58 protein-coding genes, 1 tRNA gene and 13 pseudogenes (1 of these 72 only partly in view) are annotated in these 56,798 nt (G+C 35.0%); 29 read left to right on the top strand and 43 right to left on the bottom strand.

The window, feature by feature from the left end; translation table 11 throughout:
- The 5 genes in view from MKX69_RS05995 to amaP (MKX69_RS05975) are tightly spaced (at most 31 nt apart) and all read right to left on the bottom strand, a layout consistent with a single transcriptional unit that may run on beyond the window.
- On the bottom strand, positions 1-75 hold the 5' portion of the coding sequence (locus MKX69_RS05995; protein ID WP_341009295.1) for a hypothetical protein. It extends 153 nt beyond the left edge of the window; the window shows 75 of its 228 coding nt (coding positions 1-75); its start codon is at positions 73-75; its stop codon lies beyond the left edge, outside the window.
- A gap of 27 nt (positions 76-102) precedes the next feature.
- The gene (locus MKX69_RS05990) at positions 103-345 is read right to left on the bottom strand and encodes a GlsB/YeaQ/YmgE family stress response membrane protein (RefSeq protein WP_002290686.1); all 243 of its coding nucleotides are present in this window, start codon (positions 343-345) and stop codon (positions 103-105) included.
- A 31-nt stretch (positions 346-376) separates the two neighbouring features.
- On the bottom strand, positions 377-934 hold the full coding sequence (locus MKX69_RS05985) for an Asp23/Gls24 family envelope stress response protein (protein WP_002295944.1): 558 nt from the start codon (positions 932-934) through the stop codon (positions 377-379).
- 12 nt (positions 935-946) lie between these two features.
- The gene (locus MKX69_RS05980; RefSeq protein ID WP_341009292.1) at positions 947-1,135 is read right to left on the bottom strand and encodes a DUF2273 domain-containing protein; all 189 of its coding nucleotides are present in this window, start codon (positions 1,133-1,135) and stop codon (positions 947-949) included.
- A 12-nt stretch (positions 1,136-1,147) separates the two neighbouring features.
- The gene (gene amaP / locus MKX69_RS05975) at positions 1,148-1,714 is read right to left on the bottom strand and encodes an alkaline shock response membrane anchor protein AmaP (protein ID WP_002297459.1); all 567 of its coding nucleotides are present in this window, start codon (positions 1,712-1,714) and stop codon (positions 1,148-1,150) included.
- 412 nt (positions 1,715-2,126) lie between these two features.
- Between amaP (MKX69_RS05975) and MKX69_RS05970 the strand changes: the two genes are divergently transcribed.
- From MKX69_RS05970 to MKX69_RS05955, 4 genes and pseudogenes are all read left to right on the top strand, one after another.
- Entirely contained in the window at positions 2,127-2,300 is a 174-nt protein-coding gene (locus MKX69_RS05970) for a hypothetical protein (protein ID WP_002291299.1), read from the top strand.
- A 641-nt stretch (positions 2,301-2,941) separates the two neighbouring features.
- Positions 2,942-3,415, top strand: a complete 474-nt coding sequence (locus MKX69_RS05965; RefSeq protein WP_002295138.1) for a DUF2975 domain-containing protein — start codon at positions 2,942-2,944, stop codon at positions 3,413-3,415.
- Between the two features lie 8 nt (positions 3,416-3,423).
- Positions 3,424-3,651 (top strand): helix-turn-helix domain-containing protein, encoded by a 228-nt coding sequence (locus tag MKX69_RS05960; RefSeq protein WP_002295139.1) that lies wholly within the window; start codon positions 3,424-3,426, stop codon positions 3,649-3,651.
- A 635-nt stretch (positions 3,652-4,286) separates the two neighbouring features.
- Positions 4,287-4,657: pseudogene (locus MKX69_RS05955) on the top strand (hypothetical protein).
- A gap of 268 nt (positions 4,658-4,925) precedes the next feature.
- On the opposite strand, the gene MKX69_RS05950 reads toward MKX69_RS05955, so the two are convergent.
- From MKX69_RS05950 to MKX69_RS05905, 10 genes are all read right to left on the bottom strand, one after another.
- The gene (locus MKX69_RS05950) at positions 4,926-5,168 is read right to left on the bottom strand and encodes a GlsB/YeaQ/YmgE family stress response membrane protein (protein ID WP_325826013.1); all 243 of its coding nucleotides are present in this window, start codon (positions 5,166-5,168) and stop codon (positions 4,926-4,928) included.
- A gap of 31 nt (positions 5,169-5,199) precedes the next feature.
- Positions 5,200-6,102 (bottom strand): Asp23/Gls24 family envelope stress response protein, encoded by a 903-nt coding sequence (locus MKX69_RS05945; RefSeq protein ID WP_341009284.1) that lies wholly within the window; start codon positions 6,100-6,102, stop codon positions 5,200-5,202.
- Positions 6,103-6,114: 12 nt separating this feature from the next.
- On the bottom strand, positions 6,115-6,303 hold the full coding sequence (locus tag MKX69_RS05940) for a DUF2273 domain-containing protein (protein WP_002291274.1): 189 nt from the start codon (positions 6,301-6,303) through the stop codon (positions 6,115-6,117).
- A gap of 13 nt (positions 6,304-6,316) precedes the next feature.
- Complete coding sequence (amaP, locus tag MKX69_RS05935) at positions 6,317-6,880, bottom strand: alkaline shock response membrane anchor protein AmaP (protein WP_002296677.1); 564 nt, start codon at positions 6,878-6,880, stop codon at positions 6,317-6,319.
- A gap of 37 nt (positions 6,881-6,917) precedes the next feature.
- On the bottom strand, positions 6,918-7,811 hold the full coding sequence (locus MKX69_RS05930; RefSeq protein WP_341009281.1) for an SDR family oxidoreductase: 894 nt from the start codon (positions 7,809-7,811) through the stop codon (positions 6,918-6,920).
- Between the two features lie 77 nt (positions 7,812-7,888).
- Positions 7,889-8,812, bottom strand: a complete 924-nt coding sequence (locus tag MKX69_RS05925; RefSeq protein ID WP_002376595.1) for a magnesium transporter CorA family protein — start codon at positions 8,810-8,812, stop codon at positions 7,889-7,891.
- A gap of 48 nt (positions 8,813-8,860) precedes the next feature.
- Positions 8,861-9,211 carry an iron-sulfur cluster biosynthesis family protein gene (locus MKX69_RS05920; RefSeq protein WP_002296672.1) on the bottom strand — a complete coding sequence of 117 codons (351 nt, stop codon included), beginning with the start codon at positions 9,209-9,211 and terminating at the stop codon, positions 8,861-8,863.
- 66 nt (positions 9,212-9,277) lie between these two features.
- A protein-coding gene (locus tag MKX69_RS05915) for an IS630 family transposase (RefSeq protein WP_142434254.1) occupies positions 9,278-10,316 on the bottom strand; the annotation gives its coding sequence in 2 pieces (ribosomal slippage) (positions 9,278-9,817 and positions 9,819-10,316; 1,038 coding nt in all).
- A 61-nt stretch (positions 10,317-10,377) separates the two neighbouring features.
- Positions 10,378-11,283, bottom strand: a complete 906-nt coding sequence (locus tag MKX69_RS05910; RefSeq protein WP_341009275.1) for a glycosyltransferase family 8 protein — start codon at positions 11,281-11,283, stop codon at positions 10,378-10,380.
- The gene (locus MKX69_RS05905; protein ID WP_002296670.1) at positions 11,276-12,133 is read right to left on the bottom strand and encodes a glycosyltransferase family 8 protein; all 858 of its coding nucleotides are present in this window, start codon (positions 12,131-12,133) and stop codon (positions 11,276-11,278) included. The genes MKX69_RS05910 and MKX69_RS05905 overlap by 8 nt, the downstream gene beginning before the upstream one ends.
- Positions 12,134-12,466: 333 nt before the next feature.
- Between MKX69_RS05905 and MKX69_RS05900 the strand changes: the two genes are divergently transcribed.
- Positions 12,467-13,276, top strand: coding sequence for a Cof-type HAD-IIB family hydrolase (locus MKX69_RS05900; RefSeq protein WP_341009272.1), 810 nt, complete (start codon positions 12,467-12,469; stop codon positions 13,274-13,276).
- Positions 13,277-13,315: 39 nt separating this feature from the next.
- On the top strand, positions 13,316-13,813 hold the full coding sequence (locus MKX69_RS05895; RefSeq protein WP_002296667.1) for an isochorismatase family cysteine hydrolase: 498 nt from the start codon (positions 13,316-13,318) through the stop codon (positions 13,811-13,813).
- A 385-nt stretch (positions 13,814-14,198) separates the two neighbouring features.
- Here MKX69_RS05895 and MKX69_RS05890 read toward each other — a convergent pair.
- Positions 14,199-14,272, bottom strand: a tRNA-Ile gene (locus tag MKX69_RS05890).
- Positions 14,273-14,458: 186 nt separating this feature from the next.
- Here MKX69_RS05890 and MKX69_RS05885 point away from each other — a divergent pair.
- The 5 genes and pseudogenes from MKX69_RS05885 (at position 14,459) to MKX69_RS05865 (ending at position 17,497) form a co-directional block, all read left to right on the top strand.
- Positions 14,459-14,782, top strand: coding sequence for a hypothetical protein (locus MKX69_RS05885; RefSeq protein WP_002321681.1), 324 nt, complete (start codon positions 14,459-14,461; stop codon positions 14,780-14,782).
- 163 nt (positions 14,783-14,945) lie between these two features.
- A pseudogene (locus MKX69_RS05880) lies at positions 14,946-15,199 on the top strand (hypothetical protein).
- A 69-nt stretch (positions 15,200-15,268) separates the two neighbouring features.
- Positions 15,269-15,514 carry a helix-turn-helix domain-containing protein gene (locus MKX69_RS05875; protein WP_002339228.1) on the top strand — a complete coding sequence of 82 codons (246 nt, stop codon included), beginning with the start codon at positions 15,269-15,271 and terminating at the stop codon, positions 15,512-15,514.
- Between the two features lie 75 nt (positions 15,515-15,589).
- A complete protein-coding gene (locus MKX69_RS05870; protein ID WP_002296662.1) occupies positions 15,590-15,955 on the top strand; it encodes a TIGR02328 family protein in 366 nt (121 codons plus the stop codon).
- A 582-nt stretch (positions 15,956-16,537) separates the two neighbouring features.
- Entirely contained in the window at positions 16,538-17,497 is a 960-nt protein-coding gene (locus tag MKX69_RS05865; RefSeq protein WP_341009267.1) for an IS30-like element IS6770 family transposase, read from the top strand.
- A gap of 635 nt (positions 17,498-18,132) precedes the next feature.
- On the opposite strand, the gene MKX69_RS05860 is transcribed toward MKX69_RS05865, so the two are convergent.
- Positions 18,133-18,333 carry a cold-shock protein gene (locus MKX69_RS05860; RefSeq protein WP_002293303.1) on the bottom strand — a complete coding sequence of 67 codons (201 nt, stop codon included), beginning with the start codon at positions 18,331-18,333 and terminating at the stop codon, positions 18,133-18,135.
- A gap of 383 nt (positions 18,334-18,716) precedes the next feature.
- Here MKX69_RS05860 and MKX69_RS05855 point away from each other — a divergent pair, with 383 nt between their 5' ends.
- Positions 18,717-18,866: a hypothetical protein gene (locus MKX69_RS05855; protein ID WP_002296658.1), complete on the top strand. Its 150-nt coding sequence runs from the start codon at positions 18,717-18,719 to the stop codon at positions 18,864-18,866.
- 206 nt (positions 18,867-19,072) lie between these two features.
- Here MKX69_RS05855 and MKX69_RS05850 read toward each other — a convergent pair whose 3' ends face one another.
- A complete protein-coding gene (locus tag MKX69_RS05850) occupies positions 19,073-19,786 on the bottom strand; it encodes an HAD family hydrolase (protein WP_081156677.1) in 714 nt (237 codons plus the stop codon).
- Positions 19,779-20,447 (bottom strand): annotated as a pseudogene (uxuA, locus tag MKX69_RS05845) (mannonate dehydratase); the annotation flags it as partial. The gene MKX69_RS05850 and the pseudogene uxuA, both read right to left, overlap by 8 nt.
- Between uxuA and MKX69_RS05840 the strand changes: the two are divergent.
- Positions 20,435-20,781 (top strand): annotated as a pseudogene (locus MKX69_RS05840) (MurR/RpiR family transcriptional regulator); the annotation flags it as partial. The pseudogenes uxuA and MKX69_RS05840 sit on opposite strands and share 13 nt — an antisense overlap.
- Before the next feature lie 242 nt (positions 20,782-21,023).
- Here the strand turns inward: MKX69_RS05840 and MKX69_RS05835 are convergent.
- From MKX69_RS05835 to MKX69_RS05825, 3 genes and pseudogenes are all read right to left on the bottom strand, one after another.
- Positions 21,024-21,764, bottom strand: a pseudogene (locus MKX69_RS05835) (IS3 family transposase); the annotation flags it as partial.
- Between the two features lie 42 nt (positions 21,765-21,806).
- Positions 21,807-22,692: pseudogene (locus tag MKX69_RS05830) on the bottom strand (IS30 family transposase).
- 197 nt (positions 22,693-22,889) lie between these two features.
- Positions 22,890-23,144, bottom strand: a complete 255-nt coding sequence (locus MKX69_RS05825; protein WP_000199136.1) for a transposase — start codon at positions 23,142-23,144, stop codon at positions 22,890-22,892.
- 525 nt (positions 23,145-23,669) lie between these two features.
- Between MKX69_RS05825 and MKX69_RS05820 the strand changes: the two genes are divergently transcribed.
- Complete coding sequence (locus MKX69_RS05820) at positions 23,670-23,876, top strand: DUF3955 domain-containing protein (protein ID WP_002296638.1); 207 nt, start codon at positions 23,670-23,672, stop codon at positions 23,874-23,876.
- Positions 23,877-24,077: 201 nt separating this feature from the next.
- Here the strand turns inward: MKX69_RS05820 and MKX69_RS05815 are convergent, their stop codons facing one another.
- From MKX69_RS05815 to MKX69_RS05805, 3 genes and pseudogenes are all read right to left on the bottom strand, one after another.
- Positions 24,078-25,079, bottom strand: a complete 1,002-nt coding sequence (locus MKX69_RS05815; protein ID WP_341009265.1) for an alpha/beta hydrolase — start codon at positions 25,077-25,079, stop codon at positions 24,078-24,080.
- A gap of 22 nt (positions 25,080-25,101) precedes the next feature.
- Positions 25,102-26,980: pseudogene (locus MKX69_RS05810) on the bottom strand (alpha/beta fold hydrolase).
- A 167-nt stretch (positions 26,981-27,147) separates the two neighbouring features.
- Positions 27,148-27,654 (bottom strand): cysteine hydrolase family protein, encoded by a 507-nt coding sequence (locus MKX69_RS05805; protein WP_341009263.1) that lies wholly within the window; start codon positions 27,652-27,654, stop codon positions 27,148-27,150.
- 1,173 nt (positions 27,655-28,827) lie between these two features.
- Between MKX69_RS05805 and MKX69_RS05800 the strand changes: the two genes are divergently transcribed.
- A protein-coding gene (locus MKX69_RS05800) for an IS3 family transposase (protein ID WP_172892721.1) occupies positions 28,828-29,954 on the top strand; the annotation gives its coding sequence in 2 pieces (ribosomal slippage) (positions 28,828-29,056 and positions 29,056-29,954; 1,128 coding nt in all).
- Positions 29,955-30,141: 187 nt separating this feature from the next.
- Complete coding sequence (locus MKX69_RS05795) at positions 30,142-30,342, top strand: hypothetical protein (protein ID WP_341009260.1); 201 nt, start codon at positions 30,142-30,144, stop codon at positions 30,340-30,342.
- Positions 30,343-30,459: 117 nt separating this feature from the next.
- On the opposite strand, the pseudogene MKX69_RS05790 reads toward MKX69_RS05795, so the two are convergent.
- Positions 30,460-31,298, bottom strand: a pseudogene (locus tag MKX69_RS05790) (lysostaphin resistance A-like protein).
- Between the two features lie 184 nt (positions 31,299-31,482).
- Here MKX69_RS05790 and MKX69_RS05785 point away from each other — a divergent pair.
- Positions 31,483-32,370, top strand: coding sequence for a peptidyl-prolyl cis-trans isomerase (locus tag MKX69_RS05785; protein WP_341009258.1), 888 nt, complete (start codon positions 31,483-31,485; stop codon positions 32,368-32,370).
- Positions 32,371-33,094: 724 nt separating this feature from the next.
- Positions 33,095-34,387, top strand: coding sequence for an ISL3-like element IS1251 family transposase (locus tag MKX69_RS05780; protein WP_341009017.1), 1,293 nt, complete (start codon positions 33,095-33,097; stop codon positions 34,385-34,387).
- Between the two features lie 63 nt (positions 34,388-34,450).
- On the opposite strand, the gene MKX69_RS05775 is transcribed toward MKX69_RS05780, so the two are convergent.
- The 7 genes and pseudogenes from MKX69_RS05775 to MKX69_RS05745 form a co-directional block, all read right to left on the bottom strand.
- A complete protein-coding gene (locus MKX69_RS05775) occupies positions 34,451-35,143 on the bottom strand; it encodes a fructose-6-phosphate aldolase (protein WP_341010504.1) in 693 nt (230 codons plus the stop codon).
- Positions 35,127-35,525: a PTS glucitol/sorbitol transporter subunit IIA gene (locus MKX69_RS05770; RefSeq protein WP_002319298.1), complete on the bottom strand. Its 399-nt coding sequence runs from the start codon at positions 35,523-35,525 to the stop codon at positions 35,127-35,129. Before MKX69_RS05770 ends, MKX69_RS05775 begins: the two co-directional genes overlap by 17 nt.
- A 17-nt stretch (positions 35,526-35,542) precedes the next feature.
- The gene (gene srlE, locus MKX69_RS05765) at positions 35,543-36,538 is read right to left on the bottom strand and encodes a PTS glucitol/sorbitol transporter subunit IIB (protein WP_341009256.1); all 996 of its coding nucleotides are present in this window, start codon (positions 36,536-36,538) and stop codon (positions 35,543-35,545) included.
- A gap of 17 nt (positions 36,539-36,555) precedes the next feature.
- Positions 36,556-37,110, bottom strand: a complete 555-nt coding sequence (gene srlA / locus MKX69_RS05760; protein ID WP_341009254.1) for a PTS glucitol/sorbitol transporter subunit IIC — start codon at positions 37,108-37,110, stop codon at positions 36,556-36,558.
- Positions 37,098-37,587 (bottom strand): annotated as a pseudogene (locus MKX69_RS05755) (transcriptional regulator GutM). The gene srlA and the pseudogene MKX69_RS05755 overlap by 13 nt, the downstream one beginning before the upstream one ends.
- On the bottom strand, positions 37,580-39,448 hold the full coding sequence (locus MKX69_RS05750) for a BglG family transcription antiterminator (protein WP_341009252.1): 1,869 nt from the start codon (positions 39,446-39,448) through the stop codon (positions 37,580-37,582). Before MKX69_RS05750 ends, MKX69_RS05755 begins: the two are co-directional and overlap by 8 nt.
- 18 nt (positions 39,449-39,466) lie before the next feature.
- Positions 39,467-40,267, bottom strand: a complete 801-nt coding sequence (locus MKX69_RS05745) for an SDR family oxidoreductase (RefSeq protein ID WP_341009250.1) — start codon at positions 40,265-40,267, stop codon at positions 39,467-39,469.
- Between the two features lie 223 nt (positions 40,268-40,490).
- On the opposite strand from MKX69_RS05745, the gene MKX69_RS05740 reads away from it, so the two are divergent.
- From MKX69_RS05740 to MKX69_RS05715, 7 genes and pseudogenes are all read left to right on the top strand, one after another.
- The gene (locus MKX69_RS05740) at positions 40,491-40,706 is read left to right on the top strand and encodes a DUF378 domain-containing protein (protein WP_002289418.1); all 216 of its coding nucleotides are present in this window, start codon (positions 40,491-40,493) and stop codon (positions 40,704-40,706) included.
- Between the two features lie 138 nt (positions 40,707-40,844).
- Positions 40,845-41,330 (top strand): hypothetical protein, encoded by a 486-nt coding sequence (locus MKX69_RS05735; RefSeq protein ID WP_002324037.1) that lies wholly within the window; start codon positions 40,845-40,847, stop codon positions 41,328-41,330.
- Between the two features lie 456 nt (positions 41,331-41,786).
- Complete coding sequence (locus tag MKX69_RS05730; protein WP_002292906.1) at positions 41,787-42,200, top strand: Hsp20/alpha crystallin family protein; 414 nt, start codon at positions 41,787-41,789, stop codon at positions 42,198-42,200.
- Between the two features lie 136 nt (positions 42,201-42,336).
- Entirely contained in the window at positions 42,337-42,552 is a 216-nt protein-coding gene (locus MKX69_RS05725; protein WP_341009246.1) for a hypothetical protein, read from the top strand.
- Positions 42,553-42,714: 162 nt separating this feature from the next.
- Complete coding sequence (locus tag MKX69_RS05720) at positions 42,715-43,005, top strand: hypothetical protein (protein ID WP_025480068.1); 291 nt, start codon at positions 42,715-42,717, stop codon at positions 43,003-43,005.
- A gap of 490 nt (positions 43,006-43,495) precedes the next feature.
- Positions 43,496-43,603 (top strand): annotated as a pseudogene (locus MKX69_RS14085) (TraX family protein); the annotation flags it as partial.
- Positions 43,584-43,808 (top strand): annotated as a pseudogene (locus tag MKX69_RS05715) (VOC family protein); the annotation flags it as partial. The pseudogenes MKX69_RS14085 and MKX69_RS05715, both read left to right, overlap by 20 nt.
- A 252-nt stretch (positions 43,809-44,060) precedes the next feature.
- On the opposite strand, the gene MKX69_RS05710 reads toward MKX69_RS05715, so the two are convergent.
- Positions 44,061-44,915 carry an ROK family protein gene (locus tag MKX69_RS05710; RefSeq protein WP_341009244.1) on the bottom strand — a complete coding sequence of 285 codons (855 nt, stop codon included), beginning with the start codon at positions 44,913-44,915 and terminating at the stop codon, positions 44,061-44,063.
- Positions 44,896-45,393, bottom strand: a complete 498-nt coding sequence (locus MKX69_RS05705; RefSeq protein WP_341009242.1) for a hypothetical protein — start codon at positions 45,391-45,393, stop codon at positions 44,896-44,898. Before MKX69_RS05705 ends, MKX69_RS05710 begins: the two co-directional genes overlap by 20 nt.
- A 208-nt stretch (positions 45,394-45,601) precedes the next feature.
- Between MKX69_RS05705 and MKX69_RS05700 the strand changes: the two are divergent.
- Positions 45,602-46,553: pseudogene (locus MKX69_RS05700) on the top strand (IS30-like element IS6770 family transposase).
- Here MKX69_RS05700 and MKX69_RS05695 read toward each other — a convergent pair.
- The 5 genes from MKX69_RS05695 to MKX69_RS05675 all read right to left on the bottom strand — a co-directional run bounded on the left by MKX69_RS05695 (position 46,535) and on the right by MKX69_RS05675 (position 51,696).
- Positions 46,535-47,107, bottom strand: a complete 573-nt coding sequence (locus MKX69_RS05695; protein ID WP_341009240.1) for an MFS transporter — start codon at positions 47,105-47,107, stop codon at positions 46,535-46,537. The pseudogene MKX69_RS05700 and the gene MKX69_RS05695 overlap by 19 nt on opposite strands.
- Before the next feature lie 3 nt (positions 47,108-47,110).
- Positions 47,111-49,204 carry a glycoside hydrolase family 38 C-terminal domain-containing protein gene (locus MKX69_RS05690; protein ID WP_341009238.1) on the bottom strand — a complete coding sequence of 698 codons (2,094 nt, stop codon included), beginning with the start codon at positions 49,202-49,204 and terminating at the stop codon, positions 47,111-47,113.
- A 78-nt stretch (positions 49,205-49,282) separates the two neighbouring features.
- On the bottom strand, positions 49,283-49,717 hold the full coding sequence (locus MKX69_RS05685; protein ID WP_341009236.1) for a glycoside hydrolase family 38 N-terminal domain-containing protein: 435 nt from the start codon (positions 49,715-49,717) through the stop codon (positions 49,283-49,285).
- A gap of 2 nt (positions 49,718-49,719) precedes the next feature.
- On the bottom strand, positions 49,720-50,175 hold the full coding sequence (locus MKX69_RS05680; RefSeq protein ID WP_025480066.1) for a PTS sugar transporter subunit IIA: 456 nt from the start codon (positions 50,173-50,175) through the stop codon (positions 49,720-49,722).
- Between the two features lie 21 nt (positions 50,176-50,196).
- Positions 50,197-51,696, bottom strand: coding sequence for a PTS fructose transporter subunit IIC (locus tag MKX69_RS05675; RefSeq protein ID WP_341009234.1), 1,500 nt, complete (start codon positions 51,694-51,696; stop codon positions 50,197-50,199).
- Positions 51,697-51,822: 126 nt separating this feature from the next.
- Between MKX69_RS05675 and MKX69_RS05670 the strand changes: the two genes are divergently transcribed.
- On the top strand, positions 51,823-52,473 hold the full coding sequence (locus tag MKX69_RS05670) for a MurR/RpiR family transcriptional regulator (protein ID WP_341009232.1): 651 nt from the start codon (positions 51,823-51,825) through the stop codon (positions 52,471-52,473).
- A gap of 520 nt (positions 52,474-52,993) precedes the next feature.
- Here MKX69_RS05670 and MKX69_RS05665 read toward each other — a convergent pair.
- Both MKX69_RS05665 and MKX69_RS05660 read right to left on the bottom strand, forming a co-directional pair.
- Entirely contained in the window at positions 52,994-53,191 is a 198-nt protein-coding gene (locus MKX69_RS05665; protein WP_002293041.1) for a cold-shock protein, read from the bottom strand.
- 262 nt (positions 53,192-53,453) lie between these two features.
- Positions 53,454-53,669 carry a hypothetical protein gene (locus tag MKX69_RS05660; protein ID WP_002298666.1) on the bottom strand — a complete coding sequence of 72 codons (216 nt, stop codon included), beginning with the start codon at positions 53,667-53,669 and terminating at the stop codon, positions 53,454-53,456.
- A 323-nt stretch (positions 53,670-53,992) separates the two neighbouring features.
- Between MKX69_RS05660 and MKX69_RS05655 the strand changes: the two genes are divergently transcribed.
- Positions 53,993-54,952: an IS30 family transposase gene (locus MKX69_RS05655; protein ID WP_002330482.1), complete on the top strand. Its 960-nt coding sequence runs from the start codon at positions 53,993-53,995 to the stop codon at positions 54,950-54,952.
- A gap of 344 nt (positions 54,953-55,296) precedes the next feature.
- Here the strand turns inward: MKX69_RS05655 and MKX69_RS05650 are convergent.
- Positions 55,297-56,459, bottom strand: a protein-coding gene (locus tag MKX69_RS05650; RefSeq protein ID WP_086956687.1) for an IS3 family transposase whose coding sequence is annotated in 2 segments (ribosomal slippage) — positions 55,297-56,183 and positions 56,183-56,459 — 1,164 coding nt in all. Because the reading frame shifts where the segments join, the coding sequence is not laid out codon by codon here.
- Positions 56,460-56,534: 75 nt separating this feature from the next.
- Between MKX69_RS05650 and MKX69_RS14080 the strand changes: the two are divergent.
- Positions 56,535-56,648, top strand: a pseudogene (locus MKX69_RS14080) (DUF5960 family protein); the annotation flags it as partial.
- Positions 56,649-56,798: the final 150 nt, after the last annotated feature.

The following is a 56,798-nucleotide window of genomic DNA, read 5'->3' as shown; positions in this document are numbered from 1 at the left end:
AAAGAATACTTCATATAAAATATATAAAAAAGAACCGCAGCGAGTTTCGCTACAGTTCTCAAATTTGTTCTTCATTTCAACATAAGTTTTTCTTCAATTTGCTTATAATTTACGTGCAAAGAATGAAACGACTAATACTAAAATGATTGCACCGATCAATGATGGAATGATAGCCATTCCTGCAATTGTTGGTCCCCAAGTCCCTAGTAAAGCTTGTCCAATTGCTGAACCTACTAAACCAGCAATGATGTTTGCGATGATTCCCATTGATGATCCTTTATTCGTGATTGCTCCTGCAATTGCTCCAATGATACCGCCGACGATTAATGCCCAAATAAATCCCATTTTAAATTCCTCCTAACTGACTTCTTACTTCTTATTGTACACGTGGTTCGTTATTTTCTTTGACTTTTTGTGCACCTTTGCCTACAGCAGATTTTGCTTTATCTGTTTGGCGTGAAGCAAATTGTCCTGTTGATTTTGCTGCTTCTGTTACTTTGTCTTGTACTGTTTCTTGATCTTTTTGGTATTCTTCTTGTGTTTTGATGTCTGCAACATTCACATTCACTTCGATAACATCTAAATGTGTCATATTGTTTACTTCAGTACTGATTAATTCTTTGATTTGGTTGTAAATATCTTCGATGTCTTTACCGTATTCTACGATCACATCTAGATCCACAGCTACTTGTTTCTTACCTACTTCTGTATTGATACCTGCTGTTACGTTATCTGTGTTGACTAATTTTTCAGCCATATTTGAGAAAAATCCGCCATCTAATGTCAATAGACCATCTACATCTTTCAATGCATAACCGATGATTTTTTGGATGACTTTGTCTTCATAAGTCAATTCACCATTCATCATGCGGTTTTCTCCTTTTTCATTTGCCAAAACTGATCCATTTGTTGTATTCATGTTTTTGTTTTCCATCTTTGTTTCCTCCTATGATTTAAAAAATTGATCAACTATTCCTGTCTGTTTCAAATAAAAACCGATTTCTGCGCCAATTGCTGTCATGATTATGATCAACAATGTCTTGAAAAATCCAATCGTTAACCATAAAACAGCTAGCAGTAGTCCAAGTCCCCCAAAGATAATAGGGAGCTTGTATGCTGAAAATAGTTCTTTCATTATTTGGCCCTCCTATTCCACTCGAGAGTGCTTGTAGTCTCTTGTATCTTCTTGTTCTTCATAACCGCTGTATGTGACTGCCACTTTGACCGTTTCTTTTGTTCCAAGTACTCTAGTCACTTCTTCTTCGATGTCTTGCATCAATACACCTGTTTTCCCTACTAATGAAGAAGTTCGTTTCAAGTCTCCGTTGACATGGATATGGATTCGATTTTTCGTTGAACGTATCCGTACTTTAGGTGAATGAATGAACTCTTCTTCGTGTAAATGGGAACGTACCAACCCTTCGATCGCTTTTTTGTCGATTGTTAGTTTGCCATCTTCCCGTTTCATAACGAAAGTTCCTCTTGACTTTGGATAGAAAAGAACGACTAGCAAGATGATAATAGCAAGAACGGCAAATACTACAGCTGCCCAGAAAATATATTGTTGCATGTAGTAATTCGTTAAAGTAAAGAAGCGAAATCGTTCCAATTGTTCAGGCATAATATACGGCGCATTGATCAACGCAATCGCTAGAAATACTGAAAGTAGCAGTAAACTCATGATAACACCGATTATTTTTAACCCCTTATTCATTTTCCACCTCCTATAAACTTATTTTTACCCTGTAAATAACTCTACCGACAATCACAGTATAGATAGCGAACAGTTAGCATAGCACCAGTAAATAAAGCACTACCAAACATTGCTGGATCATAACGGCGTTTTATTGCCAGTCTGATACTGAAATAACAATTACTTATTCTCTATTTACTTTTGATTGCTGGCTATACTTAAAGGATATTATTCAAGATTAAAAATTGCAAAGATTATGCTCAGTTATTATTACAAGATTCTATTTATTTATTAAATTTTTTCGGAGAATTAAAAAATACAATAAATAACTTTAGTTACTTTAATGCGTTCTTACTTTATTTTTATATTATCATTTTTCTTATTCACTTCTTTGGTTTATACTATTCTTATAAATAAAAACGAGGTATGTCCTATGATGAAAAGATTGTACTATTCATTGATCATAACGATTGGCTATTTGATTGTATCAAATCTAGGAAATATGGTATTTGGTATCAGTAAAGAATTCAGTTGGACTACTACATTATGGGAATCTCTATTCTTTTTCATCTTCGTATTTTTGTTACAAAATTATCGAAAAAAATAAACATGTGCCATCTATCTGTTGGCACATGTTTTAGGATTTATGGTACTTTTTATTCGGCAATCCATTTTATTTTTCTACTTCTTCTTAATACCTCTAACACTTTTGATTTATAAACTAATCCAATGCATCTACTTGCGCTTATTAAGCTATTTCAGCTAGATAGTACCACACCCCATGCGTCAATGCTTGATTTTCCTTTTGTATAACATTGTATAAGCAATAAAGGACAAATAAGTGATGATTACACCAAACCATTGAATAAGAAAAATTCTGATACGTAAATAAACATGAACTTGAAAAAATTAATGAATCGGTTAGCTACTACGTAGTTGTCTTTTTTCTCATACAGTTCTGTTAACTTACACTTCTCTTCGCTAGATAATAAAAAATCCTCCAACTGTATTGTCCAATATAATCCCAGGCATCTAAACTAGCATTATAGAAGAGACACACATAGAATCTAAAATAACTGGTTTTAAATGTTTCTTACAATCAAAAAAAGCTGTTAAATGCACTCCACACCCTCATACTCTATCATTTTTTATAAACGATATATTTTTATTGTTTTTCGATAAAAAATAGTTGTTTTACAATAATTATTCTGCTATATTTTAGCTATCAAAGATAAAAGAGGGATAAAAATGAAATTTAAAACATTGCTATTAAAATTTGTCGTTTTAGGTATAAGTGCCGTATTTATTTTGTTCGGCGTACTTTTTTACACTCAGATCGCTACAAGCGAAAAAGGATTCAATTTTGATTGGCAGACCACATTATTTGTTTCTGTCATTTACTTTGCCCTTCTCCTAGGGATCGTTATTGCTTATTTCTTATTGAAACTATTGAAAAAAATCGAAGATAACCAAGCTTTTTCCACTCAAAGCTTAAACATACTAAAAAAAATCGAACGAACCATTTTGTTTATTGGTTTCGCTTTTTTTGGCTTACTTCCTAAATTTATGAAAGTAGCGGATTTAGACGATGCTCCAGGTTTGATGTTGGTAGGAATCGCTGTCGTATTCATTCCTTTTGCAGTATACACATTAACAAGCGTGCTGGAAAAACTGCTTGAACATGCGATTTTACTTAAGACAGATCATGATTTGACAGTGTGAGGTGCGACATGGCAATTATCGTTAATTTAGATGTAGTATTAGCTCAAAAAAAAATGAGTGTGACTGAATTGAGTGAGAAAGTGGGCATTACGATGGCAAACATCTCTATTCTAAAAAATGGAAAAGCAAAAGCCATCCGTTTTTCCACTCTCGAAAAAATCTGCCAAGTTTTGGAGTGTCAACCGGGTGATTTGTTGACCTATAAAAATGACTCGAATACTATACCAGAAGAATAAAATAAAGTAGAACAAACAGTAAATAAAAAATAATCTGAATGATAGATGTATGAGACTTTTAGAAGTTATTTACGTCTATTATTCAGATTTTTTATTTCGATTGAATACCGTTTTATCTATAAATAAGATATGTACTGACTCATACAAAGGGGGCCTTTTCTTCTCCATGTACTATCACTTTTCCTGATACAACTGGTTTCCTGTTACGTTGTAGTTGGATCTGCTTTTAGTATAATACTTTATTCATTCCACCAGACTGATAGCAGTTTGAGCAGTCTAAATAATCATGTAGTATTACAGGCCATTCTGTTTCATACCTTGAAGTGCTTAAAACTTCAGCTAATGGCCCATTGTGTTAACTCTTACTCCATTCTTTTTTAGTAAACTCCCATATATACTGTAAAGCCTTCTATATATTATGTCATGTTGCTTTTTACCATTTACTATGTAGTTTTGATAAAATGATTTGAATAACAGTGATGGACTATTCTTTTTTATTTTTAACATTATTTTGATAATAATGATTATTTATTTAAAAATACATTAGATAACATTTGTTACGACACGAAAAAGCTTCACAAACAAATATCGTTATTTTAAAATGAGGGCGAACTCACACAATTAGGAGGAATAGTATGCCATTTATTGTTTACTTTTTTCTTTCATTACTCGTGATCTATATTCCATTACCAACATTTTTCCTGCTCGTCAATCGTCTAGCAGAGCAACATGATACGATTACTGCTCTTACGAAACTTTATTTACTTCTATTTGTTTGTCTAGATTACTTTACGAGCTATTATTGGCTAAAACAGACAAGAGTAAAAAAGAGATATATTTCTTCCTTGTCTTTTTCAATCTCTTTGAGTTTCTGATCCATTGCTTTTTACTTCATCAGTATCATACGATCCATTTGTGGATCATCTGGGTTTTCCAAGTGGTCGTATTATTTTGTATGTTCACCTTTCCTATCTCAAGAAAATTTAGGGAGGCATTGTTTTATTAAAAGGTTGTGAAAAAGCTGTCTTATAGCAATCAACAAGGACACATTTAAGGAAAAACTTTTAAAAATCTAATTGGGAATTTGCCCGCATAAATAAGAGGCTGTGACAAAAGTCTTGTCACAGCCTCTTATTCCGAATAAACAGTGTTTAAAAGCTTGCATCTTCGATAATAAGCCTAACCAAATGAAAAATATGAGAAGCTATTTTTGTTTGGCTGTTCTTATTACTTGATGAAGAACAGCTTTTTCACGACCTCTTTTAAAAGTCTTTTTACAGTTTTCGAGCAAAGAATGATACGATTAGTACTAAAATGATGGCACCAATCAATGATGGCACGATTGCCATTCCTGCAATACTTGGTCCCCAAGAACCTAATAATGCTTGACCAAGTGCTGATCCAACTAAACCTGCTACGATATTTGCAATAATCCCCATCGAAGAACCTTTATTCGTGATTGCTCCTGCAATTGCTCCGATAATTCCTCCGACGATAAGTGACCAAATAAATCCCATGTTTCGTTCCTCCTAATGTTTTACTTCCTTATTACTGAACCCGTGGTTCTGTATTTTCTTTTACTTTTTGTGCGCCGCTTCCAGCTGCTGATTTTACTTTATCTGTTTGATTCGAAGCAAATTCACCGGTTTTTTTCGCTGCGTCAGTTACTTTGTCTTGCACCGTTTCTTGATCTTTTTCAAATTCTTCTTTTGTTTTGATGTCCACTACGTTAGCGTTAACTTCGATCACTTCTAAGTGTGTCATATTTTTTACTTCTTTGCCGATTATTTCTTGCATTTCTTCAAAGATTTTTTCGATATCTTTGCCATATTCCACAATGACATCCATATCAACTGCTACTTGTTTTTTACCGACTTCTGTTTCGATCCCAGCCGTTACATTATCTGTATTCACAAGTTTTCCTGTCACATTAGAGAAGAAACCACCGTTTGCAGATAATAAACCGTCTACTTGTTCAATTGCGATTCCGATGATTTTTTGCACAACTTTATCTTCATAATTCAGCTCACCGCGCATTGAATCTTCCTGTTCAGAATCATGCTTTCCTTGGTTATTTGTATGATTAGAACCAAGTTTTCCTTGTCCGTTTGTGTGGTCAGAACTAAGTTTTTCTTGTGCTTTCGCATGGTCAGAAGGATGTTTTTGCTCTTCCACAGGTTTAGAAGGATCGATTGCATCATGTTGTTCTGGAACTTTAGATTCTGGAGTTCCTGGATGATGAGGTGCATGCTTTTCTGCATCATGTTTCTTCTCTTCTACTCCTTGTTGAACGTTAGGGACTACTGGATCTGGATGTGCAGATACTGGTGCTGTTTTGTTCTTTTCATCGTTCACACCATTTGATTGGTTTGGTGTCGTTGGGTCTGGGTGTGTAGACACTGGTTTTTGGTTGTTCATTTTATTGTTATTATTTTTGTTATTGTTATTCATGGATGTTTCCTCCTAAGATTTAAAATAGTGATCTAAGATTTTCGTTTGTTTCAGATAAAAACCGATAGCGACGCCGATCGCTGCCATGATCAAGATCAATAAGGTCTTGAAAAAGCCCACGGTGATCCATAAAACGGCTAATATCAATCCAAGTACCCCAAAGATGATAGGGAGCTTGTATGTCGAAAATAGTTCTTTCATTTTTGGTCCCCCCCTATTCTACTCGTTTGCGGTCATTGCTTCGTTTAGCTGGTTCTTCAAAGCCTGTGTATTTCACCGATACTTTCACTGGCTCTTTTGTTCCCAATATGTGTTGTACTTCATTTTCGATTTCTTTCATCAATGTTCCTGTTTTACCAATGAGTGCTGAAGTTCGTTTCAACTCCCCTTTTACATTGACGGCGATCTTGTTTTTCGTTGCTTTGACATTTACTTTTGGTGAATGGATGAATTCATCTTCATGCAAGTGAGAACGAACCATTCCTTCAATTGCTTTTTTATCCAACGTCAACTCCCCATCACCATGTTTCAGTAGAAAGTTTCCGATTGTTTTTGGATAAAACAGGAAAACAAGTAACGTGATAATTGTCAAAATAGCAAATGCAACGGCAAGCCAAAATACATATTGTTGCACGTATGAATTAGTGATGGAAAAGAATCGAAACTTCTCTAGCTGAAAAGGCAATGGATAGGTTGCACTTAATAGTATCGCAAACAAAAGCACAGATAGCAAAAGTAACGTTCCGATCACTCCGATCGTTTTTACACCTTTATTCATTTTCGCACCTCCTCATAGGGGTGAAACGATCAACTTCTTATAAGTTGATCGCTTCTCCACCAGTTACTCCGTAAATTTGGGCTGTAACATAACTTGCTTTATTCGATGCTAAGAAAACATAAACTGGTGCTAATTCTCCTGGCTGACCTGCACGTTCTAGTAAACTTTGCTGACCAAATTCAGGGATCGAATCAGAAGGTTGTCCTTCGTCTAGTTGTAATGGTGTCCAGATTGGACCAGGTGCTACACCATTTACACGGATTCCTTTAGATGCAAGCTGTTTTGCTAAACCGATCGTAAAGTTAGCGATTGAAGCTTTTGTTGCTGCGTAATCTAATAAATGTTCGCTTGGATTGAATGCTTGAACAGAAGTTGTTGTTACGATTGCTCCTCCTGCTGGGATATGCGGAACAGCTTCTTTCACTAAAGCAAACATAGCGATGATGTTTATCATAAATGTGTCTTTGACTTGCTCAAGTGGTAACTCAGCAATAGACTGACAAGAAATTTGCTGTCCTGCGTTTAGTACCATCGTATCTAGCCCGCCAAGTTCACTCACGGCTTTATCTATGATTTCTTTAGGTGCTTGTTCGTCACGAAGATCAAAAGGTAGTAAGACAATCTTACGTCCTGCATCTTTCACGTATTTTGCTACTTCCTCTGCATCTTTTTCTTCTCCTGGGAAGAATTGAAGAGCGATATCTGCCCCTTCTCTAGCAAATGCAATCGCTGCTGCACGACCGATCCCTGAATCTCCACCAGTGATTAGTACACGGCGGTTTTCTAGTTGATTATTGCCTTCATAGGATTCTTCTCCACAATCAGGAACAGGAATCATATTCTGCTGTAAAGCGGGTGTATCCTGATCTTGTTTAGGAAATTTCTCCGTATGGTACAAGTTTCGCGGGTCGATTAATTTTGGTTCTGTCATCGCTGTATTCCTCCTAGTTTTTAAATTGTATTGCCAAAACAAATTTCTTTGTTTGATACCTGTTTTAAATAGATTCTTTAATTTGTATAATCTTTCCGGTATAAATGGTAACCTAAAACTACTGCTGCTATCAAAGAGCCAAAGACTACGAGTATAAAGCCTAGAGCAGAACTTTTACCCGGTAATCCTCCTGTATTCATTCCCCAAATCCCTGCGAACAACGCCGGAACGGAAATGATTAATGCAGCTGAATCTAGATATTTCATGATATGATTTAGATTATTGTCCATCATCCCGTTGAATAGATCACCAATACTCTCTAATAAATCTCGATAGATCTCGATCATTTTTTCTGTTTGTCGCTGTCTCAAATGGACATCATAGAGTAGCTGTTCATCATCTAAACGTTTGATGAAAGTTTCAGAATTCCATAATTGATCCATTGTTTCCCGTTGATCTCTTAAGGTATGATCGATATATACGATGTCTCTTTCAAGATCTGCCTGTTTATACAGTTCTTCATTTTCCGTTGTTTTACGAGCTGCTTTATCCAAAGCGTCAATTCGCTTTTTCATCTCTCTTAGTTCTTTCACGTAATGGGTGTAAATATCTAATAATGTATACGTGATGATCTTTTCAAACGAGTTTAAATGATTTCCATGCTTTGTCAGCAGCCGATCCACAAATTCGGTTTTTCTATCGATACAAGTAATCAAGAGATTATCGGAAAGTACAAAAGATATTGGCGTTAATTTTTTTTCGATACGATTATCTGACTGATCTAGATTAATCACTACCAAAGAAAATGGATGCTCTAGTTTCGTCTCATAAAGGCGCTCCATCCGAGAAACTTCTTCCGGATATTCGGTTCCTACGAAAATATCATCAGGAAGCTCGAATTCTTCGATTGCTTGCTCAATCTCTTCGGGCTTTGCACTATCAAGTACGAGCCAATTATATTTTTTTTCATCTGTTTCTGTTACATTCTTTTCTTCATCCACAAAGTAGTATCTCAATGTATACCTCCTTTTTGGACTTTCTCGAAACTATTAGCTGAAGAAGCAGTTCTTTAATTTGATATTATAATCGAGTACTGCGATTTCATTTTCTAATGAAAAGCTGTCAAGCTGTTTGTTGAAGTCCATGTTCAATCGTTTACCGAAATAATTTTGCTCTAATTTAGATGTATAGATGTCCAATAATGGATGCTCGATTTTAGTCGCATATTCTCCAAATTCCGAAACAAAAGGAATGATTTGAAAAAAGCTGCCTTTTGCAAAAGCACCTTTGTCCCTTAAAAATGGATCGGAATCATTGATGAGCGCGAGTGCGATTTTTGTATTTTCCCCAACCTTTTCAATTAACGTCTCTACTGCATTTTTAGACATTGTAATTTCCATTCCTACTCCCCCTCTTCAGTTGTTGTCTTCTATTATTTAACAACTATATAGGTTGAATTAAATACTTTACATCCGCACGCACAGTCGGTCAATCACCACAAGGGGACGCTCGTTTACATCGGCTAAGAAACCGCGGACCGACTGTTTGATTTTCTGGACGTGGTCAAAAAAAACATTGTTGATGACCGATTCCTTGAGCCACTTCCAAACGCCTTCCATTAGGTTCAACTGAGGGCTGTAGGGAGGGAGGAAGATGAGTGCCAGGCGCCTAGCGTTTTCTTCAAGAAAAGACTGGATCAGCTTGGCGTGGTGGATAAGGGCATTATCCAATACCATCACGATTTTTCCGGTGGGGTATTCCCGCAACGTCCGCTCCAGAAAACGGAGGAAGGCCGCTGCGTCGTATGCCCCTTCTTCTGTACAAATGATCCGACCGGTTTCATAATCCAAGGTGCCTATCAATTTTACCCCTTTGTGTTGTCCATAAGTGGGGATTTTTCGCTGGTGGCCGCGGAGAAACCAGGTGCAGCCAATGGCTTGGTAATCCCGGATCATGGTTTCGTCCTCGAATAGGAGGTGGTCAATATCGCTATTCAGCAATTTTTTTTAGGCTCGGGAAGGTTTCTTCCAAAAATACCTGTTGTTTCTTGGAATCCGCTTTTTTGAGGGTATACGTCGGACGGGTCCAGCTTAGTCCTAGCCGGTGAAGGAGGTCCGCCACGCCTTTTTGCGTATATCCATAACTCCATTCCCGGAGAATCAGGTCACACACAATCGCCAATGTCCAATTGGCACGGGATTTGAAACCTACTTCCTCCGGAGTGTGGTAGGCGACGATTTGGACCAGTTCCGCTTCCTGTTCATCTGTCAGCCGTGAAGGTCGTCCGCTTTGTTTTTTGGAGACTAAACCTTGGATTCCATTATGGCAGTAGTTTTTCACATAGTGGCTGACAGTATGCTCGTCGGGGCCGATGGTGTGCCCGGCTTCTTTCCGGGTGTGGCCTTCAAGAACCAACTTGACTGCCAGGAAACGCTCGTACAACCGGCGGTTGTCTGTCGTATTCATCGCTTTTTCCAATTCACGGATTTGGCGTTCTGTTTCCATGTTCCCCACTCCTCAAGTGTTTTCTTTAGTATACGCCTATAGGAGGGAAAACGAATACAATTTAACTCAATTTATATACATCTGTTTTTGGTTGAACTTTTGCGTATTTTGGATATTTAGGGAATTTAGCTACACAGCGGAAAGCCGTCATCCCTGCATATTTTTCGTAATATTTCTTCGTTGGCCCTTCAAAATCCTTGCTCCACGGTTTCACATGTCCTGAAAAATGGATAATGTAAGGATTGTTGCGAGTTTCTTCGTATTCACGTTCGCCTGCTGCTGTTGGATGTTTTTTTGCTTTTGCCATGATATAGCCTTGTGCATTCCAACGCGGATGAAGTGGTAACCAACGGTCATGTAAGATAGCATTTAATGCATCTTGGTCATGGAATCGTAATTTTTCTGGATTATGTTCGATGAAATCTAATACTTTTTGCGTAATATTTTCATCTAACCATTTTTTCACATTGATCAGCATCAAACCTGAGTTGAAATAACGCATTGATTTAGCTGAAATTTCCATTTTTTCCAGTCGTTGATGGAACCCAGCGTCTTCAACAGCTGCTACGATTGAATCACCGAAGTCAAGACGCCATAATTTAGAGATATCTTGTAAAGCGATCATGTCGCAATCCATATATAAGATACGTTCAACTTCTGTGCCGCGGAACAATTCCGGAATCGCAATACGATAATAAGCTGTTTCCGGAATACGATCGCTGATTACCACATTTGTAAAGAATTCTTTATTGATTTTCAAGAATTCCACATCTGAGTTCATTCGTGCGTTTTTCACTGAGAAGCGTAAAAGCTGTTTACTTTCAAAATCGATATCATCGTCAATCACATAGAACCGAACAAATTTAGACGGGTTGCAATTATCTAATACTGAGACAAATAATGCAGCTAAATGTGGTACGAATTTTGTGTTACAACTTGCGACTACTGCTATTTCTTTTTTATTCATTGATCTCGCCTACTTTCGTTAGAGTACTGTGTGCTAATTTTTTTAAGTATAAATTGGTATACGGATGATCTTTCAACGTATTCCAAGGTTTATCATGTCCTGTAAAGTGAACGATCGAAGGTTTTTCATTTCCTTCTTTATACTGACGTTCATATTTTTCATTTGGTGCTGGATGACGTTCAAAAATCAGCGAAGTCTGCATGTTCCATTTTGGATGAAGTTGTTCCCAATCTTCATAAAGTACAGCATTCAAAGCATCTTGGTCGTGATAGATGATTCGATCGCCATTTTCACTGAGGTAATGGATAGTTTTTTCTGTAATTTCTTTTTTATTCCATTGATCAATGTCAATCACCATCACTCCTGAATTGAAGTACAAGTCATCGGAATCGATTCCTAATCTTTCCAAAGCTTTCACTTGGCCTGGATCGATAATAGCGCCGATTGTTTTTCCATTTAACGGCTCATCATATAGTTTTACGATATCGTCTAGTACTAACACATCTGAATCTAAGTAAAGGACTTTCTTATAATCCTCTTTAGCTAATAAGTTTGGTAAAGAAATTCTTAAGTAAGCGGTAGTTGTGATATGGTCACTGACTAGGAAGTCTTCGTAGATATCTTTTTCCACTGTCAGGAATTGGATACTTGCATTACTTGAATATTTATTTACCGTTTCTTCCAATCCTTCTTTACTATATTCTGATAGACCATCGTCAATCACATAAAATTTTATGCGTCTTGTTTTATTGCAATTTTCTAATGCAGTTGCGATCATCACGCTCAAGTAAGGAGCATAATTTTCGTCTGAAGCAGTTACCACAGGAACTACGCCGTATCTCTTCTCCATCAAAATCACTCCTTTTTCTAATCTTTTTCTAACCTATTCTACATCTAGAATATTCCTCATTTGGTTTTAAAGCAAAATATATGCTTTGTTTTCATTGAATATTTTAAAATTTTTTTATCACAAAACGCATTAGTAAGCGCTAACTATTCGTTTTTCATGGCTTTTTATTCAAAGGTATTGACCAAAAACTACTATATATAGCCACCTTTTTCTTAAGAATGTTTTTTGAAAAAATTCATAATGACAAAGCAAGTTAGTTTCATTTTTTTAAATTCTCATTTAATCTTAAGGTAACAGGAAATTAGATATGTAAAAAGAAAGTAGGAAGATAAAATGAAACTAGCAGCGATTGATTTAGACGGTACCTTACTTGATCGAAATGGAAAGATACCAGAAGAAAATATCCAAGCACTTCGGAAATTTGATGAAAATGGCGGAATCGTAACCGTCGCTACCGGAAGGAACAGCATTTCTGCTAAAGATATTTTTTCCGAATTAGGAATCGGTGGCTATTTGATTTCTTCCAATGGTTCACTGATTGCTGAAATGAAGGATGGAAAAATGGCGAAAGTTCTCAGACGTTCAAAAATAGATAGCGTTACACTGAGAAAAGCCTTCTTCTATGCTCAAGAAGCGAAAATATCCATCATTGCTAGCCGAGAAACCCAAGATGATCAGCTGACATTCGATGAATCAAATCTAGTCAAAGATGACCCTTATTATGAACATTTCAATTTGCAGAACCATTCTTTTGATCAAATTTTAAATATGTTGGAATATCCTTCTCTTAGCTATCTTAAATTAGCATTAACAGATAAGAGTGAAGAAAAACTACAGAAGCTACAAAGAGATCTGCAAGCAGATGGTATCCAATCAGTATTCTCTGATCCGCATTTCTTAGAAATCACGCCTACAGGTATCACTAAAGCTCATTCACTTGTTTTTCTGGCGGATTACCTTGGAATCGAATCGAGTGACATCATGGCTTTTGGCGATCAAGAAAACGACATTGCTATGTTGAATTACAGCGGGTTGAGTATTGCGATGGGGAATGCACAGCGGCAAGTAAAAGAAATTGCAAACCAAGTAACGCTGACGAATGAAGAAGCTGGTGTTGCTTATATTTTAAAAAACTTCTATTGAAAATAAAAAAATGACGATATGAATGTAAGAGGAAAGAAAATGTTAGTTATTATTGATATGCAAAATCATATTCTTGATCCAAACAGCGAATTTTATATTCCAGAGTCAGATCAATTGGCAGAACGTATTGCTCAAAGATTAGCTAAAGCACGCCAAAATAATGAATATATTCTCTTCACACGGGATATTCCAGTTGAACTGAAGGACAAAGAAGAAGAACGAGAAGATTTGCAATTGATCCCTCTTCTTTCTCCACAAGAAAATGAACGAGTGATTAAAAAGTATTACTTTACGATTCCACCTGAAACTTTAGCTGAAATCCAGGAAACTTTATTTGAAAGCAAAGAAGAACAAAAAGAGATCGAAGTAGTCGGGATTGAAACAAACTTGTGTGTACTCTCTAATCTGATAGGCCTGCAGAGTGCTTTTCCTGAAGCAGACTTTTTTGTTGATCCAATGTTAGTCTCCAGTAGAAAACACGGAGAATCCGCTTTAGAGCTGTTGAAAGATTTCAACGTCTCTATCGTCGAATCATAAAAATATCTATCTTCATTTACGATATTTAGCACACAATAAAAAAAGCACGCAGAACTGTTTTAGTCCTACGTGCTTTTTCTATCAAAGTAGATTGGCTTTTTTATGACACAGAGTGAAACGGCAGGCTCACGACCTCTTTCTTAAATGGTGTTCAATCAGCTGACCCTCGGTATTAGCTTAACAAACGGCAAAATATGAGGAACTATTTTTCCGTTTGTTTCTCTAATACTCAGGTCAAAACGCTGATTTCACAACCTCTTCCTTAAACGGTATTCAAAAGCTTGCATCTGCAGTAATAAGTCCAGCCAAGTAAAAAACATAAGGAGCTGTTTTTACTTGGCTGTTCTTATTACTTGATGCAGGGCAGCTTTTTCACAACCTCTTATGTACCTTGTAGGACTCGAACCTACGACCGGACGGTTATGAGCCGTCTGCTCTAACCAACTGAGCTAAAGGTACATCATAAATAAAATTTATTTTTGTTACTTTTCAACTATAGCACGAATGACAAACTCTCACAAGTTTCAAAATATAAGTAAAATAATATTGTTATTCTTATTTCTTTTACTTGTTTCATAACTATTTTGTTACTTTAATTTTTATTTGCTTATTTTAGAAAAAATGTGATTCTTTTATTTATTCTCAATGTTAGGAGTGATTATTTTGCCATTTATTGCGATTTTATTCGATTTAGTTGCGGCAGCAGCTTATTTTCTCCAATTAAATTATCAAACCTCAGGAATTCTGTTTATTGGAATGATTTTTCAAGGTGTGATTACCCTTTTGCTTCTTGTCATGATGCTCAGCTATAAAGGAAAAAGATATGCCCGTATTCAAACAAAAGTATTTGTTAAATATGTTTCCATTCGCTATGGGATCATCATTCTTTCCTTTTTAGTGAATGCGATCGTCCTCTTTTTATATGTATTGAATTACTTAGATATCAATCCATTGATTTTTTCTCGATAGATAAGACACATTCAGCGGAACAGTTCCTGCTTATCAGCAGAAAACTGTTCTGCTTTTTCATTTTTCATTGATCTATTCTTCTTTTATTTTCCTAGCATTTCATTTGTGATGTATGCAATAACATGTTATCTTTTATTATATGAATCGTTGAGGAGTCCGTTACATGATTACGTTGGTGAGAGTTTTGTTTTGGGTGCCTGCGGTCGCACTGGTCGCAAGTATTGTTTATCTTATGAATTGAACAAAGAACGGTTTTATTTAGCTATTTTGACTCTTCCGGCTATCTACTTTATGTGGAAAGTTTTTAATTACAACTACTTTGAACCCGATAGTGTTTTTATAGAAGAATTATCAGGACTGGTTTTGTCTTTATTGATCGTCATTCTTTATTTGATACGTTTAAATAAAAAACATTGAGTACTATTGATTGCATGTGTAGCTTTCTATAGTCATTATAACTATTCTACTATAATGAAAGGTGATTAAATGAGTATCGAAGAAGCTATTTTACTGGATACTTTACGTTGTCGTCTGAATTTCTTAAGAACTGGCCGATCTTTATCTCAAGTAGCTGTTTCTAGCGCGTTAAGTATTCCTTTATTCAAATATCGTAAGTACGAAGAAGGAGAAGAAATTCCAAGCATCATTGAATTAATCTATATCGCTGACTTTTACGATATTTCCGTTGATTACCTAATTGGTCGCTCAGAAACAGCAAGCAGACTTAAGTGATTTTTTCCAGCCTTGGTGCTGGTTTTTTCATTTAACGTCTAAAGTTAACAATCTATATATAAAGGAGATATTTCTATGCGATTATGGCATGAAAAATTGATTTCAAAGCTTCCTCGTCAACAGCTTTTAGGACAACATCGGGAATGCTGTGCATTAAGAGGAAATGGCTGGGGAAAGAAACATGCTACTGTGGATTATGTTTTTCACTATTCTCCTTATAGATTATTCCAATATCATCAGCTTGTCATGGATGAAATGGAAAAACGTGGTTACAGCCCAGCACCAGAGTGGAAAAATCCTATGTATCGTGGCAAATCATGCGAAGCATTTTTTGATTTACCTACTGTAGAGCGCAACGTGCCGATTTATCCGGAACACGATGAAGTTTATCTAGCAGAATGTTTAGCAAATTTGGAGCAAAAAGGAATTTATCTTACCTAATATAACTAGAAAAGCCTTCTATCTCCTCTTACTTCATTAAAAAGCTTTAACCATCTTAGATCAAGCTAAAATGTCGTAAGTTTTAGGGTTATCTTCATCCTCACGTGCAAAACTAAAAGCGTACTCTAGTTTTGGTTCATCGCCAGCTTCCCTAGACATAAATGAACATCTCCTGACGTGGTTTAAAGGTACCGCATCTTCGACGTCTGCATACGATGCACAGCACAGTTTGCTTCTTTTGATCTTTCTTTTGATTTTTCTGTTGCTTCTTCTACACCTTCTTCGATTACTACATCGATGCTTACAATTGCTTCTGCCTAATATTCCCATGCATCGTCGATTTAAGCCTCTGTAGTCACTGTGATCGTTTCCACATTTTAACTCCTCTGTCGTGGCTTCAGTTGATTTTGTGATCAGTTCAGTTGCTAAGCCAGAGTCAGAACAACCTGCCATTGCTAGCGTTAATATTGATAGTAAAAATAGTTTTTTTATCATAAGGTTACCCCCCTGAAAATAGACTAAAATAATAACGCTTTCTTTTTTTGTTTTCAGACGAAAGAAAACAAAGGAGTGTAACCATAAATGACCTACAAACATCTTACCATAGACGAACTGACAATGATAGAATCATATTATCTTCAACATAATAAGCCGGTTGAAATCGCTAACCGAATGGGACGTGCTATGCAAACTATTTATAATGTAGTCAATAAGTTCAAGCAAGGTAAGACTGCTCTTGATTATTGGCACCAGTATAAAGAAAATAAGAAAAAATGTGGTAGAAAAGTCATTCAATTACCTGCTCATGAAGTAGATTACATTAAAGAGAAAGTCACTCTTGGTTGGACGCCTGACGTCATTATCGGGCGAAAAGAAAGACCTGTTTCATGCGGTATGAGAACACTTTATCGTTTATTTTCTAAAGGAATATTTGATATTGACACACTACCGATGAAAGGTAAAAGAAAACCCAATGGCCATCAGGAAAAACGGGGAAAACAACAGTATCAGCGCTCAATCCATGATCGACCTGATAATTATCCTGATTTCAATTCTGAGTTTGGTCACCTTGAAGGTGATACGATCGTTGGCATTCATCATAAAAGTGCCGTCATTACTTTAGTTGAAAGATTATCTAAAGTCATTATCACGATTAAACCCAACGGCCGTAAGGCATTAGATATTGAAACTGCCCTTAATCAATGGTTTTCTCGCTTCCCTAAAAACTTCTTTAAATCTATTACGTTTGACTGTGGAAAAGAATTTTCTAACTGGAAAGCCATTAGTAACCAACATGATATTGATATATATTTTGCGGACCCTGGAACACCTTCTCAACGCCCATTAAACGAGAATTCTAACGGGATTCTGCGTCGTAATGGACTGCCGAAATCAATGGATTTTAGAGAAGTGAATCAGACATTTATTTCCAGTGTCAGCAATCAACGTAATCATATTCCAAGAAAATCATTGAATTACAGAACACCAATCGAAATATTTTTGAGCTATGTACAAGAAGCATTTTATTCTAGCTTAATTTGACAAATCATATTTCTAAATATTCTTTAAAAAAATTTATAACTATTATGTCTTTTTTAATATATAACACAGTTATTTTTAAAAAATAAGAATGCTAAATCACTTTACAATAACGGCGAAAGCACAAAAAACAAAAAAATTATTACGTTATTTAAAAAATAGATGAAAGATCAGGTTTTATTAGATCTCATTCTTTCATCACTTGAAGGGATTTAATGAACTACTTTTTCCTCTTTGTCGTTTTTATATACTCGTATTCCTTCAAACAGTAGGATAGCCTCTTTCAATGCTTGATATTTGAACTGTCCGTTACTTAAAAATTTAGATGTGCCGCCCTCTTCCTAGAACATATTCTTTTTTACTTTTTCATTAATTGACAGACCAATCGAACGAAACTGTAAATTTCGATAGGATAATGATTGGTCAAACTCATTCATTTTCAAGACATCTCGTTTCATATTCAAGATAGGAATCTTTTTATCAACATCACTTTATTCGTATTTTCCTCTACCATAAAAGCTTCACGCTCCACAAAATTGTTTTATACACTACTATTCAGCCCATTCAACGACCAATGAATTTTTTCGTACAAAAAAACCGTCTTTTCTTTCGAAAAGACGGTTAAAAGTCAATTTTTATTAAGCTTTAACAATGTTTGTTGCTTGAGGGCCACGTTGACCATCTTCAACATCGTAAGACACTGCTTGGCCTTCTTCTAAAGTTTTGAAGCCGTCACCTTGAATAGCTGAGAAATGTGCAAATACATCATTTCCATCTTCACCAGTGATAAAGCCAAAACCTTTGTCTGCGTTGAACCATTTTACTGTACCGTTATTCATAAATAAATTCCTCCTGATACGTATCAATGTACGTTTTTTCGTTGCAATAAATATTTGATAGGCAAAAGGAGTTTTATCTATGTAGATATATCGCTCAAATTACGTTTCAAAATAGATTACTCATTTAATATATCATGCTTTTTCTAATAACACAAGGATAATGCAATGAAATATAAAATTCATTGTCTTCTATTGTCTTCGAATCGAAGAAAAAGTTGAATAACCGCGTTTGATTCATTTTTTGTTTTCTTGTTTATTTGCTTTTTGACTTTAAAATTTCTTAACTATGAAAACCTTTCAATTGGTGGTATACTTATAAATGGAATTTCGTTATCAACGCGTTCGTTGCCTTTCAGCAAGTATTTAAAGAAAGGAGAATGGCTATGACATTCTATAACAAAGATATACAATATCGAGTAACCTTGGATACAGATTTGAATCTATTTGTCGTTTTTGACAAAGAAAATACCAATCATGTAGCGACAGGTGTTACAATCGAACAAGCAGTGCAAGAATTAAAAAAATCTGCATAAGGAGTGGAAACCCTCATATGGACGATTCTCGTTCTTCTCTTTAAACGCATCTACTGGTAGATAACAGTAGATGCGTTTTGTGTTTGTTCTAAATTGTTCACTACAAATAAGGTAGATACTTCAAAATAAAAAATTACTTCTTTTTCATCTGTTCCCTCAGTCGTGCAGGACAATAAATAAAGAGGACTAGAAAATAGTCCTCTTTATTAGAGATACAACCCTTTACTTTCTAAAAATCGTTTTGCTTGATGCAGGTCATAAAATTCATAGTCTGCTTTATTGGATTCATATAAACTTACATCTACTTTCAACTTATGCTTCCCATTATGATCGGGCAACCCTATCAAATGATCTTTGATGAGAAAAGACAAAATGCCCGCTCGCCTTGCTGCTTCGATCCCTGCAATCGAGTCTTCAAATACAAGTGCTTCACTTGGAGAAATATTCATTTTTGAACAAGCTTTCAAAAAGATTTCTGGTTCCGGTTTTCCTTTTTCCACGTCATCTCCCGAAATGATTTGTTCAAAAAAATCGTATAGATTTTCCATTCTTAAATACATTTCTATTTTCTCGCGTGTATTAGACGAGGCCACGATTGTATGGATTCCTCTTTCTTTTGCAAAAGATAAAATTTCTTCTGCTCCTTTTTTCGTATATACTCTCTTATCTTCTTTCACGATTTTTTCTTTATATTGATTGATTGCTTCTCGCCATTTGATATATGGAACATCTTCTCCGTACAAAATGCCCATTTGTTCTCTTATCGCCATTTCTGTTTGGCCAGTTAGTAAATAATAGACTTCCTTACGCATTTCATAATCATACTTTTGTGCTGATTTTACATAAGCACGATAAGCTAAACGTCCAGTTTCTAATAAAAGGCCATCCATATCAAAGATGAAGAGCTTGATTTTATTCATAATGCTCTCCCAGTGGTTTTTCCTTACTTATCGCCTCATATAGACCTTGCATGTAAGTGAGTCCCATTGCACGATCATACAGGCCATATCCAGGCATAGCCACTTCACCCCACACGGTTCTACCATGATCAGGGCGTATAGGACCGTCGAACCCTTCTTGCACCAACGCTTTCATAATATGATACATATCAAGGGAGCCTTCTGTAGAGGGATGTGCCGTTTCTTTGAACTTTCTTTCTCCTAAAAACTCCACGTTTCTGAAGTGGACAAAATGGATGCGCGAACCTACCTCATGGATGATTTCAACTAAATCGTTTTCCGGATTTGCCCCTAAAGATCCTGTGCACAGCGTTAGTCCATTATATGGAGAATCTACTGCATTTAGAATTTTCTTCAAGTCGCCAAGATTTTTCGTCACTCTAGGAAAACCAAAAAGTTCCCATGGCGGATCATCTGGATGGATAGCCATTTTTACATCTGCTTTTTCGCACACTGGAATCACTTTTTCTAAAAAATAAGTCAGATTTTCAAATAATTCTTCTTCGGTCATTCCTTCATACAGTTTTTCCAGCTGAGCGAATTTTTTCAACCGTTCTTCTTCCCAACCCGGCAATTTGAATCCCTTTGACTGGCTGTGTATCAATTGATATTCAATTGATGGAAGCTTCTTTATTGACGGAAAAAGACTGTGCTGTTTTGATTTCTCACACAGGGCAATCAAAAGAAACAATCCATATTGCTGAAACCGTAAGAAAAACTGGAGCAAAAACAATCGTTATTACTAGCCAAGCTAATTCTTCCTTGCTAAACTTGGCGATGTCGTTTTTATTTCTATTTCTGAAGAAACAGAATTCCGATCTGAAGCTTTAGCTTCCCGTATTTCTCAACTAAGCATTTTGGACTCTCTATATGTGATTTTGATGTTTTACAACGAAAAAGAATCACGTCGTTCTATCGCTAAAGTTCGACATACGATTTCTGAAATCAAAGAATAGCACCATAACATAAAAAGCGAAAAATCCATAAAACCAAAAAAGCCACTACCAAATATTTGGTAGTGGCTTTTTTGGTTCTGCAAGGGTGGTACAGAACATCAATAGTCGGTGGGTTAGAACGTATGTCATCGCATCTTTGGAGAAGGTTGTATTGGTATTATTCGAGTTACTTGTTAGATGCGATAACAAAGTTAGTATACTGGATTTGAGTCAATATCTTGGACACATTTTAGTAGAGACGGTTAAGCCATTTTTTCTTTTGCTAATTCTTCAAATTCCTGTGGGGTTAGATAGTGAATCGAGCTATGGATTCGATTTCGGTTATAAAATCCTTCAATGTAGCTAAATAGCGCTCGATTTGCTTCTTCAAAATCTGAGTAGCTAGTCGTGTAGACTTCTTCTTTTTTCAATGAGGCATGGAAAGATTCGATTCCAGCATTATCATAAGGTGTTCCTTTTCTACTATAAGAATGCCTTATTTTGTTGGTTTTAAGCCATTGTTCCACTTCTCTTGCTGTGTATTGGCTGCCCAAGTCAGTGTGTAGAATCATTCCTTCTGGAATGTGATAATGTATTTTTGCTTTATTCAATGTTTGAATGACACAATCCACAGTCATTCGTTTTGAAAATGTATAACTAATAATTTTTTTCGTGTGTAAATCCATGATTGAAGATAAGTAACACCAACCATTTTTCTTAGTAGGAATGTACGTAATGTCAGCTGCCCATTTCTCACAGATCGTTTCAGTAGAAAAGTCCTGATTTAAGAGATTCTCTTTTGAAATGATCGGTTTATTAGACCTTTGAGGTCTATATTTTTTAACTACAATCGACCTTAAATTTAATTGTTTCATTAGCTTTTGGACATGTTTAAGAGATACTGAAATCCCTTCTTTTAATAAAACTTGATGGATCTTTGTGGCACCATAGCGTTGTTTATTCGTAAAAAAAATTGTTGAAATCTTCTTTTTCAACTTATTATTTCTGATTTCTGTAGCTGTCAACGGTTTATTCTTTATGATTTGTCAAATTAAGCTAGAATAAAATGCTTCTTGTACATAGCTCAAAAATATTTCGATTGGTGTTCTGTAATTCAATGATTTTCTTGGAATATGATTACGTTGATTGCTGACACTGGAAATAAATGTCTGATTCACTTCTCTAAAATCCATTGATTTCGGCAGTCCATTACGACGCAGAATCCCGTTAGAATTCTCGTTTAATGGGCGTTGAGAAGGTGTTCCAGGGTCCGCAAAATATATATCAATATCATGTTGGTTACTAATGGCTTTCCAGTTAGAAAATTCTTTTCCACAGTCAAACGTAATAGATTTAAAGAAGTTTTTAGGGAAGCGAGAAAACCATTGATTAAGGGCAGTTTCAATATCTAATGCCTTACGGCCGTTGGGTTTAATCGTGATAATGACTTTAGATAATCTTTCAACTAAATTGAAATCAGGATAATTATCAGGTCGATCATGGATTGAGCGCTGATACTGTTGTTTTCCCCGTTTTTCCTGATGGCCATTGGGTTTTCTTTTACCTTTCATCGGTAGTGTGTCAATATCAAATATTCCTTTAGAAAATAAACGATAAAGGGTTCTCATACCGCATGAAACAGGTCTTTCTTTTCGCCCGATAATGACGTCAGGCGTCCAACCAAGAGTGACTTTCTCTTTAATGTAATCTACTTCATGAGCAGGTAATTGAATGACTTTTCTACCACATTTTTTCTTTATACTGGTGCCAATAATCAAGAGCAGTCTTACCTTGCTTGAACTTATTGACTACATTATAAATAGTTTGTATAGCACGTCCCATTCGGTTAGCGATTTCAACCGGCTTATTATGTTGAAGATAATATGATTCTATCATTGTCAGTTCGTCTATGGTAAGATGTTTGTAGGTCATTTATGGTTACACTCCTTTGTTTTCTTTCGTCGGAAATACAATTTGAGTGTACCATAAATGCCTTTTTATTTTTCTAACTTAATTTTACAATTCGCGCTTATAAAAATAATAGACACTTCTAGGGATTTCTAATAACCGACACAACAAAGAAACAGTGTAATCCTTACACCATTTTTCAATAAATTGAACAAGCGAATTTAGGTTTTCCGAGAGAATATGGCTGCGGCTTTTTTTAAGATTTCAAGTTCCTCATTTAAACGAGCATTTTCTTTTCTCAGTTCAGCTACTTCTTTTCCAGTCAGTCCTGTGGACTGATCAGGTAAATATAAATTCTTCCATTTGTAAATCGTTGCTTCAGATAAGCCATATTCTTTCGCTAACCCTCGAACAGAACGTCCAGTTTGATTCAGTTCAACAATCATTTGTTTAAAATTTTCTTCATATCGGGTCATAAAAATTCATCCTCTCGTAGATAAGTTTAATTTATTCTTGTCTCTACGAAAAGCTGTCTAAGATTTGATACTAACACCATACAGTAGTAAAAAATTTATCTTTTCTTTTTTTATTATTTTTGTTTCTTATTTTCTAAAAAATTAAAAAAATTTTGGTAAATTAAGTATTTCCTTGATAACACTGGCTTTTGGCCTCATTTTAGGTTATCATTTGTAATTTTATTTCACAGTTGATATGATTGTTATGTAAAATAAAAAAGTTTAGGATACATCGAATTTTTGGGGAAATTCTTTTGGGGGTATCCTAAATCTTTTCTATTATATTCCCATATTTTCTATTATTGGTCTAGACGTATGATAGTAAACTTTGTAACTATCTGATTGCTGAATCATTAATTGCTTATCATTAGCCATCTTTGTTTCAAGTTCGCTGGATGATCATTTTATTCACATCCTAACAAACTTGTCACATTTATAGATTCTTAATCTATTTATCATACAATTATAAAAAAGGAGGTGCTGCTTATGAAAGCTATCCATATTTCTTTGCTTTTTTTCGCTAGTGCATTGATTTTATTTGCTATTCATCTTTGTTCCCAGCCTTATATCAATAACAACGGAATATTAGTGGAACCAGCATTCTTTTGCTTACCACTCGGCTTTTTGTCCCTTCTTGCCTCCGCAGGCTTCGGATTTGTTGCTTTTTTTAAACGATCAAAACAACAAATCTGACTTATAAAATTTACGTAAAAGAGATCGTGACAATAATCGTGTGATATTCCCAAATTTCGAATAAAAGGTGCCCCTTGCCATCTCTAACTCCTCAGTCACAAGTTACAATATTCATAAACCATGAAAAGCTTGTTTATTGAAATTGCTCCTTGTGACTTGGAGCTAAGTGACAGATTACAACCTCTTTTGCATCATAAGACTTTACTCCTTGAAAAACATTACTAACTTTTGATATGTTTCTTGCGCTTGTTTATTGCTGAAATCAAACTGATATTCATGGTTCAAAACAGCATTTTTCTCCGCATAATCTACTTTTGTGACTTTCACCCCCGCTTTCTCAAATACAGAAGTTACTTCTTCCATTTGTTTCGTAAACGTATTTGTATTTCCATCCGTTAAGAATGTGTTTTGCGTCCAACGATCCGCATGTCTGACCAAGGCTAAACTTTTGACCTTCTCTGATTGTTCAAAGTCCTTATTATCAAAGTAAGCCCATCCACATTTTTCATAAAGAAAGCTAGAGATTTTATCACTTACTTGAGTAAATGCAGAAGGATCCAACAGACCAGACAAAGAAATAAACTTCGTAATCTGCTTGTTCTCCAAAGTCGGATCAAGATGATCAGCTTTTTTAATTTCTTCATTTTGAAGTGCTAACAAATATTCTCCACTAATTTGTGCACCTGCCGAATCTCCACCAATCGAAATATTCGACCAATCTGCTTGATCTTTTATCTCTTTTTTAGCTGCTTGAATGGCTTCGTTCAATTGGATAACTGGTGTAGGATGTTTTGCTTCCGGTGATCGTTCATAATCTATATTTACGATGATTTGCTGCGTGTCTGAACATAGATATTCCAAATAATCACGACAATCATTTTTATCCCCTCCTACATATGCGCCTCCATGCATCCAGAAAAGAATCGGTAACTTTTTCTTTTCCACTTTCGGTGCGTAGATATCCATATTATTATTTTTGTATTTTGAAGGATAGGATATTTCTTTTTTTATATCGATTTGTTCGATTTTTTGCTGGAAATCATCTGGTCGGGCATATACTTGTTCTTTTTCACTTGTGTCAAATTGTTTTCTAATAAGCAAGCTAATCGGCTTTGGTGTGATTTGATTAATCAAAAATACAGTGACTAAAATAACTACGATGATAACTGGCACTGCAATCACTATTCGCTTGAACCATTTCATTCATTTACCCTCTCTTTCTTCGTCAAATCCATGTGATAATCGTGCTAACAGATAAAAATTCACCTGAATAAATGAGAAGCGAATTTTTCTTTTCTCCAGTTTTCGGCAACATTCTTTTTTTGTACTTTCACTGTCATCTGAATCGGTTGCGTATCATCACTTGATTGATCCTCTCGAGGTTCATTCTTTCCCTTATTGTCTGCATTCTCTGTCGGATCTTGCTTTTTTGGTGGAGCTACTGGGATTTTTTTATAATGGTAAATAATAGTTGGTATCGTCTCATTAAAAACCCCTTCAGTCGGTCCTTCAACATTTGCTAATTCGTATCCTTCGAATGTCTTTTGCTCTGTCATATAATTCTCTCCATAAGCTCCGTAAAGCTGGATTTCGTCCTGGTCTTTGAGTAGACTTTTATTGTTTTCATCCACATACTTTACGTTTATCTGATCATGGAACACTACTTTCAAAAAGTCCGTTACATGTTTCGTGTAGGCAGCATGGTCAACTTCCTGTGCCCTTCCATGCCCTGCTCCTTCTACTAATAAAAGATCTTTATACCCTCCTGATAACTCATATAATTTTTGCGCGTTAGACACAGGTACTACATCATCTGCTGTTCCATGGATAATCAATTTAGGCAATGAATCTGACATTCCAATCGTAGGTAGAGCAGCTTTTGTATCCAAATGCATCTCCTGATCAAAATAGTATTGTTTCAAAAGGCCCATAAATAAATCTTCATGCTCTTGATCCCCAATGATGTCTAACTGATTTTTTATGGCATCCGGTAGTGCGGGGACTACTGTCTGGCTGTACGTAAAACGTAGTTGTTCATCAATTGATGCAAATCCGCATTTTCCAATAATTCCTTTGACATTGACAGGAATATCTTTCGCTAATACAGACATCATCGTAGCTGCTCCCATCGAACCACCATAAAGTAAAATCTTTTGAGATGGCCGCTCTCGAACTTCTTGATTTATCCAGTAAAGGACGTCATCTGACTCATATTGTCCATAGGTCACATAATCGCCTCCGCTATTACCAGTCGCTCTGGAATCAACAAAAAATAAATTATACCCGGCCTTATAAAAATCATTGTATTCTTCTGTAACGATCCCGTTATTCCAATTCCCTCGAAATCCGCCATGGATCATGACTGTTTTATCTGAACCTTGATCGACATAATATGCATATACATCCATCATTTTGCCATCTTGTTTGTTTAGTACAGTCTGATGAAGTTGTTTTGTATTTGGATAGAAGCCTGTGTTTTCTGTAGGCGTCGTACCATCATCTGTACCTCCAAGCATCGACATCAACACACTATTTTTAGAAAAAGCGATATCATACAATAGATAAGTAGCAATCAGATGTTTGATAATCTCTTTATCTACACCATAATCCTTACCAAAAAGCTCACTTAATACTAAACCTATTAGTCGTGCGTTAATTTCTTCTACTGGTCCATTAAATATTTCTGTCATCTGTTTACCGAAGTAATTCAAATATTCTTTACCATTGAAATTTTCGCCTTTACCGATATCATCATTTTCTGTCCCATTCTCTTTGTCACTTACTTTAGCAGAAGAGGATTCGTCGTTTGACGTTTTTGTAGCTGTTGCTTCTTCTGTTTGTTGGTTATCTGTGGTAGCGGTCGTTTCTTGATCTGTGCTAGTAACAGATGTCTCAGCCGTTGTTTCAGTATTTGTTTCTGTTTGTGAAGTACTCGATTTCGTTTCATTTCCAGCATCAGTAGTTTCTGTGGTTTCTACCTCCCGAGATTCCGATTCGGAAGAAATGCTCTCTCCATATACTGACCATTGCGGGACGCTTGTACTTACAGTAAATAAGATGACCAACGCTCCCTTTAATACTTGTTTTGTTCTCAAGCTATTCACTCCTTTTTATGTTTCTAGGAGAATTATATGTAAACGCAAACATTTTTTATACAAAAAGTAAACGGTTTATCCCATAAAAATAGAACAGGATTATTTTCTCATTTTACGTAATAAAGCAGAATGGATAAACCAGTATTCATTCTGCTTTTTTTAAACGAAGAAACAACTTATTGCTCCAAAAATGTCAGAAATCGCTTATCCCAAATTTTCTCGTAAAAAGCGATTGTTTCCTTTGCTTTCATAAAAGGATTATCATAAGTTGTTGTTACTCCTCTACACATCATAAGTTGATATCCTAATCCATGAGCAAACTTCACAGTCGTATCTATACAATACTCTGCTTGTGCCCCACATAATTCGATCGAATGACAGTCCAATTCAGTTAATAAAACACTCAAATTAGTCTTATAAAATGAATTCGCATGGGTTTTTCTCACAAAATAACTGTGCTCAGGAATAGATAATTCCGACAATAGCTCCCATGGTTTTGTTTGTGGCACTAATTGATCATCTTCGTGTTGAACGAAAATAACTGGCTTTCCAATCGTTTCGTATGTTTTGATTCTTTTATTCACTAATGCTGTCACTATTTCTAATTCGTGTATCGGTGAAGAATCAAAACATACCCCTTTTTGTAAATCGATCACTACTATTGCGTCGGCTGTGTTTGACATACGTATGCCTTCTTTCTTTTTTCTAGTTCTTTCTTCTAATGATGTTTCGTTTACTACTATTTTCCATTTTATGGTTAGAAATCAAAAAAATATATTCCATTTTCTGATTTTTTTATTGGGGTTCCTTTGATAGCATTTCTTATCTCGTTCGTTCCTTTATACGTGACAACATTTTCTTATTTTACACCTATAAATGGCACTTTTCGACTATTTCTTCATGTTATTATTTCATAAATATTTAGCTATTGGAGGAATGTATCATGATTAAATTATATACAGGTTCTGGTTGCTCGTCTTCTAGACGCGCAAAACGTTGGCATGTTTAAAGAAAAACCATTTATAAAAGATATCTTGAAAAGATAGAGAAAACAAAAAACAACCACTTTCAGTTGACTACTGAGCAGTTGTTATCTTATGAAGTAAAAACTATTATACTATCATTCTATCACTAATTCTTTTCTTTATTCTCCATGTCTCTTTTTAAAGCTTTTATGTCGAGTTTTAATAAAATCAATCAATTACTTCTATACTAATAGATCAATGTCCACATCTTTTTGAACCAGTAGGTACCTTACTACTTACTATGAAATTTCTCAAGTATTAAAAACATCAAAAACATATGCTCTGCTGCCTGTATCATAATAATTAAAATAGATACAACTAATTTTTGTTTCTTTCGTCTAAAGGATAATTTTTAGGCAATACATTCTGTTTACTAGCACGTCAAATGACACTAGCGATTATGACTTCAAAACAACTGTTTGTGATTTTTTCTCTTTTAAAACAAGTCACATGTTATATTAAATTCGTAAATACGTATATTACAATTTATTTTAAGAGGCGGACATCAAGAAAAATATTATTAAAAAGTTTGCTATTATCAACCTTGTTACTAACTTTTGGATCAACAATTCTCCCAACTGGAATTGTTTTTGCTAGCGAACAAAATATCATCAAAAATACTAGTTATTCTAACGATGATAACTTGAATGTATCTATAGAAAAGACGAGAACGGTCGTCTTATGGTAGTAAAAATGGAAACAAAAGCTCGTGCTAATGTTGCAACGTGGGAAGCATGGCAATATCCTCATATTGGTGTTAGTATCAAATCTTAGACAGCTTTTCGTAGAGACAAGAATAAATTAAACTTATCTACGAGAGGATGAATTTTTATGACCCGATATGAAGAAAATTTTAAACAAATGATTGTTGAACTGAATCAAACTGGACGTTCTGTTCAAGGGTTAGCGAAAGAATATGGCTTATCTGAAGCAACGATTTACAAATGGAAGAATTTATATTTACCTGATCAGTCCACAGGACTGACTGGAAAAGAAGTAGCTGAACTGAGAAAAGAAAATGCTCGTTTAAATGAGGAACTTGAAATCTTAAAAAAAGCCGCAGCCATATTCTCTCGGAAAACCTAAATTCGCTTGTTCAATTTATTGAAAAATGGTGTAAGGATTACACTGTTTCTTTGTTGTGTCGGTTATTAGAAATCCCTAGAAGTGTCTATTATTTTTATAAGAATAAACCGTTGACAGCTACAGAAATCAGAAATAATAAGTTGAAAAAGAAGATTTCAACAATTTTTTTTACGAATAAACAACGCTATGGTGCCACAAAGATCCATCAAGTTTTATTAAAAGAAGGGATTTCAGTATCTCTTAAACATGTCCAAAAGCTAATGAAACAATTAAATTTAAGGTCGATTGTAGTTAAAAAATATAGACCTCAAAGGTCTAATAAACCGATCATTTCAAAAGAGAATCTCTTAAATCAGGACTTTTCTACTGAAACGATCTGTGAGAAATGGGCAGCTGACATTACGTACATTCCTACTAAGAAAAATGGTTGGTGTTACTTATCTTCAATCATGGATTTACACACGAAAAAAATTATTAGTTATACATTTTCAAAACGAATGACTGTGGATTGTGTCATTCAAACATTGAATAAAGCAAAAATACATTATCACATTCCAGAAGGAATGATTCTACACACTGACTTGGGCAGCCAATACACAGCAAGAGAAGTGGAACAATGGCTTAAAACCAACAAAATAAGGCATTCTTATAGTAGAAAAGGAACACCTTATGATAATGCTGGAATCGAATCTTTCCATGCCTCATTGAAAAAAGAAGAAGTCTACACGACTAGCTACTCAGATTTTGAAGAAGCAAATCGAGCGCTATTTAGCTACATTGAAGGATTTTATAACCGAAATCGAATCCATAGCTCGATTCACTATCTAACCCCACAGGAATTTGAAGAATTAGCAAAAGAAAAAATGGCTTAACCGTCTCTACTAAAATGTGTCCAAGATATTGACTCAAATCCAATATCCCAGTAAATGCAGTCGCTCGACTATAAGACAAAAATTGTAATAGCTGGGTAGGATTTTACAAACGAACTGGCTATGACGGAGTGAGAAGAGCTGTGACCACTGATTATAAAATAGAGTAAATAATACAAAAGGAGAACCTATGAAAGCTAAAATAGATTTATTCTACGAAAAACATCCTTATCTTTCCCTTTTAATCAATTTGTTGTTAGGTAGTATTATCGGAATTTCTGTTGAATATTTACTAAATAAAGACTTTATAGGTTCTGGTTTCTATACGGTATTGTTTTTAAGTGTTCTTGAAGCTTTTTCAATTTACAGGAAATCCAAAAAAAATAGATAACTTCAAAGTCTCTTTTATTAGAAGGGACTTTTTTGTTGCTTATAGCAGGTACTAAAGTATACTCTGTTGATCTCCATATAACATTTTAAATATGGATAATCATTAATAGCTATATAGTTATTGATAAACAGCAGTGTATTTCTTCATCCGCTTTGTTTTATATGCATAGAGTAACAAACCAACAATCAAGACTAACAAGAATAATGTAGTCGATATAGATGCTTCAGCCCCAAAGTTTCCCCCAGTAATTATTGTATTTTGCGATTGGATCAGAGTGGAGAAAAAACCTTGTTCTTGCGTTCCGCTGACTGGTATACCCAAAATAGCTCCTTGTGTCCAATTCCAAGTAATATGAGCACCAATAGCCGTAAATAAACTTCCTGTACTGTAGATAAGTGCGCTGAAAAAGCAACCTGCTAAAAAGATATTGAAAACTGCCAGAAATGTCATGTTAGGATTCAATCCGTGCAAAAGAGCAAATAATGCAGCAGATCCAATCATTGCTATTAACGGACCAAATCTAAGCATCTGATGCTGAAAAAAGCCACGGAATAAAAGCTCTTCTGATGCCCCCACTGCAATAAATAAAATAAAACTCGTTATCAGCGGCACAATGTTTGCGTTTCCTGAATCTAACCTATACGCCCCGTCAAATATAATGGACTAGTAATAAGCAGAAACACTCCAATTCCAACAACGAGACCTCCCGCTAAATACCCCCAGTCTTTTCCTCGAACAGAAACACCATAATCTTCTATTCTTTTTCCTTCGACCTTACTAGCAAGAAATAAAGCTAGTAAAAAAACAGCTAAATGTCCGACCGTACCGGCAATTGCTCCAATCCATTCACTATTTCCAATAAACATATCCGCAAGTGCATTATTGACAAGAATTCCTAAAACAAAACCAACTAAGACTATTAAAACAGATCCAATCAACCGAATAATCCTGATCATCTTTCATCCCTCCTTTATATTAAGTTTAACAACCCTTTTCTTTCTTGTCTCGTGAAAACTATGTAAATGTTCTCCATCATAGAGAGAATAGATTTTTACGAACTAAGAATATCTACAGCAACCTTACGAAAATGAAAGACTGTCTCCCTAATTCTTCTGTTAGACTGTTTTTAATAAGGAAAGGATGGGAAATTTTTTGAAAAAACAACTACTAATTATGTGCCTTTCAGCATGTGCAATTTTACTATTCTCAGGTTGTAGCAAGTCCAATGAAACGATTGCAACGTTTAAAGGTGGAACACTTACAGTTCAGGATTTTTATGATAACCCAAAAGTTAAATCAAATAATCAAACACTATTAAAAAAAATGATTGTCTTCAAAGCATTTGATGATGTATACGGAAAAGAGATTTCTTCAAAGGAAGCAACAAAAGAATATAATGAACAAAGCAAAAAACTCGGTCCAAACTACAAGGAACAATTAAAAGCAGTTGGCCAAACAGAAGAGACATATAAGAAACTCTTTAAACAGATGCTGGCTTTCCAATACGGTTTGAAAGCCAATGTAAAATTAACAGATAAAGATCTAGACACTGCTTGGAAAGAATTCTATCCAGAAGTTAGTACACAGATCATTCTATTTTCGACTAAAGAAGAAGCAGATAAAGCAAAAAAAGAAGCAAATGAAGGGGAAAATTTCTCCAAGCTTGTTCAAGCTTATGGAAAAAATAAAACATTAAAGGAAACTGATGGAAAAATGAATTTTGATTCAACCAATCCAGAGATTCCTACTGAAGTAAAAAAAGCAGCATTTAAACTAAAAAACGGGGAAGTTTCTGATATCATTCCTGTAACAGATCCAACGACTTATCAGCAAAGCTATTATCTAGTAAAAATGGTAAAAAAACAGGATAAAGGTTCTAATAAAGGCAAATACAAATCTGAGCTAGAAAAAATTGCTACCGAAGCAAAAACTCTTGATACGGAATTCATGGATAAAACAATCCGTAAAGTGATGAAAAAAGACAATGCAACTATTAAAGATCCTTATGTAAAAAATATATTCAAATAAACAAATTTGACCCAATTGGGGATGTGGCAAAATTTGAGAAGTGATTTTTGGAAATTCCTTCTTATTTTTGAGGCAAACCACTTTTGCCACAACTTCATTGGGGTCTTTTTTTATTTGTTACAATCATGAGGATATAAATTTAAAAAAGTTTTTTATTTCTATCACATGAATCAATGCGCCATTAAGTAGATTCTTTCATGCTCCCCTATTTTTTCACTTGCCGTATCGCTTCAAAAATAACTATCATAAACTCAAACTCGACTGAAAAGTTATTTAAAAAAAGACTGAAAATATCCCTTCTGGACTTGTTCTTCTTATTCTGTTATACTAGAGAAACACGAAAGATATTTTTATGCGACACTTTTCATTTGTTTTTATGAAATTTATTCAAAACTGGCGTAACTTCAGAGTTACAAGGATGTATTAGAGGTTAGGGAATACATCGTTTAAATGAGAAATAAGTAATAGTTAGTAATAGTCACCCAAACTTTAAATTAATGAATATTGAATCGTCAGATAGCCTTCTCGAGTTTTCGAGAAGGCTATCGTTTATTTTATGGAGAAATTGATTCAGAAGTAATCAGCGACCTTTTTTAGTGGCTCTATACTTTTTGATGTTGGTGGATGACACCAGCATCTTTTTTATTTTCCAAAACATATAGAAAAGACACCTTGAAATCCTTTAGAATTAATTTGGCGAACCAACCCAAAAGGAGGAATCAAGATGTCTTACACTCACCTTATCAAAGAAACATTAGATATTCTAGACTTATCAGTTACTTTTAACGAAAATTGTCTCACAAAAGAAAAATACAAAGGGCAAATCTGTCATATTTATCGTGGAAACTTGATTTATACAGCCCAAGAATGCATCCACTGTAAACACCAGATTGCTTCAGATATTGTGCGTTGGGGTACAACAACCGTCCGGTTGTTAATGAACGATGTTTCTGAATACCGTACCTACCTCGAATTGAAAAAGCAACGCTTCAAATGCAAAGCTTGTCAGCGGACCTTTGTCGCAGATACTTCTGTTGCGAAAAAACACTGTTTCATCAGTGAGAAAGTCCGCTGGTCTGTCGTGACTCGTCTGAAAAAAAATACCTCAATGACAGAGATCGCCGCTCAGAAAAATCTATCGGTCTCTTCTGTTTACCGTATTATGAAGCGATTTTATCGTCCGTTGAATCCTTTTCGGACACCGTTACCTAAGGTACTTTGTTTTGATGAATTCAAATCAGTTCGGGGTGTTTCAGGTGCTATGAGTTTCATCATGATGGATGGACAAACACAGCGCTTATTGGACATTGTCGAGAACCGACAACTGCCTTTTTTAAAACGTTATTTTAGTCATTTTTCACGAGAAATTCGTGAAGCGGTCGAATGGATCGTGATTGATATGTACGCTCCTTATGTATCGCTCGTTAAAAAGCTGTCTCCAAAAGCACAGCTGATTATTGACCGGTTTCACATCGTCCAACATATTGGTCGTACCTTTCGCAATCATCGAATCAAAGAAACGAACCAACTATTAAAAAGCAAAGAACAAAAACACTATCAATTAGGTAAGCAATTAAAAAGATACTGGAAACTTCTTCAAAAAGATGAACGCAAGCTTGATTATACTCGACGCCTTTGGCGACCTGGCTTCAAAGCTCATTTAACAGAGACCGATATTGTGGATCGCTTACTGAAAGGGAGCCCTGCTTTGCGTGTAGGCTATCAGTTATATCAAGACTTTCTTTACGCTGTAAAGGAACGAGACTACGTATCGTTTGAAGAACTACTTACCAATAATATCATGCTTCCCGAAGGCTATCAGACGACCTTGAGAACGTTCCAGAAATTTCTGCCACAAATCAAAAATGCTTTACAACAAAGTTATTCAAATGGCCCACTTGAATGTCTGAACAACCATATCAAAGTGTTAAAACGAAATGCATATGGCTTTCGTAGCTTTTATAATTTCAAATTGCGCATCATGATTCGTCATGGCAACGCATTGATTTTCAACTAAAAAAGATCAAGAGGAACTGATCCACTTGATCTCCAATTATTCTAAGATTTCTCTTTACCAACATCATTTGACAAAGAGCCTTTTTAGTTCACCAATCGTTTCTGCTTGGAAAGTTTGCACCCAATCTTCTTGGAAGCCCCTCACTGCTTTATCAATCGAGGGCATCTCTAATACTTGATCTAGTAGCTCTTTCCCTAACGTTATCGCATGAGCTCCAGATCGAATGGCTGTAGTGACTTGTTCACAATTTTTGAAACTAGCTGCTAATATTTTTGTTGGACTTTGCGTACGTTCGATCTCAGTCCGCAACGAATCAATCACTTTCATAGCATCAATGCCTTGATTTTGCATCCTGTTATAATAAGGTGCAATATAATCTGCTCCATTATTAATAGCTAAATACCCTTGTAATTCTGTGTAAATAGCTGTACCGGTAATCAAATAACCTTCTTTTTTCAACTTTTTGATCGCTTGAAGGCCCGCTTGATTCACCGGCACCTTGATAAACGTATCTTTTCCCAGTTCTTCTATGATAACTCGAGCATCCTCTATCATTTCTTCTTCCGTTCTTCCTATTGTCTGAATATGGATAGGAATCTGTCCGATTATTTTTTTGATTTCTTTCATATGCGAGAAGAAGTTTGACGCTCCTTCTTTTTTCAGAATAGTAGGATTTGTTGTTACGCCTGTTAAATTCAAAAACTGTTGACAAGAATAAATACTTTTTGTATTTGCTGTATCAAGCATGATTTCCATATAGCTTTCCCCCATTCTGATCCTCTTGATCGATTTTAATGATTGTCCCCTTTCTTAAATACGGCATTTCCTTATCTTCTACATACATTGTTCCTGGAAGTTCCGGCTCATGAGATCCATCAAATTTTATCGTGATATGTCCTAATTCATTCAAATTAGTTTGGACAACATCTCCTACTGCTGTGATTACATACATTTGTTTATCAAAGCAGAGCTTCATATCACAAGTTATTTCTTTTCTTACCTGATTCAATTCAATCTTATAACAATAATCTGTTAATGTTTCCGGTGCTTCATCTCCAAATAAAATCATTATTTTTTCTTTCCTGAATACTTCTGCTTCTATACCAACATCTGTTACAACCGTTTCAAAGATCGTCATCTCTGTTCCTCCTAAACTCAGCTATATAATCCAAAACTTGCTACCCAAGCAATGATAACTCGTGGGATGCCGTTAAGAAATCTTGAATAAAGAACTGATGGTACACCTACTTCTACTGTCTCAGCTTTTGCTTCTTCCAAACCTAGACCGACTGGAATAAAATCACATGCATTTTGAGTATTGATAGCAAATAGTGCCGGTAATGCTAATTGGGGAGGAATATTTCCTTTCCCAATCTCTACACCGATCAATGTTCCAATCACTTGGCTAATAACTGCCCCTGGACCAAGCAAAGGAGATAAAAATGGCAGTGAACAAATAAAGCCAATGATTGTTAATCCAACTGCATTTCCTGCTAAAGGTGCCATAATGTTAGCAAATACATTACCGATCCCAGAACCTTGTATCACACCAATCAAAAGGGAAACGAAAGCCATAAAAGGGATCACTGTCCGGATCATCGTATCTACTGCTTCTCTTGCTGATTGATTGAATGTAGCAACTACTTTTCCCGCGCCCATTCCAATTTTTGCTATCCAGTTTTGCTGCTCTGCTTTTTGCTCGGTTATCTTTTTAGAAGTATCATATTTGTACTTTTTATCTGGAGATGTAGTATTTACTGTTTCTTTGTTATCACTAGTTTCCATTAGTGGCTGTATTTGTTCTAATCCTACTGCTGAAACATAAATATCTTCAGTGATATATTGTGCTAATGGGCCACTTTTTCCTGTGGGAACGATATTGATGGTTGGTATCCCTTTTTTAGGATAAATTCCACATCTAAGAGTCCCTCCACAGTCAACGATTGCAAGCGCGATTTCACTATCAGGTATTGATGTTTTGAATCCATTGATAGACTCCATACCTGTCAGTTCTTCTATTTTATCTACGATCATTGGCCTCTCACCTCCACCTGTGACATAGATGAACTTGTGTTTATCTTTTGTCGGCCTAATAATCAAAGGACCTCCATACCCGCCGTTTCCTTTTACGATCTTGATATCATTATACATTTAAAACTCTCCTTTCTCTAATCAACTGAAAGATCTACTTTTTTGCTAAGAACGATTCCTTGCTGTCTGCATACAAATCCAGTAGTAAAATCAGTTATCCAACCACCAATAAAGTTCATCAGCAGTCCCACAAGCAAGTATCGGATAGCCAGCTCCATCGAATTTAGCACTAAGGTTTCGATCCCTTGAGCAATCCCAATCCATACAAACAATTCTCCAGGATTAATATGGGGGAATACACCATTGCTCGTATGACAAAATTGAGCTTGAGCAGCATAATAGCTTGGTTTGTAGTATTCTGGAAGGAAACGAGCCATTGTAAATGACATAGGATTTCCCAACATAAAAGCAGATAAGAACGGTAACACAAGGTAACGAGTAAGCGGATTTTTCGCTGATAATTTGGCTACTTTCGTTACTCGGTCTTCACCTAAAAAAGCAATCAGCGTATTCATTGCAACCATCAGCATCAAGACAACTGGTACGATTCCTGTCATCCAGCTTATGAATGTTTCTGCACCTGTTTGGAACAGCCTCATAAATCTCTCAGCAAATTTTGTTATGATATCCATCGTTTGTCACTCCTTTTTTCTTTGATCGTACTTTTCCATATCCGAAAATTATTGAGCATAGCAATAAAAGGCAATGTAGGTTGTTCACTTTTTTCATTTCCTGCCTCTATTCGTAAGTATACTTCTCTGGCATTTTCAAGCTGCTTGTGTCAAACGATCTTCCGCTCGAACTGAGGGATGGTAACGATCGATGTAATGGATATCTTCACCCGCATAGACAGGTAATGAATGAAATTTTGCCAAAGATGTAACACCTTGCATTTTTCTGACTTCTAAAACCTGATCATGATCGTCTATAGCTAGCATAACAATCGTGCCTGAACGGATTTTCCCAGGTCGTTTACCAATCGCTACTTTTCCTTTTCTTCGCAGTTCGCTATATGTTTGATTGAAATGCTTTAGTTGCTTCCAACTGATAACTGCTTGCAGCACATAAGCTGAAGCTGCGAAAACTATGAATAGATACATATCATTCATGAAGTCTCTCTCCTTTACTTTTGATTAGTTTTAAAAATGATTCCTGTGTCGGTGCTAATTCAATAAACTCATCTATTCCCATTTTTATGAGTTCAAATAGGATATCGTATAGCTCAAATAATTCATTTTCAACTTCAGCCGTCATTTCTTCAGGTATGGCAAATAAAAAAATAACTCCATTTCCTCCTGTTTCTGCTAAACCTTGATCAGTTATTAGCCCTACTGATAAAACAATGTGTTGAGATAGCTGGTTGGTTGTGTGAGGAAAAGCAAATTCTTTGTTAACAAATGTGCTTTGCTGAGATTCTCTTTTCAAGATCCTTTTTTCAAATTCTTCATCCACATAATAGCCTCTGATCAAAGGAGCGACTAATTTGTTTAAATATTCTTGATACGTCTTTTTTTCTTTCCATATTTGATAGAAAAAAACAGTAGAATGAAACCCGACTAATCGCTTTTTTTTTGCTTTTTGCCATTGTGCCCTTAACCAAGAGTCATCGAAAAGATTAGTCAAATGGATCACCGGTGTCTCTTCATTTACATTTTTTAACGGAATCGTTGTAAAAACAGCGAAATATTTGTTTAGATCTACTTTTTCATATTGTTCTTCTGAAACATGTGTTATTTGTATATCCGTCCCCAATATCCTTTTGATTTGTCTTTGGATCATTAATGCTGTTCCTTTTCCTGTCGTATGAACAATGGCTACTTTTTTAGAGGAAAAATGCTCTTTTTGATATCGAAATGCTAACTCCAAATACAACGTTAGGTAGCTGATCTCTACTTTAGAGATCTTATGTTGCAAGATAGCTTCTAATGCTTGTATGCATTCGCTAGCGATTTGGTAAGAAAAAGGATACTTTTTTTCTATCTCACCATAAAATAAATCAGTCAATCGATAACGAAAAATTACCCGATTTATCAATAAAGAGAGGTGCTGTTTCATCTCTTGATATAAGAAGGACTCATCCAGATCAATGAGATCTAATCGTCGAATACGCATCATCATGGGGTCGAAATATAAGCGCAAATCAGAGTTAGCTTTTCTTATCATCGTTATACTTGTGTTGATGATGTTCAAAGGAAAACTGATAAAATCTTTTTCATATTGGCTCAAAGTTAGTTCATAGATTTCTTCCAACCGATTGATCAGTTCAATGAATTCTTGGATATATTCAAAACACCCACTGTAACGATTGATGGGCTTCTTCAACAGATAGTTACTAGAGATTCTATTCAAAGAAATACCGATAACTTTCGTCAAAAGGGTGATTTCTTGTTTACTAGCATTCGTCTTCTTCTGAAAATGTTTGATTGCTTGTTTTTCTTCTAGAACCTGTTCTGTTTTCGTCTCTGAAAAGTAGGGAGAAACAAAATAAAACAAAAGTAGTCGTAATTCTAGCTCATCTCCTATTATTCTTAGTCCTTTATTTGGTGTGCCTGTAATCTTTACATCAAAATCATTGATCATCTCTTTTAATGTCTTTAGATCCTTGACCACTGTTCCTCTGCTGACACCGACTTCTTCAGACAAATCATCCATACGTAAGAAATCCTCTGTTTCGATCAGCCTATTTAGTAAATAAGCGATTCTTTTGGATGCCGAATTGAAATCACTGGCTGTTTTCAATTTTCCTTGCATGATCTCATCAAAAAAATCAAAATCATAAATTTCAAGTTCAAAATGTTTGGTTTTTTGGATGATTTTTGCAATACCGGCAATTTCTTCATTCAACTCCCCAATATCTTTTTTTATGGTTTGATTACTGGTTTTGATTTCTTTTTGCACTTCCTGGATTGAAACTTTCTTGTGAGTGACTAGTAATTTCAATAATTGGTACCATCTGTTTACTAGCGTCACGTGCGTCCCCCCTATCCTTTATCCTCTTGTTTTACCTCCTGAAATATTAGTCGTGACTCCAGTGATATAACTTGATCTTTCTGAAAGATAATAGCAGACTAGATCCGCCACTTCTTGCAGCTTACCACTCCTTCCTAGAGGGATCGTACTTGTTCGACTGTAACCGTTTCTCAGCTGTTCGACGCTTATACCTCTCGTATAAGAAAGAGCTTCTTCATATTCTTGTGTTCTCAAACCGGTTTCTTCCAGTATCCCTGGTGCAACACCTACCACACGAACATTCCTCTTTCCTAACTCTTTTGCCCAAGAACGAGTAAAACTGTTCATCGCTGCTTTTGTAGCAGCATAACAGCTCTGTCCTTCTGATCCTTCCAATCCTGATTCAGAAGAAAGATTCACGATCACTCCTGATCCCTTTTGCACCAAGATTCTTCCAACTGCTTGGCTCATCAAATATACACTTTTTTGATTGACAGCGATCATCTTATCAAAAACTTGTTCTGATAATTCATACTTGCTTTTTGGATGATTTCTATCTATTAGAAGAGAAGGAATATTTATTCCTGCATTATTGACTAGACCATCGATCGTCTTGAAATGTTTCATTACTTTATATGTCCCTTCTTCTATGTCCGTTTTAGAAGACACATCGACTTTTAAAGATAGTAGGTTTTCATGCTGTATACGGCATTCAGTTACATCAAAATTCGCTACTTGTGCATTCTGCTTCAACAAATTTTCGACGATACTTCTTCCAATTCCTGAGGAACCTCCAGTTACAATTACTACTTTTCCTGCAATATCCAACCAATCCGGCATATGTGATCCTCTCCTTCTTTTTTCTTACAAATCCAGTATAAAAGCTCACTAAAAAAAATTAAGACATGAAATTTACAGCTTCAGCTAAAAAATGTGTACTAATGGAAGAGCAAAAAAAATTTTCATCTTTTTGCATAGATTGCTAAAATTCCTGAGCGTTATATAAGCGATGTTTCTCTTTTTGATATATAATTGTTTTATCATTTAAGGAAGGAGAATTCTAATGAAAACTTTAGATGCTATTGCATTAACTTTATTGATTGTGGGAGGGTTGAACTGGCTGTTGGTAGGCTTGTTCGAACTTGATTTAGTAGCTATGATTGCTGGTGGTTCAACAACTATTTTTGCAAAGATCATTTATATCGTCGTAGGTATTTGTGCGATCTACTGCTTGAAATTTTTCCCAATGATTACTAGAAAAGTTGATGAAAGATATTAGAAAGCTATAATTATTAAAAAAGTTATTATCTTCATGAACCTTCCCTTTATTGGGAAGTTTTTTTCATTTTAAACCATCTGCTTTTCTTTGTTTAAGTGATATACTGAATAAAGATAATCTATTTTAGGAGGAGCTATCATGCATAAAGGGATTTACGCAGGCTTGTTGGGAACTGTAATACTTTTTTCTGCCTGTGGATATAAAACAAAGAATTCTGTTAAAGAATCTTCAGCAGCCATTTCAACAACTGAGGTTGGTTCAACTAAAAGTACTTCTACTACTTCCATTACTAATACTTCTACTGGTAATGTAGATTCGCAACATAGCCAATCAAGTATTCAGTCGTCTAGCATTTCTTCAACATCTGAAATGCAAGAAAGCACTGTACCTTCTCTTCCATTAGAAAACTCTGACAAAGCACTTCTATTTCTTATTGCCCACCGTTCCGAATTACAAAGTGACGATATTGTTATTAGCTTTTATCAAAAAATTGATCGAGATTATTTGTTCACAGCTTCCAGCAAACAAATCCGTTCCCAAGGGGGATCTGGAAGCGTTGGTTTTTATCGAGTGTCACCCGAAGGATCGATTACGATGACAGATGCAAATGGAACACCATTTTGATTAGATGATATTATACGGATTTACAGTACTAGCAAGTCATTATCGGTATCATTTTTTCTGAGAAAGTTATACGGAGTATAAATAAGCATTTGCATTAACCTAATAATTCGTTACAGCTATTTCTCTTATGAATATACTCACTTCTCTACTTGCTCTCTTGATAAATTTTTGGTATCTACTTCATTTTCGGTCAACTGAGTTAATGAAATTTATTGTCGGACGGTTTTCTAGATTCAATTTTTCTATATTTGGATAGAAGAATTTACTTTTTTTACCTTTTGACATATTTTCTTCTTATTATTTTAATGATCCCTTTTTCAAATTAGAAAGATAGCCTTTGTATCGTATTAGATGAAATATTCACAAAGCTAACCATTATACTTGCATTTTTTTCAAAATAGAGTTATTATGTAAATAGAGATAAATAAAAAATACTTATTGAAAGGATGATCAAAAATGGCAAATGTACCTAGCATTCGCGACATGTTCCCTGATTTCAATGACGTGTTTAGTCCAGCATTCAATGATTTTTTAGGTGTTTCAAGTTATCCAAAAGTGGATTTAGTCGAAAATGAAAAAGAATACAAACTAACTGCTGATATGCCTGGCTATGACAAAGAAGACACGACAGTTGAATATTCAGATAATACTTTGACGATCTCCGCCAATCATGAGTCCCATACAGAAGATAAAGAAGATGGCAACTATGTACGGAAAGAAAGACATTCGGTCTCTTACAAACGTTCATTCTATCTTCCTAATGTTGATGAAGAAAAAATCACTGGAACCTTTAAAAACGGTGTGCTGAAATTAGTATTACCTAAAACAGCTCATCAGCCAAAAGAAACAAAAAAAATTGAGTTAAATTAGAACTTATCGCCTCTCGATGGATGAGGGGCGATTTTTATATATTTGGATAAGAACGAGTATGTTTAAATTTTCAAAATGAGCAAAAAAATATTTTGTTTTTACGATAAAGATGTTATGATCTCTCTTGGTAAAAAATATGGGAGTTGATCATTTGATTGTCTTAAGTAAACTTTTGTTTTGGATACCATTTATCATAATGACCAGTGCTTTCTTTTACTTATTCAAAAGGCCTAATAAATACTTACTCTTATCTGCTTGTCCGATGATCTATTTTATCCATAAGATTAGAGGATTTTATTATTACGAATCTGGTATCTCATTGTTTTGCTACGAAATCGGCTTATTAGCTTAGGCCATCTTTTTCATATTTGTGTTAGAATATTTCAGAAAAAAATAAACTTCCAGTCAGTTTTGGCTGGAAGTTTTTCATTTGGTGCAGATCTTTTCAGCTGATATTCATACAAGTTGATCCATTTTTCTATTATTAAGTACATACCATTGTGACTCTTTGAATGTGGGGGAGAAAAAAATAAAAGGAGCTGGTATTTTGTTAGTTATGAGTAAAGCTTTGTTTTTACTTCCCTGCACGTTCATGTTTATTGTTTTATGTTATTTCAAAAGAAGAAAAAAATGGTGCTGGATCGATGTTCTACTATTCCTTCCCTTTTTCCCGCTTATTTATTTTCTTGAAGAAATATGGGATGATATGGCATGTGATTCTGCTTTTCTTTTTAGTCATTCATTGGGGCTTATGATCTCTCTTATGATCTTTGCCATTGTGCTATTTTTTTTGAATAAAAAATAATGTATTAAAATGTATTAACTCGTTTGTCCCAACTTCCAAAACATATTTTTGAAAGTTGGGTGTTATCTTTTTTGAAGTATAAAAAGATCTCAAATCAATCCACTTTACTTTCTTATTATGTTATTCATAGTAACAAAATCTCACCTACTTTATCTTATAACTTGATTTTTTGCATAAAAACTAAATAAAGAGTGCGGCATTTCGCACTTTTTTATTATAGATAAACGTTTAGACAAATTGGAGTACTTCTAGTTTCGTGATACATTGGCATAGAAATTACTTGCAGTTTTTAGATTTACATAATTTAATTATAGTTACGCTCTATTTTATCTCCCATTCACTAATATTTCAAAGATGATTTCTCCATCTCGTTAATTATTATAGAAAATCATATGACAAAAGTGTTAGCTTTTTCGATTGTGATTCTTGCTCAACTTTATTAATAATACAACTGTCACTTGTTTCATTTATTTAATTAGGAGGGAAAAATTTGAATACTGTTAGCTTGAAAAAAGGATTTTCTACCTTTGATCTAAAAATTTTAGGGATTACGTTGATGTTTATCGATCACATTCATCAAAATAATTGGAATTTTGGATATGTCAAAAGATTTCCCTGCACCTGCCTCCACCTGGGCATCTACCATTTTGATTGAAGTAGATGATCAGGCAGAATTCGATCAGGTGTTTAATATATTAAAAGATAGCGGAACTGTAATGATGCATGAAAAAAACTATGAGAAGTATACGGAAGTTTGCTGGGTGACTGACAAGTTTTGCTTTACTTGGCAATTGTTATTCTAAGCATGAGATAAAACGTAAAAAACGATAGTTGACATCCATTAAATATGGAAAGTCAACTATCGTTTTTTCTCTCGAGTAATATTACTTTTCTAACTTGAATAAATCGTCTAAATTTTTTAAGCAGCAAGCCATAGATGCTGTGATTAATTGGCACTTTATTACGCATGAAATGTCCTCATTACAAAAAATCACTTTCAATTTGAGACAGTCATTTGATAGAGAATAGTATCAATCTCATAAAATCATCATTCATCAACTTATTAGATTGAAAATTGCCCCTAATAAATTTGCATCATTCCCATACTTTGCTGGTAAAACTTTATAGTTTGACCGTTTAGATTGAACAATTTTCAACGCTTTTCCTACTAGACTCATAAAATAGGTATTCTGACTTACTCCTCCGCCAATCAATATTACCTCAGGATCAATGACGTATTGCAAGGTTATAAGTGATGAAGCTAGATACTTTAATTCATCAATTATCAGCTTTTCTAATTTTCTATCAGTTTGAGATTTTAAAAATAAGTCTTTTCCATTTTCAAATTTATATCCTTGTTGATTGATTTTTTTCAATAATGCATTAAATCCAATCTTTCCTCCCAACGAACTATACTTATCTGTTGTAGGCAGATTATCTACCAAACTATAACCTAGTTCGCCAGCATTATTATTCGCACCACGAAGAATCTCACCACTAATTTGAATACTCCCTCCAACTGCAGAACCAATCACATAGATTGCAGATGAACGTGAATATTGACAATTCCCTTGCCAATACTCCCCTAGCAGAGCGCAGTTTCCATCATTTTCGATAGCAACTGTAGTATTTAATGCCCAAGATATGTCCGCTTTTAGTTGTCTCCCGATTAAATATTTCAAAGCTGAAGATCCAGTAATTCTATTGCTTTTCATATCATATATACCAGGTGAACTTATCCCTACCCCAAGGATATTCTCAGAGGAAAGATATATTGCTGATATCTTCTGAAGCAAATCATTATAATTCGTTGGTACAGGGATAGTCCAATGTTGTAACAGATGGCCATCTTGAGATACGTACCCGTACTTCAAATTGGTACCACCTATATCAATTGCTAAGTATTTCATTGTGTTGTCTCCTTAAAATCAAAATAACCATAGGGAAGCTAGCAATGCAGACAAATAAAAATACCCAAATTATCCCTTGAGTACCAATATATGGCAACATAATTGAATATAGCTGTGCTAAAATGATTCCCATGATATTTGCAAAAAAAGAAAATCTCATTGATAACTCCCCCATTTCAATAGTATCTGATACACTAGCAATAAAATGTATGCTACCTATAAAAATGAAAGCAAAACTGATTCCATGGAGGAGATATGTTGAAATAAACATTTCTTCAGAAGTACTTACAAGCGCAAAGAACCACCTAAGACCCGAAAAAATAAAGCCTATAAAAACCACCTTTAACGGTGAAAATCTTCGAATCACAGAATCGACAGCAAAAAATCCAAACATTTCTGATATACAGGAACCGATGAATACTGCAATACTTGCGTAAAAAGTAGCTTTATTCAGATCAAGATCATATTCATTTCTCAAGTGACTATTTAGTATATAGCCAAATGAATTTGGTAGTGTAATTATTAAGGTACAAAATGCAAAAAATAAATAATAGATTCTCGGTACCTTTTTGCCTTGGATTTTTTCAATTCGCGAATTGTAAAATTAAGTTAGAAAAATAAAAAGGCATTTATGGTACACTCAAATTGTATTTCCGACGAAAGAAAACAAAGGAGTGTAACCATAAATGACCTACAAACATCTTACCATAGACGAACTGACAATGATAGAATCATATTATCTTCAACATAATAAGCCGGTTGAAATCGCTAACCGAATGGGACGTGCTATGCAAACTATTTATAATGTAGTCAATAAGTTCAAGCAAGGTAAGACTGCTCTTGATTATTGGCACCAGTATAAAGAAAAAATGTGGTAGAAAAGTCATTCAATTACCTGCTCATGAAGTAGATTACATTAAAGAGAAAGTCACTCTTGGTTGGACGCCTGACGTCATTATCGGGCGAAAAGAAAGACCTGTTTCATGCGGTATGAGAACCCTTTATCGTTTATTTTCTAAAGGAATATTTGATATTGACACACTACCGATGAAAGGTAAAAGAAAACCCAATGGCCATCAGGAAAAACGGGGAAAACAACAGTATCAGCGCTCAATCCATGATCGACCTGATAATTATCCTGATTTCAATTCTGAGTTTGGTCACCTTGAAGGTGATACGATCGTTGGCATTCATCATAAAAGTGCCGTCATTACTTTAGTTGAAAGATTATCTAAAGTCATTATCACGATTAAACCCAACGGCCGTAAGGCATTAGATATTGAAACTGCCCTTAATCAATGGTTTTCTCGCTTCCCTAAAAACTTCTTTAAATCTATTACGTTTGACTGTGGAAAAGAATTTTCTAACTGGAAAGCCATTAGTAACCAACATGATATTGATATATATTTTGCGGACCCTGGAACACCTTCTCAACGCCCATTAAACGAGAATTCTAACGGGATTCTGCGTCGTAATGGACTGCCGAAATCAATGGATTTTAGAGAAGTGAATCAGACATTTATTTCCAGTGTCAGCAATCAACGTAATCATATTCCAAGAAAATCATTGAATTACAGAACACCAATCGAAATATTTTTGAGCTATGTACAAGAAGCATTTTATTCTAGCTTAATTTGACAAATCATAATTGTAATTTTCTCGATTGTATTTGGAATTGGTTTAGTTATATTCGAAAACAATAAGACGAGATTTATTGCACAAGCTAACAGGAGCATATAAGATACGTTTCGTAGTAACACTAAAAATAGGGAAATCCAAAATCCACTAGTTGCATACCCCAGTGAACCAAACATCCTGTATTTTCCGAAATCTTTTTTCTCAGCCGTTATCCAACTCATTATCGAACTCTCAAAATATATATCTAAACCTGTAGATACATTTTGTAGAAGAACGAACATTAATACAAACAAACCACTTGATTGCGTAGCATACATAAACAAAGATACCACTATTCTGAGTATTAATGATAAACGAATAATAGTATTTTTTTTTGAATATTTTTTGAATAAGAAGCGATATAAATATACTGAAACAACAATCAATATCTGTACGGCTGTCAGAGTCTTTATACTTATATCGCTAGAAACTCCTTTACTAAACATTAGTGGTTCGTATTGAAATATGAGCATAGCTGAGACAATTGAAAATAAAAACAATTGTGCTCGTTGCATTCTTTATCTCCACACTTTAATCGTCACCATATCATACGGTGGTATTTCAGTAACTGGTTCAGTTAGTTGTTCCTGACAATTTACAAATTCGTATTTTGAGAACTGCTTTAAATCGATTCTTTCTAATGGCATAGAGACTTTTGTTGGATTGCAAAAACGTAATAGATAGGCATTTTTATGGTACATAGAGAACCCAAAAGAACTGTCAAAGGCTTTTGTGTCTACCCCAAGAAGTGAACACTCGCGTAAATTGACATTCTCCATATCAATCTTTTGAATTTTGTTGTCCAGCCTATGAATAAACTTATTTAATGACTGGTTCTGATAACAAATTGATTGATCAGAAAATTGCTTCCAAGATTTGGAAACCTCATACTCATCAAAAGTTCCATCTGAAATTTGTAAAGCAAATTCAAAAGTTAACTCTCCTATCAACTCAGCCATAGGCGTCGGCATCATAACATGCCCCTTTTTGGTTGTATCCCCAGAGGCTCTACCTGGTCGATACGCTAAATTAGGTTTCCCTAACTGACTAGTAGATGCAAATAATGTTAAATAAAGCGTATTATTACGCAATTGATATTCTTTGATTCCCTTACCGAATGCAGTAAGGTAGCTCTGTTTACCAATCATTGAGACGCTTTTATCAAATGGTTCCAAATCAATTGGGTATTCAACATATTGTTTATGCCAATTGGGGATATCCTCAACCAACTCTTCGCGCTCAATAAACCCAAAAGGTACGGAAGCAATTGTTTTGGTTGTTTCTATATCAGGATTCAATTTTACTCGGAGACGATGGCTTAGTACTTGATTGTCAACTTTCACTTTACAATCGATCAGAGGAGATTTTTTTGCTAAAGTGATGGTTAACGCAATATTCAAGCTTCCATTTTCATTAGATTGCCCCACTCTTGCTTCAAGATTTTTTGGTAATTGGAAATTTCCTGATAAAGTCATTTCTTCAATCAACGTGGATTTCTTAACCTGAACCAAGTCAGGATGTAGAAGGATCGGATCGTCTCCTTCAACTGGAGAAAAGTCATACGTATCACCCGCATTCCCCATATCTTCAAACTCGATAAAGTAATTAAGCTTTTTACCATCTTTTGTTTCTATAGAAAGATTGCCATTCTCAGATCTAATGGTATAAAACTCATTTTGAATACTTGTAGCTTCACTATTTGCCAAGGATTCGATCTCTTGTTCTGATTTTTCAATGTTAAAAATTTTGAAACCCATACTTGGAATTTCTACATTTGTTAATACATACAACCGATAGTATGGGTCCTCATTAATATACTTGGGACCTTCTGGTGTTTCTAACAACAGATTATCTTTCCCTTCAAAATAATCTGCTCTAACTAAAACAGCATCATCAATTCCAGCGATTCTTAAATTTTTATCAGCGGCAAGAAAATCGATTATCTTATATTCTTTGTAATCCTTTGATGTAGTATTGAATACAATTACTTGATTACTTGTCAGCTGCAATTTCTCAGTAAAACGTTTGACAATATAATTCTCGACTCCATCCGCAATTTCATTTGCTTCTTTCATTCGATGCAGAATATCGATTGCTACATCATCACTTACGCACCCTCCCATACTATCATGTGCATGGCCTTCCATGAGCTTTTTCCAAGCATCAATAATTAGTTCATGACTGACTGTGATCTGGAAAGCCTCGGCAATTGCGAGCAACGGTTCAATCCTTCTCAATAATTTTTGTTCAACTATAAAGTTTGATCTCTTTATATCATAGCGGACTGAACCAATCGACTTATGCGTACGTGTTGTACATGGCTCACGAAACTCACCACGATATTCTGGCAAATCGTTTTTTTTACGAAGCAGCTCTCGAAAATCTTCATATGAACTTTCTACAAATTCATACTTACTCTCTTTACTGATTTCTTCAAGAACTTCTGGTAAATCATGGATTATCTCCAGTTGGTCTCCCCCCGCAGGAATCAATATATTATTATCGTCTGTTAATGATTCAACTTTTTCAACCGCTGGATATAATCGCTCATTTAAATACTCTGGGGTATTTTTTAAAAACGTAGCTGTTCCATATCCATCGACAAGATTCATTGCGGTAATTTCTTTATCTCCTAACCCCTTCCAGGTAAAGTATGGACCAGAGACATGTTTCTTAAAGTTAATTCCTCTTCAGAAAATAATATTATCTAGTCCACAATTAGCTAAGATGGTTGGCATTTGTGCGTTAAAACCAAATGTATCAGGCAAATATCCAATTTTCATTTCATCTCCGTATTTTCTTGAATCTCTGATCCCAATAATTAAATTGCGTATAAAAGATTCTTCATCAAAAAAAAATGCATCTGTTTGGGTATACCACGGACCAATAGATAGTTGTTTATTCTCGACAAGCTTTTTAACATTATCTAACTGGTCTGGTCGTCGAGCGATAAAATCATCTAAAATAGAAAACTGACCGTCTAAACAAAATTTTTCTTTTTTATTGTTTAGTAATTCATCGATAACAGAGCTGAAGGTATTATCACTTAATAAAATTGCATCCATTGTGGTAAAGTACCATTCTCTATCCCAATGAGTGTGATTAACTACATGTACTTTTTTCATTCTTAAACCTCCAACTTATTTGAAATCAATTCAAAGATTTCTGGTTTCGTTTTCGCTTTTTTTAAACTATCTCTATATCCACCATCAATTAATGATCGAGCAATCTTAGCTAAGATTTTAAGATGTTCTTCAGCACCTTTTTCTGGAATCAGTAATACAAAAGAATCAGTAATATCTTTGCGATCAAGACTATCCCAAGGAATTGGTTCTGTTTTTACATAGAGCATTTTGGGCGAAACAACCGTATCGTTTTTGCAATGTGGAATCGCAAAACCATCCTGAAACCCTGTAGTTTGCTGACTTTCTCGATCCACCAACCCATCAAAACAATCTTGTTCTGACAATACATAATTTAGATGTTTGGCATTCTCTGAAATGTATTTAAATAAAGCCATTTTATCAGAGATAGGTTCTTCATTAATAAAAATATTTTCTTTTACAAATACAGAATCAGTCATCATTTTCAATCCTAACTTTTATTATTTTTCAGTTACAACTTCATATTCTACTTCTTTTGGAGTAATAGTTCGTTTTCTCAAAAAGAATCTATACAAAAATGCGTTGACCAGTGAGGCAAATAGAATAGCCACAGTCCATAACAACCAAGACAGTTTTGGACCAGTTGTATATCCTACAAATGCGTCTAGCGGAGATCCTACACCACCATAAAACTGAACCCCCATGCTGGCAACTAACGCACCTGAGATTGCCGAAGAAATCGTATTTGCGATAATCAGTGATGGATTAGCAGCTGCGAATGGAATGGCACCTTCTGTTACACCGACCATTCCCATTACAAGAGCAGAAGATCCTAACGCTCGTTCTTCTGTAGTAAAGTATTTCTTAAATAGCAAAGTAGCAATCCCTGCACCTAATGGAGCTACTGCAATAGCTGCACCAGTCGCTGCCTGAGGAATTGCATTTACTCCTTGCGGTCCAAATTGATTCATCGTATCTACAAAAATAGCGGAGGAAACAAGCATAGCTGTTTTATTAATCGGCCCTCCCATATCTACACCCATCATGCCTCCAAGAATTGCTCCATATAAAATTGGAGCAGCTGCATAAGCTACTGTGACATGGTTGATTACGTCATACAAACCATTCATTCCGGCTGCAATTGGTCTACCAATCAAATAGTAAATTATTACAAAAGAAATAAATGTTGCAATCAGAGGAATGATCAAAATTGGAACTACTGGTTTTAAGAGATGTGGATAAGGAATTTTCTTCAACATTTTAACAAGGTAGCCTACTCCAAATCCAACTAAAATCGCTCCAATAAAACCTGCTCCGGTTTCCGTTTTTAAAAAAGTTGGATCATTAATAATATATCCAGCAATAAAAGCAGGTGCTACAGCTGGCTTATCTCCAATTGCTCGAGCTACTCCTGCCGCAAAAATAGGGATCATCAAGGTAAATCCTACTTTACCTAAATCAAAAAGTTTTGAGAAAAATTCTCCGGAAGTGGTTTCTTGGAATCCCCAGACAACTAGATCAGCGTTATTTGGATCTGGATGAAACGCCATTGCATTTGCAATTGCCAGAAGAAGCCCGGCAGCAATTGTAACTGGAATCATATCTGTAAGCCCTGACATTAAATAGCGGACAAACTTATTAGAAGAAGTACCAATCTCTATGTTTCCGTTAATTTTTGTACCCTTTGCACCAAATACAGTCGCATTTTGCAAACCATCTTGAATCACTTTTTGCGGATCTTTCAATACAGTATTCGTATCAATTTCCACAAGTTTTTTTCCACCAAAGCGCCCTTTATCAATATTGATATCTGCCGCAATTATTACGAGATCAGCTTCGTCAATTTCCTTTGATGTCAACTCATTTTCTGTTCCTATTGTCCCTTGAGTCTCAACTTTAGCTTCTATGCCGAGTTCTTTGGCAGCTTCTTCAATTGCTGCCTGTGCCATATAAGTATGAGCGATTCCCGCAGCACATGCTGTGATTCCGACTATTTTCATTTGTTACCCTCCTAAAATATTTTTATTGATTAAAAAGCGCTTTCTTGATAGGGTATAACCACAAGAATACAAAATTTCAATGTATTTAATCATTTTGGAAATTTGTTCGCGAAAGGAGAATAAAGAATGAATGATGTGTTAATACGAATAAAACAAGGTATGGAGGACTTCTCAGCTAATCATCAAGAAATAGCAAAATATATATTAGAAAATCCTGACTGCCTTGAAACATGTACCGCTAGAGAGCTTGCAGAAAAAACTTATAGTGTTCCAAGCTCAATAATTTCCTTCTCAAAAAAAATTGGATATTCAGGATTTCAAGAAATGAAGTTTAATTATGGTAATTCACCGTTTGATTGTGATAATAAGGAACGAGATTTTCTTCGGCCTTTTCAATTAGTGAACAAATTATTGAATACCAAAGTTTATAACGATACAGTGAATATCTTAATTAACGCTAACCGAATTTATATATTAGCTTTTCAGATGTCTCAGGTCACTGCACTTGATTTTTACTTAAAAGTTCACAAGGTAGACCCAACTAAAATTATGTTTTTTCGCTCATTTGATGAACAGGTAAGAAGTGTTCCTTTACTCAATAAAGATGATGTTGTATTAATGATATCCAATAGCGGAGAATGCCAAGAAATAATTGATTGTCAAAAATATCTTCCTGAAGGGATCAAAAAGATTTTAGTAACAAACGGAATAGAGAGTACACTATCTGAATTTTGTACCCATGAACTCAGCATAGGCTGTTTTGAAAAAATATCTTAACATTCAAAGAGATTCCTACAGACTCTAGAAATGCACTACTTTATTTGATGGATAGACTATTTAAAGATATGATCAAACAAAATTATGATGACGCCCTAGAAAAAATAAAAAAATCTAGTCTCTTCTTTTCAAACATCTGAATTAAGAAAATATCTACCCAAAATTCATCTAAAATAGCCCCACAATAAAAAAGCCACCGGTGGCAAATGCATGTATACACAGTATAAATCCTCAAAAACCTTGCTACTTCTTGCTTTCTTCCTCGTCCATTTACAAAGCAGCCATGAAAGCTACCTATATTCTTGTATTCTAAAAGTATTACATACATTTCCAATAAGGTTTAAATTGCTTTATATAAAAGTCTTTGCAATTGGTATATGCTCGATTGTTTTTCATACTATTTCGTATTATTTCAAATTTTTCGTAGCTTATCCAATCACCGTGGGATAAATGTGAGAGAAAAATTTTCTACCCATATAAACAAAAAAACCACCTCATATGAGGCGGTTAACGTTCAACATTATTTTACGATATTTACTGCTTGAGGACCACGTTGTCCTTCTTCAATATCATAAGTAACTGCTTGTCCTTCATCTAAAGACTTAAAGCCTTCTCCTTGGATTGCTGAGAAATGAGCGAATACGTCATTTCCATCTTCACCAGTGATGAAACCAAAACCTTTATCTGAGTTAAACCATTTTACTGTACCGTTATTCATATATATTTCCTCCTGATACGTATATAATACGTGTTTTATTGCAATTAATATTACTTGGTAAAAGGAGTTTTTATAGTGTGAATATATCGCTCAGATTACGTTTCAAATTAGATTACTTATTTACTATAACACGGATGTAATGCTAACACAAGGATAATCACTCGATATACGGTTTAAATATAAATAAAAAAGATGCGAAATTTCAGAAAATCACAATAATTGATTAACCAACGAGAAAGACCTTCAATGAATGATCTCTCTATCAATTAATCGAGTAATATCTAGTTTCTTTTTGTTCTTCGTTAACTACTTCCGTTTTTAAACAAAATGTTTGCAGTGTGATTATATTAGCAATACAATTTTTCGCAACTTTATATGTTTCTTCTGCAGAAGCTCCGTATTCTTTTTTTAATTTTGCTTTCGCTGCAGTTAGTTCGTGTTTTCTTAATTTTGTTAATTTGAGGTATCTGTGATTCATTCGAAACTATTCTTCTTATTATTTGGTTATTAGTTGGCTATTAGTTGATAAAATGCTATTATCCTAATTGATATAAGACTATATGGGAGATGATGCTGTGGTCACATTTAGTATGCTTTTATTTTGGATTCCAGTCTGTATTGGTGTCATCTCTTTCTTTTACTTCACTAAACGTTCTAGAAAAGCGATTATATTAGTGCTTTCTTTTTTACCATCTGCGTTTTTTATAACGCCGATTGTAAAATTAAGCTAGACAACTAAAAAAGCCATTTGTGCTACACTCAAAATAGTTCTGACCAAAGAATTATAAGGAGTGAGTACAAATGACCTATACCCATCTTACAACGGATGAACTTGTAATGATAGAGTCTTATTTCAAAATAAATCAATCTGTTGCGAAAACTGCGCATTGCTTGAATCGTTCAAGACAAACGATCCATAAAGTATACCTATTCTTCAAGCAAGGAAAATCAGCCTTAGAATACTATCAACAGTATAAGAAAAACAAATCAAACTGTGGTAGACGCCCGCTTGTTTTACCCGAGGAACAATCAGAATATATTCAAAGAAAGGTTGTTCAAGGATGGACACCCGATGTGATTGTTGGTCGTGCAGCGTTTCCTATTCGTTGTTCTGCTCGTACCATTTATCGTATGTTCAAAAAGGGGCTATTTAATCCTTCTGACTTACCGATGAAAGGCAAGCGTAAACCGAATGGACATCAAGAAAGGCGTGGAAAACAAGCTTTCCGCCGCTCTATTCATGAACGTGAAAAAGATTATAGCCAATTCTCAAATGAGTTTGGTCACCTTGAAGGTGACACTATCGTAGGTCTGAAACATAAAAGTGCTGTAATTACCTTAGTTGAACGATTATCAAAAGTTATCATTACATTGAAACCGTGTGGTAGACAAGCGATTGATATTGAAAAAAAATTAAATCATTGGTTTGAATCTGTACCGAAAAATCTATTCAAATCCATCACTTTTGATTGTGGAAAGGAATTTTCAAATTGGAAACAAATCAGTAATGCCAATGATATTGCCATTTATTTCGCTGATCCAGGAACACCGTCTCAAAGAGGCCTAAACGAGAATTCTAACGGATTGTTACGTAGAGATGGTTTATTGAAATCTATGGATTTCAATTCAGTAGATGAATCTTTTATTCAATCTGTCACATCTAAACGAAATAATATTCCTAGAAAATCACTGGATTATCGAACACCTTTGGAAGTATTTTTGAGTTACGTAAGTATTGATGATTTGTCTAACTTAATTTGACAATTAAGATAATAAAAATAATAAAACATACATTTTATCAATCGCTTTCAGCATTAAATTTTTACGTAGTAGGGTTGTTTTTATCTCTTATTCTTTTTATCGTTGTTTTGCGATATCTTTATAAGAATTATTAATTTTTCTGCTTTTATAACTATAAATTTTCTCACTTGTTGTTTTTGTCTTTATACTAGTACTATCACTTGACATCCAACTGTTTGGAATGGCAACAGTTTTTTTGACAAATTTTATAAGGTGCAGAACTTCTTTCCGTATGCTATTCCGATTGTCCTTGACAATGAGCCTCCTCGGATGTGACGATCTTCGGCAGGAGCTAACAGTTAAAGTTAGACTGCCTCGCTAGCGTTAGCACATCCGAGCTCATTATCAAGGATTCGCTGCGCCAATCTCTGGTTACGGTAACCAACCGGTGTCTCGTAGCCAAGTGTACCGTGCAACCGAAGGTGGTTCCACCAATTGACATAGTCAAATAACTCCAAATCCAATTGTTGTAAGGTTTCAAATGTGTATTGATAGACAAATTCTACTTTCAACGACTTATAAGTTGATTCAGCTACGGCATTATCAAAAGGACAGCCTTTATGACTCAATGATCGATTGATGTCAAAAGTTGTTAATAATTCATCAATAGCTTGGTTATCAAACTCTTTTCCACGATCAGTATGAAAAATCTCAACCTCTGTCAGAGGTTGTTTGATACGGCTAAATGCTTTTTTTACTAGAACGGCATCTTTATGTTCTCCACAAGAATAGCCGAGAATTTCTCGATTGAACAGATCCAAAATGAAACAGACATAATTCCATTTTTTCCCGACTCGTACATAAGTCAAGTCTGTTACGATCGCTTCTAATGGGTTGTCTCTTAAGAATTTACGATTCAATACGTTTGTCGTTTTGGCTTCATTGCAAGTAGAATGATGTACTTTAAAATAAGCAACAGTATAGCTCGATTTTAATCCTCTATTTTTCATGATTCTACTAATTTTTCGTCGGCTGATCTGAATGCCTCGTTTTGATAAGGCTTTTTTTATTTTTCTTGAGCCGTAGGCCTTTCGGCTGCGGATAAATTCTTCAGCGACTACTTCTTCAAGTTCTGATTCGTCTTTCTTTGGTTTTGATTGATAATAATAGGACTGACGTGATAGACCTAATATTCTGCACATCGCTGATATAGGGTAAAGATGCTTATTCGCATCGATTACTTGTCTCTTCGTCCGAATATCAGCGCTGCTTGCTTTAAAATATCATTTTCCATTTCTAATTGCTGGTTTCTTTTACGTAGTTCTAACAATTCTTTTTGTTCAGGCGTAAGATTATCTTTTTCTTTGAATGAACCACTCGTTTTAGATTGCTTTACCCATTTGTCAAATGCTGAAGCCGTTAGTTCATATTCTCGAATGATTTCTACACGTGGCTTTCCAGCTAAGTAAAGATTGACGATTTGTTGCTTGAATTCTTGTGAAAAAGTTCTTCGTGTTCTCTTAGACATAAAAATTCCTCCTGGTATGTTTTCTTCTAGTCTACACACCTTAATTTTTCTGTCTAGTTAATTGTAGCCTATCCAGATGTATACTTTTTGTTTGATGTGGTGACTGACGTGCCGGACGCACGTAGCGATCATCGGCGTTATGACTATATAAAGTATACTTTCGTTGATCCAGAAAGGTATAAAGATTAAAGTAGGCTACCTAAAAAGGTAGCCCGGAACGGATTTTATCACCATACTTATAAAAGGAGATATTTTTAAGTTAGTATTAAGATTGTGTAATATGATGATATCTATATTTTATAGTATCAGTGCTATAAAATCAAAAATAAGTCACTAATT

The sequence above is a fragment of the Enterococcus sp. FSL R5-0957 genome, from assembly GCF_038008005.1.
GTDB classification, from domain to species: domain Bacteria; phylum Bacillota; class Bacilli; order Lactobacillales; family Enterococcaceae; genus Enterococcus_B; species Enterococcus_B faecium.
This window is presented reverse-complemented; position numbering and strand designations above follow the sequence as displayed.

What these genes read in the sequence shown, in the direction of transcription:
- MKX69_RS05990 (WP_002290686.1), bottom strand. Translation starts at nt 345, where the DNA reads ATGGGATTTATTTGGGCATTAATCGTCGGCGGTATCATTGGAGCAATT.
- MKX69_RS05985 (WP_002295944.1), bottom strand. Translation starts at nt 934, where the DNA reads ATGGAAAACAAAAACATGAATACAACAAATGGATCAGTTTTGGCAAAT.
- MKX69_RS05980 (WP_341009292.1), bottom strand. Translation starts at nt 1,135, where the DNA reads ATGAAAGAACTATTTTCAGCATACAAGCTCCCTATTATCTTTGGGGGA.
- amaP (WP_002297459.1), bottom strand. Translation starts at nt 1,714, where the DNA reads ATGAATAAGGGGTTAAAAATAATCGGTGTTATCATGAGTTTACTGCTA.
- MKX69_RS05970 (WP_002291299.1), top strand. Translation starts at nt 2,127, where the DNA reads ATGATGAAAAGATTGTACTATTCATTGATCATAACGATTGGCTATTTG.
- MKX69_RS05965 (WP_002295138.1), top strand. Translation starts at nt 2,942, where the DNA reads ATGAAATTTAAAACATTGCTATTAAAATTTGTCGTTTTAGGTATAAGT.
- MKX69_RS05960 (WP_002295139.1), top strand. Translation starts at nt 3,424, where the DNA reads ATGGCAATTATCGTTAATTTAGATGTAGTATTAGCTCAAAAAAAAATG.
- MKX69_RS05950 (WP_325826013.1), bottom strand. Translation starts at nt 5,168, where the DNA reads ATGGGATTTATTTGGTCACTTATCGTCGGAGGAATTATCGGAGCAATT.
- MKX69_RS05945 (WP_341009284.1), bottom strand. Translation starts at nt 6,102, where the DNA reads ATGAATAACAATAACAAAAATAATAACAATAAAATGAACAACCAAAAA.
- MKX69_RS05940 (WP_002291274.1), bottom strand. Translation starts at nt 6,303, where the DNA reads ATGAAAGAACTATTTTCGACATACAAGCTCCCTATCATCTTTGGGGTA.
- amaP (WP_002296677.1), bottom strand. Translation starts at nt 6,880, where the DNA reads ATGAATAAAGGTGTAAAAACGATCGGAGTGATCGGAACGTTACTTTTG.
- MKX69_RS05930 (WP_341009281.1), bottom strand. Translation starts at nt 7,811, where the DNA reads ATGACAGAACCAAAATTAATCGACCCGCGAAACTTGTACCATACGGAG.
- MKX69_RS05920 (WP_002296672.1), bottom strand. Translation starts at nt 9,211, where the DNA reads ATGGAAATTACAATGTCTAAAAATGCAGTAGAGACGTTAATTGAAAAG.
- MKX69_RS05910 (WP_341009275.1), bottom strand. Translation starts at nt 11,283, where the DNA reads ATGAATAAAAAAGAAATAGCAGTAGTCGCAAGTTGTAACACAAAATTC.
- MKX69_RS05905 (WP_002296670.1), bottom strand. Translation starts at nt 12,133, where the DNA reads ATGGAGAAGAGATACGGCGTAGTTCCTGTGGTAACTGCTTCAGACGAA.
- MKX69_RS05900 (WP_341009272.1), top strand. Translation starts at nt 12,467, where the DNA reads ATGAAACTAGCAGCGATTGATTTAGACGGTACCTTACTTGATCGAAAT.
- MKX69_RS05895 (WP_002296667.1), top strand. Translation starts at nt 13,316, where the DNA reads ATGTTAGTTATTATTGATATGCAAAATCATATTCTTGATCCAAACAGC.
- MKX69_RS05885 (WP_002321681.1), top strand. Translation starts at nt 14,459, where the DNA reads ATGTTAGGAGTGATTATTTTGCCATTTATTGCGATTTTATTCGATTTA.
- MKX69_RS05875 (WP_002339228.1), top strand. Translation starts at nt 15,269, where the DNA reads ATGAGTATCGAAGAAGCTATTTTACTGGATACTTTACGTTGTCGTCTG.
- MKX69_RS05870 (WP_002296662.1), top strand. Translation starts at nt 15,590, where the DNA reads ATGCGATTATGGCATGAAAAATTGATTTCAAAGCTTCCTCGTCAACAG.
- MKX69_RS05865 (WP_341009267.1), top strand. Translation starts at nt 16,538, where the DNA reads ATGACCTACAAACATCTTACCATAGACGAACTGACAATGATAGAATCA.
- MKX69_RS05860 (WP_002293303.1), bottom strand. Translation starts at nt 18,333, where the DNA reads ATGAATAACGGTACAGTAAAATGGTTCAACGCAGACAAAGGTTTTGGC.
- MKX69_RS05855 (WP_002296658.1), top strand. Translation starts at nt 18,717, where the DNA reads ATGACATTCTATAACAAAGATATACAATATCGAGTAACCTTGGATACA.
- MKX69_RS05850 (WP_081156677.1), bottom strand. Translation starts at nt 19,786, where the DNA reads ATGAATAAAATCAAGCTCTTCATCTTTGATATGGATGGCCTTTTATTA.
- MKX69_RS05825 (WP_000199136.1), bottom strand. Translation starts at nt 23,144, where the DNA reads ATGACCCGATATGAAGAAAATTTTAAACAAATGATTGTTGAACTGAAT.
- MKX69_RS05820 (WP_002296638.1), top strand. Translation starts at nt 23,670, where the DNA reads ATGAAAGCTATCCATATTTCTTTGCTTTTTTTCGCTAGTGCATTGATT.
- MKX69_RS05815 (WP_341009265.1), bottom strand. Translation starts at nt 25,079, where the DNA reads ATGAAATGGTTCAAGCGAATAGTGATTGCAGTGCCAGTTATCATCGTA.
- MKX69_RS05805 (WP_341009263.1), bottom strand. Translation starts at nt 27,654, where the DNA reads ATGTCAAACACAGCCGACGCAATAGTAGTGATCGATTTACAAAAAGGG.
- MKX69_RS05795 (WP_341009260.1), top strand. Translation starts at nt 30,142, where the DNA reads ATGAAAGCTAAAATAGATTTATTCTACGAAAAACATCCTTATCTTTCC.
- MKX69_RS05785 (WP_341009258.1), top strand. Translation starts at nt 31,483, where the DNA reads ATGGGAAATTTTTTGAAAAAACAACTACTAATTATGTGCCTTTCAGCA.
- MKX69_RS05780 (WP_341009017.1), top strand. Translation starts at nt 33,095, where the DNA reads ATGTCTTACACTCACCTTATCAAAGAAACATTAGATATTCTAGACTTA.
- MKX69_RS05775 (WP_341010504.1), bottom strand. Translation starts at nt 35,143, where the DNA reads ATGGAAATCATGCTTGATACAGCAAATACAAAAAGTATTTATTCTTGT.
- MKX69_RS05770 (WP_002319298.1), bottom strand. Translation starts at nt 35,525, where the DNA reads ATGACGATCTTTGAAACGGTTGTAACAGATGTTGGTATAGAAGCAGAA.
- srlE (WP_341009256.1), bottom strand. Translation starts at nt 36,538, where the DNA reads ATGTATAATGATATCAAGATCGTAAAAGGAAACGGCGGGTATGGAGGT.
- srlA (WP_341009254.1), bottom strand. Translation starts at nt 37,110, where the DNA reads ATGGATATCATAACAAAATTTGCTGAGAGATTTATGAGGCTGTTCCAA.
- MKX69_RS05745 (WP_341009250.1), bottom strand. Translation starts at nt 40,267, where the DNA reads ATGCCGGATTGGTTGGATATTGCAGGAAAAGTAGTAATTGTAACTGGA.
- MKX69_RS05740 (WP_002289418.1), top strand. Translation starts at nt 40,491, where the DNA reads ATGAAAACTTTAGATGCTATTGCATTAACTTTATTGATTGTGGGAGGG.
- MKX69_RS05735 (WP_002324037.1), top strand. Translation starts at nt 40,845, where the DNA reads ATGCATAAAGGGATTTACGCAGGCTTGTTGGGAACTGTAATACTTTTT.
- MKX69_RS05730 (WP_002292906.1), top strand. Translation starts at nt 41,787, where the DNA reads ATGGCAAATGTACCTAGCATTCGCGACATGTTCCCTGATTTCAATGAC.
- MKX69_RS05725 (WP_341009246.1), top strand. Translation starts at nt 42,337, where the DNA reads ATGGGAGTTGATCATTTGATTGTCTTAAGTAAACTTTTGTTTTGGATA.
- MKX69_RS05710 (WP_341009244.1), bottom strand. Translation starts at nt 44,915, where the DNA reads ATGAAATACTTAGCAATTGATATAGGTGGTACCAATTTGAAGTACGGG.
- MKX69_RS05695 (WP_341009240.1), bottom strand. Translation starts at nt 47,107, where the DNA reads ATGCAACGAGCACAATTGTTTTTATTTTCAATTGTCTCAGCTATGCTC.
- MKX69_RS05690 (WP_341009238.1), bottom strand. Translation starts at nt 49,204, where the DNA reads ATGAATCTTGTCGATGGATATGGAACAGCTACGTTTTTAAAAAATACC.
- MKX69_RS05685 (WP_341009236.1), bottom strand. Translation starts at nt 49,717, where the DNA reads ATGAAAAAAGTACATGTAGTTAATCACACTCATTGGGATAGAGAATGG.
- MKX69_RS05680 (WP_025480066.1), bottom strand. Translation starts at nt 50,175, where the DNA reads ATGACTGATTCTGTATTTGTAAAAGAAAATATTTTTATTAATGAAGAA.
- MKX69_RS05675 (WP_341009234.1), bottom strand. Translation starts at nt 51,696, where the DNA reads ATGAAAATAGTCGGAATCACAGCATGTGCTGCGGGAATCGCTCATACT.
- MKX69_RS05670 (WP_341009232.1), top strand. Translation starts at nt 51,823, where the DNA reads ATGAATGATGTGTTAATACGAATAAAACAAGGTATGGAGGACTTCTCA.
- MKX69_RS05665 (WP_002293041.1), bottom strand. Translation starts at nt 53,191, where the DNA reads ATGAATAACGGTACAGTAAAATGGTTTAACTCAGATAAAGGTTTTGGT.
- MKX69_RS05660 (WP_002298666.1), bottom strand. Translation starts at nt 53,669, where the DNA reads ATGAATCACAGATACCTCAAATTAACAAAATTAAGAAAACACGAACTA.
- MKX69_RS05655 (WP_002330482.1), top strand. Translation starts at nt 53,993, where the DNA reads ATGACCTATACCCATCTTACAACGGATGAACTTGTAATGATAGAGTCT.